We start from the raw sequence: 42485 nt of genomic DNA, 5'->3' as shown, positions 1-42485 counted from the left end.
TAATGCACCGCGGGCCCATCTCAAAGCGGATTACTCCTTTGGTTAAGTCTTTATGCAAAAACTTAACATTATGCGGTATTAATCCTCCTTTCGGAGGGCTATCCCCCACTTTGAGGCAGGTTGCCCACGTGTTACTCACCCGTCCGCCGCTAATCCATTTCCGTAGGGATTTCATCGCTCGACTTGCATGTGTTAGGCACGCCGCCAGCGTTCGTCCTGAGCCAGGATCAAACTCTCAATTTAAAAGTTTAATCAAAAATTGTTATAAACTTCGTATTGCTTCGTCATGTTGGCTTACTTCGCTACTCATTTAGATTACTAAATTCCGTTCCTCGCCGCGCCACATTCCTCGCACTATTTGTTCCTACCAATTTTTATTCTTCTAGCTCATCGCTATTTTAAACAGTTTCCTGTTTGAATTGACTGGTTTCTCTTCTCTGTTTAATTTTCAAAGACCATCGCTGCACTAGACAGCTTATTTATAATATCATCTCTGTTTCCCTTTGTCAACACATTTTTAAAACTTATTTTTCATCAATCAATTTGTTGATGCATGTGTTTTTCGGGAACGAGATATATAATACCACGGTACTTATACTCTATTTTTATTTATAATTACAATAAAACAAACTTATATTATAAATGCTTCATTTTACTCATCCTTTCTCATAATATCTTTTAATGATACACTAGGACAAGTATTCTAATAAAATTCACAGCATTTTCAGTAGAAGACCTTTAAATTGAATAATAAATTAGCAATTTTAATTAATATATATCAAACACATAATATCCATCTTCTTAAAACTAGCTAAATCACAGTATGATATAATTAATTAAAAATAAAAATTTAAATTGTTAGGGGATTAAGATGAAAATATTTAATAGCTTTCAACTAAAAGTACTAATGGTAATTATAATGTTCATAGATCATGTTGGTGAATTTATTCCAGGATCACCCTTATGGCTACGTTATATTGGAAGACTTGCAGCACCAGTATTTTTTTATTTATTAGTAGAAGGATTTTTTTATACAAGCAGTAAGAAAAGATATATGAAGCGGTTATTTATTGGTGGAGCTATAATGCTTGTAGGTTCATCCATATTAATGTATATCTTTAAAAGGCCAGTAAAAATCTTTAATAATATATTTCTTTCAATGGGATTTAGTATAGCACTTCTTACTGCTATTGAGTGGAAGAAAAAGAGTGTAGAAAAAACCTTACCTTCTTTTGCTATTATGGCAACCTGTATTGCCATGCTATTTACTGAAGGCAGTATATTTATGACCTTAATGGTATTAATTTTTTATCATTATAGAAATAACAAATCTAAAATGTGTATTTTTTATATTTTATTATCATTGACTATATTATCTAATCCAGCAGAAAGTATTTACAATAGTTTATTTGTAGTAAATTATCAATGGATGATGGTTTTTTCTCTTCCATTTATACTTATGTATAACGGCGAAAGAGGAAAAAAGGCAAAATATTTCTTTTATATCTTCTATCCAGTTCATATATGGATCTTATATATAGTTGGTAATTATATAACATTTAAGTAAATTAGATAAAACTACTTTTTATAATCTTAATAATAAAACTCCTTAATTATGTTATCAATTCAATACACCAAAACATATAATAATATGGTAATTAAATTTCAAGGAGCCTAAAATGCTATCAAACAGAGACTTTGTAACACAATCTTTAGAATTAAATTTATTCTTTATGAGAATAGCTAAAGAACATTCTATATTTCTAGAGGCAGGTTTTACTTCAAGAGACTATATTTTTATGGAACAATCAGAAATGCTAAAAACTATGTTTAGTAACCTGTTGGTAGAAACCATTAGAATGTCTGATGGTCTAATTAGGCCAGAAGCCCTATGTTCGGGGGAATTTATAACTGACTTAACTTTAAATGCAGAAAGAGAAACTCAATTTTATACTAATATTGCAATCGATTCAAACATAACGAAAATGGAAGCATCATTAGTTATTAGAGATCCCAAGCCAATTACTATGAATACTGTACGAATGGTAGAAGACTTAAACAACAGAGCTATAAGAGCTGCGGAGCAAATAGCCGCTTTTAAGACTAATGTTCTTCAAAATGTATTACGCTGCAGAATGTTTACAACAAACTATCCTCTACTTATAGACCATATTTTAAGAGAAGCAAAATTTTATTTAAGAATGCTAAGAAAGCTTCAAAACAGAGAAGACTTTGACATAACTAAAGAAGCTGCTTACCAAGAAACCTTCTGGAACAGAATTATGGCAGAGCACTCAAAATTTATCCGAGGTCTACTGGACCCAACTGAAGTTAAACTATTTGATACTGCAAATGACTTTGGTAAAAAATTTGATGAGCTTACAGCAGAAGCTAGAGAGCTTTCCGAAAATATTGGACTATTACCTTCAGTAACAAATAAGAGTCTTAAAACTACTGTTGGTATTCGAGACTTTAAAAAACAAGGTACTGAAGGACTTATACAGTGTAATATTAAATCAATTGCTTTCCCACTGCTTGGAGATCATGTAGTTAGAGAATCAAATCATTATATAAGAATGTTAAAAAGCTTTAAACAATGTGAAATGAAATAATATATTTAATGACTGTTTTTACATCAGGGTAAAAACAGTCATTTTTATCCGATGCCTACCCACTCTAATAATCCTGCCTTCTTCAAAGTGGAAGTAAGGGCGGCTGCGTCCCTGGATAACGATTTCTATAAAAATTACCTATTCTGAATACTATAGTATTTTAATTAGTTATTTTCTATACACTATAGCTAATTGCAACTTATCTGCTGACAACATGTACATGTCCAAATTTATCTACCCATAGGCCAACTACTCTAACTGGAAGCCCCCATGATTTTATCCTACACGTGGATACTGCTATATCCCAAAAATGCTCACAATCACTAACGGGATTGGCAGCACAATCGTAATGTCCCACCACGGCAACTACATTAGGTTATGAGCTGTTATTGAAACCATGGCTTTCTCTCTTAATCTCTCCATTTCAATCCACTTACCTTGAGATAATACCTTATCCATTCCAGGCTCTGTAATTAAGTCCACATAATCTACATGAAAATTTTCTTTCATCCACTTTATTACAGGAATTTGAGTTCTTCCGTCAATACAATTTAGAGCAGTTCCAAATCTTTTTTTCATTGCACACCTTCAATTATTATTTCACTAACAAAATATGAAAGTATTATAGAATTCGTGATTAGCCAATTCTTTTATCAACTACACATTACCCTATTGCAATTTCTATTGCCTAAAGTATAGTATCCATAGTCTCCTCTTCTTCTTTATCTAATCTAATTTCATTCCACAATTTTGCTAAAAATGTGTTATACTTACTTCTATAATATTAAAATATTATAGAAAAAGCAGGTTAATAATCTTAAAAAGATGTATTACGAAAAAGATTATACTTATTCAACATTGTCAATCAGAACACCATATAAATAATATACTAGGAGATGAAAACTATGAATATTATTATTAAAGAACTATCTGATGATTTATTTCTAGCTACTGCTAAAATGATTACAGAATTAATAAACTATCATAGAAAATTAAATAATGCTCCTAAAAAATATTGGCAGACAGATGAACAATCCAAAGAAACTCTACAGTCTTGGAGAGAAGGAGGAACTGTTTATAATATATTTTTAGATAATGAACCAGTTGGATTTTTCTATGTAAGATTTGGTGGTCAAAATGTAGCATGGTTAGAAGATATATTTATATTAGAACAATATAGGGGTAACGGTATTGGAAAATTTGCTATGCAAAAATTAGATGAATTAATGTTTAAAAAGAAAGTAGTTGCGATGGTTGTAGATGTTATACCAAGAAATACAAATGCTATAAAATTGTATAGAGAATGTGGATTTGATCACTTGAATTTAATTCAGTTAAGAAAAAATTATGATAAAAAATCAGATAAAAATGATGATATAGAGTTATTAGGATTTAACTTTAAAAAATATTAATAAAAGAAAGTCTATGTGAAAATGCTCCAATCACTTTCACATAGACTTCTTCTATATTACATACCAGCCATTCTTCTACATTCATCCGCACATGTATGGCATTCTTGTGCACATTTTTGACAATGTTCATCTTTAAACATTTCACATTCCTTTGCACAAGCATCGCAAACAGTAGCACACATTTTGCAATGGTCTTTTGCAAATCTTCCATTCATAGACATAATGCCCGCTGACATTTCACACATCTTTGCACATTCAACTAACATTTTTATACAACTTCTTCTAGCATTTAAATCAGGTTCATTAATACATGCCTCAAAACATTCGTGGCATGCTTGCGCACATCTATTACATTCATCAATACACTTTTGATATGCGTTTACAGTCATAGTTGCGACTCCCATTTAAAACACTCCTCTTTTACTTTAATTTTTAAAACAAATTTAGTATGTGAAAAACAAATTGTTTATATACAGATAGAGTTAAGTAATATAACAAATTGCTATTTTCCACAATTTTCCTAAAGGTATGTTATAATTAATTCATACTAAAAAGAGATTTAATAAGAGCCAGCCAAATAGCATATATAGAAGGAGTGGATAAATATGAAAATAAAATGGAGGGGTAAATTAAGTAAAACAAACACTTTCTCTCCAATAAAAATACCTCTAAATTCAGTACAATTGTTAGATCCCAAATATAAGTTACAATATTATATTCCTATTATTCCCATTCTTATATTTATAGTTTTATGTGTTTATTGCAAAACCGGATTTATGTGGAAATTTACACTAAATAGTGTGGGTTATATAATAGGTTTTCTACTTATAATCCCTTTTTCAATTATACATGAATTATTACATGCATCTTGTTTACCTTCCAAAGGTAAAGCAGAGATATTTTATTCTGTTTCGGGATTCTGTTTTGTTGCTACTACTCCTACTTCTAGAAAGCGTTATATCCTTATAACTTTATTTCCAGCACTAATGCTGGGAATTATACCTCTGCTTATATGGATCTTTATTCCATATAAATATGTGATGTTAAACTCTATATGGTTTACTCTTAGTTCTGGTAATTTAGCAAGTTCAGTAATTGATTTATATACCCTAGCACAAGTAATAAATCAAACACCTAAGGGTTCATCAATAATACAATCTGGCTTTGAATGTTATTATTATTAAGTGTATTTAAGTTAATAGTAAAAATCATATACTACATCTTTAAACACTAAAACTAAAAAACGAATAATTTATAGTTTTGATAAAATAACCAATGTTAGGAGAATTAATAATGAATATTTCAGCAATATTATGGGATTATGATGGAACGTTAGTGGATACAACTAGAAAAAATATGGCAGTAACAATAAAGGTTCTAAAAAACTTTATTCCAGATGTATATAATAATATGCCAGAAGCATTAATTTCTATTGAAAATTATCAAAAAGCAAACTATAGATATAGAAATTGGAAGGAATTATATAAAAATTGTTATGGATTAAATGATGAACAAATAAATGAAGCGGGGAAATTATGGAGTCCGTATCAATTAAAAGATACTACATTGCCAAATATGTTTGTAGGATTAAGTGATGTAATAGAGGAACTAGGGCATATTAAACATGGAATTTGCTCACAAAATTGTTCTAAAAATATTTATAATACTTTAAAGAACTTTGGTATTGCAAAATATTTCGGAGCAATTATAGGATATGAAGATATTCCATATGATGAACAAAAGCCTAATCCAAGTGGATTTTTAAAATGCTTAGAGAAACTTAATATATCACCAAATAAAAGTATAATAATCTATATTGGAGATCATCAAGAAGATACTATATTTGGCAAAAATGCTGCAAAGTATTATAAGTTAAATAAATACGATGTTGAAATAATATGTATTGCAGCAAGATATAGCGGTCATAGCACAGAAGATTGGAGTGTTCAGCCAGATTTTGTGGCTTATTGTACAAGTGATATTCTCAATATTATTAATAGTATACAAGGGATGTAATTATAAATTTATTTTTATATATTATATTAGGTTTATGTAAAATATTATTAAAAATAATGGGAGGAAATATGGAAAACGGCACTAACATTAAACAAATTTTAAAAGAACAATATAAAACGGCGAAAAACCTTAAAACAAGAAGTCTTCTTCATAGTTACAACACCAATAAGATAGACTGGAACAATTGGTGCTTTAGTCAAATGCAAATTCCAAATAAAGCAAAAATATTAGAACTTGGGTGCGGTACTGGAGACCTTTGGTATGAAAATAGACATTTTATAAAAAATGATTGGAATATTACTTTATCTGATTTCTCATCAGGTATGCTTGAAAATACAAGAAAAAATTTAGAACGAGTAAATTATAATTTTTCATATGAAGAAATTGATGCACAGGATATTCCGTATGAAAATGAATATTTCGATATAATCATTGCAAGACACATGCTTTATCTTGTTCCTGAAATTGAAAAAGCTTTATCAGAAATAAAAAGAGTTCTTGTTAACGGAGGCATATTTTATGTAACCACTAATTCACATGACTCTATGTCTGAGTTAAATACACTTGTAGAAAAATTTGATTCTAATATGGGTCTACATAATAATGGGATGTGTCATAGGTTTAATATGGAAGGTGGATATTTATTGCTAAAAAAATACTTTAGCCAAGTTAAAATGGATGTTCTCCAAGGAAATATAGTAGTAGATTATGCAGAACCTATTGTGACTTATAAAGCCTCTACAATAAAAGGAACTTCTGTACTTATAGGAAATAAACGACAACAATTTACAGAGTACTTAGAAGATTATATTAAAAAGAATGGTAGCATATCAATAACCACAAAAAGCTGCATATTCAAAGCTAAAAAATGACCCTTAGCTCCCCAATAATTGTCCAATGTGGAAGACAGCTTTCAAATTAGATTATGAATAAAACACTGCAAAATTCAATTAAATTTTGCGGTGTTTTTATATTCATATTAGATACTTAACTAAAGATTGTAGATCTTTCTTCACAATTTAATTGTAACATATTTATAGGTTAAAACTTTGAAAATTAAATAATACAGTGTAAATAGGAATTTTTATATAAACCATTGGTGAAACTATATATGAAATGTCATATAGTTTTTATCATAGCTCCATCACACAGGTAAATTATTATAATGCAAGGATGTTTTATATTTCAGGAGGGATACAAATGAAAGTATCATCACTTAAAAAGAAAGATTTATCAAAGGATATAATTGATAAAATGCTTTATGAAGGATTAGATGATATTGGTGAAAAAGGCGATTGTATAATGGTTCTTGGCAGTAGAAAAGCACATAAATACAGACTACCTAAAGCAGTATCAATTTACCAAGACAAACGTGCTTCTAAAATTCTGCTTTGCGGCGGTAGACTACTAGAAATTGAAAATGGTTTTCTTAGTGAAGCAGATATAATGAAAAGAACGGCTCTCCAAATGGGTATACCAGATGAAGATATTTTATTAGAAAGACTATCAATGACAACAAAAGAAAATATGATTTGTGCATTACTATTCTTAGAAAGAGCATTCAAATTAAGTAATATTAATAAGATTCTTTTAGTAACTACTAATTATCATATGAGAAGAAGCTTATTGATGGCACAAACGTATATACCAAGTTGGATAACATTTAGTCCTTGTCCAGCAGATGATATAACTACTCAAAGAGATAATTGGTATAAAAATGAACATGGATATCAAAGAGTAATAAATGAAGCATGGAAAATAATTTGCTATATAAATGAAAAAAGTATTCCAGATTTTGAAATATAATAATTTATATCTGCTGCATTTTTTCTTTAATCCACTCCTCTTTTATTTTATATAAAGTCTTTTCTAAGTTACTAAGCATACTATACTTCCATTAAGAATTAAAAAACTTAAAATAGAGTCAGTACACTGAGAATTATCCCCAGTGCACTGGCTCTTTATTTGCCACTATAAAATGCTTGCTTTTTTTATAGCTCTTATACTACTTAACATTGTAATTCATTTATACAATTCGGAGTTTGTTATTTCTATTAAACAATTGGGCATAAAGGAACTCTAACTAAAACAAGATCATCTGTTCTGTTGGTTTCAACGTCAAATACCAAAAATGCATTTTCGCCAAATACAAATGCACAAATAAGAGTTACCTCTCTTCCAGGTGCTGGAGTTGGAATTTCATCTGGACCTACTATTTGACAACGTCCAACTGATCTTATTAATTCTGCTGCTTGAGCAGGTGTTATTCTTATTACAAGCACTTCTTGTATATCTTCACCCAATACTTCTACTTCTACTTCAACAAGTAATACAAAAACGTTAGGAACTAATTCAGCGACACATGTTGCTCCAATTGTAACAGGATCCTGTTGACATCTTCTATCATTATCAGCTATATTTTTAGATTCTGGTGTAATCATTATATTCACCATCCAGTTTTATATTAGAAATAGGAAGCATGTCCCTATCTCTAATATAGAATATTCCACATTCAGAAAAATGTTACTACTTCTTATGCAAAAAATAAGATGTTTTTTATAAATTACTATGTTTAAAAGTTAATTGGACTGCATATCTAATGTACAGTATTTTATGTCCCACTTCATGTAAAAAATTATATTTTTACTATTTTGTTAAATGATCCACTAAATCCAATGTCAAAAATGACTGGTAATTATTATGGGGATGGCATAGCACCAGTTGGCATGCCTTATTGTGCAAAATATACCTGTGGATATCATCTAATCAAGCATTATCTTAAAAAGACTAGCAAAACACTTCATAAGAAAACAAAGTGCAACTTAAGTTGCACTTTGTTTTCTTCTAAGCTTTCTTTTTATTGTCTATCTTTTAGTATAAAATTCATACACTAGTGGTCAATGATATGCTTTTACTCTTTACATTATATCAAAAAAACACACTTGATCACTTTCTGGAAGACCTTTTAAGCAGCCAAATTTTTTAAGTAAATCTATAGCAGCATTACCAATCTTAGCTCGTTTCCTTAAATCCTCTATAGAACTTAATGGCTTTCCTTCATGTGTTGCATTAAATATACCTTCTGCAGCCACGTTTCCCATACCAGCTATACTGTTTAGAGGTGGTCTTAAGCCATCCTCCTCTACTAGAAATTTGGTAGCATGGGATTTATATAAATCAATGGACAGGAATTTAACACCCCTCTCGTACATTTCTAAAACTATTTCTAAGTCATCGTACATATCCTTATCCTTAGGAGCAGCTTGATTGCCCATGATTTCAATTTCCTTCATCTTTTCTTTAACCTTTTCTTTTCCAAATATCATAAATTCACTGTCGAAGGCTTTTGCTCTAATAGTAAAGTATGCTGCATAATAAGCTTTAGGTATGTGAACCTTAAACCAAGCTATTCTAAAAGCCATCATTACGTAAGCTGCAGCATGTGCTTTAGGGAACATGTATTTTATCTTTTTACAGGAATCTATATACCATTCTGGCACCTTATGCTTCCTCATTAAAGCCTCATATTCTGCCCATTTTTCAGGATCCTTTAGTGCCTTTCCTTTACGCACCAGCTCCATTATCTTAAAGGCAGTATTTGGTGGCAGCCCTTTTTTTATAAGATAGATCATGATATCATCTCTGGTACATACTGCTTCACCTAATGTAACTACTCCGGAATCAACTAAGTCCTTCGCATTTCCCACCCATACATCAGTACCGTGAGAAAGTCCAGAAATACATATTAAATCGAAAAATTTTTTTGGCATAGTATCTAAAAGCATTCCCCTTACGAACTTAGTACCAAATTCAGGGATACCAAAAGTCCCCACCTTGGAATTTATCTGTTCTGGTGATACACCTAAAGCTTCCGTAGATGAGAATATAGACATAGTCTCCTTATCATCCATAGGTATAGTTTGTGGATCTACTCCAGTTATATCCTGCAACATTCTTATGACTGTAGGATCATCGTGGCCTAGTATATCCAGCTTCAATAAATTCTGGTCAATAGAGTGATAATCAAAATGTGTTGTTATAATATCTGAATCCGGGTCATCTGCTGGATGTTGTACAGGACAAAATTCAAAGATTTCACGTCCCTTAGGCACTACTATTATTCCTCCAGGGTGCTGCCCTGTAGTTCTTTTTATACCTGTGCAACCTGCTGAAATTCTAGTAATTTCCGCTTTATTAACTGGAATATTTCTTTCATCATAATACTTTTTCACGTAACCAAATGCTGTTTTTTCTGCTATAGTACCTATAGTTCCAGCTTTAAAGGTTGTGCCCTTTCCGAAGATAACCTCTGTATATCTATGAGCCTTTGCCTGATATTCACCTGAGAAATTTAAATCTATATCCGGCTCTTTATCTCCATTGAAACCCAAGAAGGTTTCAAATGGTATGTCTATTCCATCCTTAGCTAGATTTTCTCCACAAACAGGACAAGCTTTATCTGGTAAATCAAAGCCATTTTTAATGCCATAATCCGTAAAATCGGAATATTTACAGCTAGGGCATCTGTAATGAGGCGGTAGTGCATTTACTTCCGTTATACCCGTCATATATGCTACAACCGAAGAACCAACAGAACCTCTAGACCCTACCAGATATCCATCTTCATTGGATTTCCATACCAACTTTTGAGCAATAATGTACATTACAGAGAAACCATTTTTTATAATGGAATCCAGCTCCTTATCCAATCTAGCCTGAACAATTTCCGGCAATGGGTCTCCATATAGTTCATGCGCCTTTCCATACGCTATATCCTTAATAGTTTGCTCACAACCATCTATGTGCGGTGTGGCTTTTTCTGGGGAAATAGGACTAATGGGCTCACACATATCTGCTATCTTATTGGTATTTGTGACTACTACCTCATAAGCTTTTTCTTCTCCTAAATAGGAAAATTCATTAAGCATCTCCTCTGTGGTTCTTAAATATAATGGAGCCTGGCTATCTGCATCCTTAAATCCCTGTCCTGCCTCCAATATACGCCTATATATCTCATCCTCAGGATCCATGAAATGAACATCTCCTGTAGCCACTACAAGTTTATTTAACTTTTCTCCTAAAGCTACAATTTTTCTATTGATTTCCTTTAGGTATTCTCTATTTGGTACCTGTTCTTGCCTTACTAAATAATCATTATTTCCCAAAGGCTGGATTTCCAAATAATCATATTCTGCTGCAATGGCTTCAATTTCTTCATCGGACTTTCCTAAAAGTATTGATTGATACAATTCTCCTTCACTACAGGCACTACCAAGAATTAAGCCCTCAGAATATTTTTTAAACATACTCTTTAATATACGAGGTTTTTTATAGAAATAGTCTAAATGAGAATAGGATACAAGTTTATATAAATTTTTTAAACCCACATAATCCTTTGCAAATATTATGGCATGATAGGTTTTAAGCTTTTTATATTGCTCCTTCTTAGACTGCTCATCAACACTGTATACATCTATATCCTGAAGAGTTTGTGCTCCTCTTTCCTTTAGTTTTTCAAGCATTACATTAAATACCTTAACAGTAGTATCAACATCATCTAAAGCTCTGTGAGCAACCTCCACCTTTATACCAAGATTTTTAGCAATTCTCCCTAATTTATAAGTTTTAAAATCAGGAAAAAGCCCTTGTGCTAAGGTCAATGTATCTATATATGTAAAATCAAAATCATAGCCTAATATCCTTGCATTATGCTTTAAGAATCCAACATCGAATGGGGCATTATGAGCAACCAAAACACTATCCTTAATAAACTCCAGCATTTTAGGAAATACCTGTTCTATAGTTTCTGCATCTCTTACCATATCATCAGTTATATTAGTAACCTCTACAACCCTTGATGGAATAGGTTTTTCAGGGTTTACAAAACAACTGAACTGATCTATTACTTTTCCATCTTTAAGTTTCATTATTCCTATTTCAGTAATTTTTTCTGTTACTGGTGAAAATCCTGTGGTTTCCAAATCAAGCACACAATAAGTAGTATCAATGCTCTGTCCCTTTGGATTTGTTATAGAAGGCTTTTTATCTGGTGCCAAATAAGCCTCTACTCCGTATATAACCTTCATGTCAGGATTATCTCTTCCTAAAAGCTTATGTGCCTCTGGAAAAGCCTGCACCACTCCATGATCCGTTAAGGCAATGGATTTCATTCCCCAACTCATGGCCCTTTTAATCAAATCAGTAGCACTGGTCATAGCATCCATCTGACTCATTTGTGTATGCATATGAAGCTCTACCCTCTTTACCTCTGCATTATCCTGTCTCTTAACTTTCTTTAATCCTTCCGTTTCTACTATAGTATTAGCAATAATCTCAATTTCATCGGTAAACTTGCTATAACCTGCATTTCCCACAAGCTTAACACCTGCAGCCTTTTTAAGTTTTGATACTACCTCAATTTCTTCGCCAGGCTTACAGAAAGCCTTACAAGTCATAGAACTTGAACCGTCGTATAAATCAAAAGAAACTAATGTTTTTCCGCTTCTTAATTCCTTTTCTTCTATATTAGATATTTCACCCTCTATAGCAACCCTTCCCTCATCTGGTGTAATGTCAGTGATTTTTATTATAGATTCTCTAATTTTAGTGCTTCTGCCTAATATCAAGAATGGATTGCCTTTCTTCCCGTCGCTTTCTCCCTTTATATCCTGTCCTTTTTCTCCAGCTTCCTTATTCAATTTAGGGGTATTATTGCTTAAGGCGCTCTTGACTTCCTTTGTAATAATCAGCATTTCACTTGCACGTTTATCCTCTTGCATCTTCTTTAATTCTTCGCTGCTTATTTTATCAACAAAATCTATTTTATAGTCTGTACCATAAAGATTTTTTATGATGTTATGGATTTTTTTATCATAGTCCATAGATTTTAAAAAACCTGATACTGGAACTTTAAAATTGAAATTTATAGTATTGTTAATTACTTCAAATTCGCTATTATTTAGCACTGCTTTTAAGGCAGGATATTTCCCTGCCACTAAGAGTATAATATTTTTCAGTTCCTCTTCTATCGGCTTCTTATCTGTCCCATCAGCATACTTTACAGCAATTTTAGAATCTTCTAATGCAAACCTTTTTCTAATAAACTTATTAAGGCGTTCAAGTTCTTTTATTTCAATATATTTATCTGAGCTGATTTTCATCTTTACAGTTTTAGTTTTTTTACTTAATACTACTGATTCCACAACAGCAGTGTTTATGTTTCCCCCTGCTTCATAATCACTAAAAATTTCATTTATTCTTTTCATCTGCTCTTTAACCTTCTCTCAAAAATTTTTAGTATGTTACTATTATATAAGATAGCCCTATGATTTACCATATAAAAAAAGTGGCATATACTTTTTTAAATACAAATTACAGCATACAGGGTACAGATACGGAGAAAATTTCTTATTAGCTTTCTAATGTCTACTCTCAATTCTCAACTAAATAAAAGCCTCTTATCTTCTAATTCTATATACTCTTTGCAATCTTTTAGTTTAACCAAAGATATTAGTATTAAAATAACACTATTGTCCTTGCTATCATCTATATACTACTTAACCAATTTTCTAAATAGATTAATGTTTAGCATAATAATAAAAATGCCATATTGCCATATTTTACCGAATGCTATGTTATAATTAATTCATAATAGTAAAATAATGAGTCTTAACTTGTAAGAGGGGGTGGAGTGTATATGTTTCAAGTAAGTCTTACTGGTTTTTATATAATTGCATCTATTATTTGCATAATGATATTTTCGGGTATAGTATTATCTTTCCTCAAGTTTAGACATAATATAAATGGAAAGAAGATAATGCTTTTGGGTCTTTGCTTAATAATATTAGGATTTGAATTTTTGAATTTACCTGGTTTTAAACTTGAATACTCATCGCTTAATTATTTAATATTATTTTTGGGTATCATCTTAATCTTTGTTGGATTCTGTTTTAAAGATTAATTCTTGACATTACCTTCTTATTTACGAACTATAGATTTACATAATCTAAATTAATGGAGATGTTAATATGTCGATAGTATTATCACTTCAAGGTTGTATGGCTGTTGGTAAAACCACTGCTGCAAATTACATAAGAAATAATGCACCCTATATAAATACTAGTTTTGAGATTAATGTAGATATTATTGAACAAATTAAATCAAGACATTTGATTTGCATGTTTATAATTTATTTGCCTTTTCTATTTACTAAAGAATATGGAAAAATAGAAGTGAAAGTTTCTAACTATATTTCTTAGCTATTTGCTTTTAGTTGCTTTGATAAAATAGAACTCTTGAACACTATCCTTGGTAAATTAGTAATAAAGATAATTCAGCATTTTAGAATAGTGTAAAGCAATTGCTAGCAAATATACAATGTTTAATTAAGGAGGGCTAAAATGGGGATATTAATGGATGATATTATAGTAAGAGGTACAGTATTTTTCATAATACTTTATTTTGTTACTCGAGTGGCAGTAGAGGATGGAACAATAAATGCATTAAAGAAATATGACAATATGAAGAACCATCAAAATAAAAACGAGAATGAAGATTCATAGGTCTGTTAAAAAGTATCACAATCTTCTTATTACATAACTATTATTTAAACTTCATTATATAATTGCCAATAAGTAATATGAAATGGTAAAATGTTAGAATATAACCTAATTAATAAAAAACATTTAAACAAACTTTATTTATTTGTATTGGAGGACTATTTATGGAAAAAAATATTCAATGTCCAATATGTGGAAGCGTGGAAATTGGACAAGGAAAATTATCTGGATATGCTAATATGATGCCTATTAATAAGATTATGTCTACTGGTTCACAAATTATTGCAGACATTTGTACAGACTGTGGTTATATTTTATCCATGAAAGTTAAAACTCCGGAAAAATTTAAATAAAATGAATTTAGGGTGAGTATATGAATATTATAATGATAATTACAATTATAATTTCTTTTTTATGTGGTTCAATTCCAACAGGATATTTGATCACCAAAAAATTCCGTGGAATTGATATAAGAACTAAAGGTAGTGGGAATATAGGTTCAACGAATGTAAAAAGAATTGTAGGAACTAAATTGTCTATCATTACTCAAATATTAGATGTTTTAAAGGGTATAGTTCCTGTAACCTTAGGAATATATTTGACTAACACTATGAACTTACCAGTATCAGCGGATATATATCTTTCTATTATTGCAATAGCAACAGTTTTGGGACATGATTATTCTCCCTTTCTTGCCTTTAAAGGTGGTAAAGGTGTAAATACAACGCTTGGTGCCTTTATTTTGATTGCACCAATTCCAACATTAACTGGAATTGCAGTGCATTTTATATTACGTTTGTTTACTAATATAGTATCTATTAGGTCAATTGCACTAGGCGTAACAATACCTGTTATGTGTATTGTTATGAAATCACCTACTTCAACAATAATTACTACTACAATAGCTTGTATCTTAATGACATTTAAGCATAAAGATAATTTAATAAGGATTGTACATAATGAGGAAAAATAATTTTTGAAAGAACCCAAATTCTAGGAATGAGTGGAAACTATTGTGATTTTAAATTTATAAATAATGTTTCCTATTTTCATTGCTGCTATTGTAATATTATATTTGTCATTTAAAAAAATTCCAAAATAAATACATTCCTTAATTAGCAGTCTTAAAGATTTTTAAGGAAGTGAATAAGTTATGAAAATATCAATAATCCATGGAAGTCAAAGAAATGGTAATACAGAAAAAACTATTGAAATAGTTAAAGAAAAATTAAATTCACTTGATGATAATGATTTTTTTGATTTCTATTTACCTAAGGATTTACCAATGTTTTGTTGTGGCTGTTTTAAATGTATGGATAAAGGAAATTATGGTGGTGAGCATTGTCCTCACTCTAAATATACTCATCCTATCTTAGAAGCAATGAAACTTTCTGATGGCATTATTGTAACTTCACCTGTTTATTCTATGGCTGAAAGCGGACAAGTTAAAGCCTTTCTTGATCATTTTGCATGTATTTTTATGTGTCACAAACCATTACAAGAAATGTTTTCTAAAACTGCTTTTATAATATCTACAACAGCTGGAGCAGGTATAAAATATACACTAAAACCAATAGAAAGAAGTTTAAGATAGTGGGGAATTCCAAAGGTATATAAGTATGGTTTAACCCTTCGGGCTCAAAATTGGAGCGACATGCCCCTAAAAAAGAAACTAAAATATGAGAAATGCTTGCAACAAAAAACACATGATTTTTATAATTCCATGAGAAATAAAAAAACATATATTCCACTAAAAACAAAAATAATGTTCAATATATTTAAAAGGTTTATACTAAGCTATCCAGACGGCAATGGAGACAAAGAATATTGGAGAAATAAAGGATGGCTAGAAGGAAAAAAACCTTGGTAAAATTTCAGTATAAAAACTAGCTTATCATAAATATAATAAGCTAGTTTTATCTCATTATTTCATATATATTTATTTTGATAATTTACTTAAAAGCTCTGCATAATCAATATACCAGTCTTTAACGTTACCAAATATACCTATTATATCCATATGATCCGTATTTATAATTCTAGGCATTACATTCCATTGTCCTATTTTAGCTCCACCATTATATTGCTCAATAATATCATTAGAACCTAATTTAGGTCCATTTTGACTAATACAATTTACAACACCATCATTTGGAAACCACTTCTTATCAATTACAGGAAGATCTTTTTCATTACGTGTATATCTGCCCATTTTGTTAGCTGTTACATAAAATAGAGGATTCATTGGCCCAATCTGAGCTAAGGAATGACCTGTAAGTATAGATTCTGTGGTTGCTTGTGTTGTCCAAGAAAAATAATACACATCTGGCTGAGCTTTTACCCATGTATTAAGTTCTTGTGCACCTTTTGTGGATAAATCATAAGTCGATATATCCTTTGTACTATTCCAAATATTACTTTCTAAAACTCTTCCAATATAATCACGTTGAGATTCACCTTGCTGCTTTTTCAATCCCCATTGATCTAATTTAAAGTCATATATTGAACTGAATAAATCGTTTTTACCAGTTATTGTTCCTAATATACCGAATGCAGAAGTTATTAAATCTTTTGCGGGCATTACATCTGATAAGGTTGTACCATCATTAGGTGTAGATATAGTAGTAACACTATGAATCCAATGCTTTCCTCCCTCAAATAATGGTGAAATATTTTCTTGTCCACAATTTATTTCCGCTTTACTTCCTTCACTTAGTAGCTGTGTAAGTGTACGTATAGTTTGTCCACCCATACTATGACCTATTAAATGTATTTTATTTTCATTGCTTATATTTTTATATAGACCCGGATATGTCCTTCCATATCTATTATGTCCAAATTTTTTTGCATGGGTTTCCCCATAATCTACTGTTCCACCTACTATGTAAGCGTAAAGTTCACAAGCCCTATCCCAATTACTAGATACTGGTCCTACTGTTGCTGTATAAGTCTCATGCCCTAAAGCATTTAACTTTTCTTGAACATCAACTATTCCACCCCAATATTTATATCCTAATAATTCATCTCTTCCAAACCCCATAAAACCATGAACTAAAATAATTGGATAGTTGTTTCCCTGTGTAATATTGTTAGTATTAATTTCTGGAAACTTTAATGGAGCCATTTTATCTATATCTTCTTCTTGCTTAACTTCTTCTTCTCCCAAGTCTATTGAATTGTTTATCTCTTCTAATGCAGGTAATTTTATTGTGCCTTTTGTATCCTTTACTTCTTCTGTAACAGTATTTCCTTCCACACCTTGTGCCTTTGGTTCAACTGCTCTTACATTCATTGAGAAATTTGTTAGTGTCATAGAAAATGCTAATAAAATAATACTTGCTATTTTTGTTAATCTTTTTTTCATTATACATCCCCCCCTAATTCGATTTTTAAATAAATATTATGAGTGAATAGATCAGTTTTTCTCTTAACCTCCTTCCATTTTATGTAATTGCCATTTATATACAATTGTATATTTATTTTTATTATTTTTCAATACTAATTTAATTTTTAATTTATTAATTGGAAAAATACATAGAAGTAAAAACTACTACAATGTATCTATTTTATTAATATACTCTTTATAATTCATGTATTTAGTTCCCATAGAATAAACTAATAATGAATAAATTTTATTATTAGAGGTTTTTTTCATGGGATATTATGTTAAGGTAGAATCAAATGTAAAAATTTACGTAGAAGATCTTAATCAAGAAGGTAAAAAAACAATCGTATTTTTACATGGCTGGCCTGGAAGCCATGAGCTGTTTGAATATCAATTTAATCAGCTTCCTAAAATGGGATATCGATGTATTGGTATAGATCAAAGAGGATTTGGCAAGTCAGATAGACCTTTCACAGGATATAACTATGATCGATTATCAGATGATGTTCGCTGTGTGGTTGAAGCACTCAAATTAAAAAATTTCACACTAGCAGGACACTCTACAGGAGGAGCAATTGCTATTAGATATATGGCAAGGCACAATGGATATGGTGTCTCTAAACTTGCCCTTTTTGCAGCAGCTGCCCCTAGCCTTATTAAGCGTTCATATTTTCCATATGGTTTAAAAAAAGAAGCTGTAATTCAAATTATTCATGACACATATAACGATCGTCCTAAAATGTTGCAAGGGTTTGGAGACATGTTTTTCTTCCAACATATATCAGAACCTTTTTCAGATTGGTTCTTCCAATTGGGATTACAGGCAGCCAATTGGGCTACAGCAGCAGTTGCAAACTCTTGGTTACATGAAGAACGTTTATTTTCTGATATGAAGAAGATAGACGTTCCAACTTTAATTCTTCATGGTATCCATGATAAAGTTTGTCTATTTCCATTAGCTGAAGCACAAAAACAAGGCATTAAAAATTCAAAACTTATACCATTTAAATATAGTGGTCATGGATTATTCTATGATGAACGTGAAAAATTTAATAAAGAATTGACACAATTTATTGAGGAATAAACATAGTTTCTGCTCTAATATAACTTTTGATTTTCGACTCATAAAAAATATGCTCCCCTTGAAATAGACAGTTTTATTATTTTAACTGTCTACCACAAGGGGAGCATATCAACCTAACACTCCTTTTCTTTATATTCATTACGTATTATCTTATCTCATTGAAATAAAAACATTAATAATTAAATTCTTTAGTTTTAAAAAGATTTTTTCCTATAAAGTATGTTACCAATAAATAAATACATGCTACTACATTTGCCATAATTAAAGGTTGAAAACTTATATTTTCTGCTCTAACCTTGTCCATAAGTCCTAATACCCCAATAGGTGAAAAATTGCTAGTAACTGTTAGCCTATCTGAAACAGTTAAAAATATAGAAATAACAATTCCTAAACTCATACTAATGGTTTTATTCTTTATATACATAGACATTATTCCTATAATTAATCCAAAAGAAGCAATAGGAATAACTGCAGATAAATAAATCATTATAACTCTTCCTAGCCCATTAAAACTAACTTTAAACACAAAAGAACTGATAATAAATCCTAAAACTATATTAATAAACACAATTAAAAATGAATATACAATAAGGCTTAGTACTTTAGCTTTAAAGATATTAACTTTACTTTTCTTTAGTCTTGCAAAATATTTCATATTTCCGCTAAAAAGATCTTCTCCAAAAATTTCTACTGAAAATGCTACCATAAAAAACGCAAAGTATGGAACCACTGTTCTAAAAACAAATTCTATACTAAACTGTTTTAAAAATATAACACTATCCATATTTAAAATATTCATCTTAATTTGATCAGGGTACTTTAAAGTGTGTGGTGCTTTGTTTATTATATTTCCTTTATCTAAATATATCATATAGCATATAGCTGCAACCATAAATGTGACAAATGCTAATAGTATATAAATCTTTTTTGAATGTATCATTTTTATAATTTCGTTTTTTAAAAATTTAATTGTCATTGTATCAACTCCTTTTTACTAAACACTTTTATATTAATAAACATAAGAACTGCTATATATACTAAAAACAAAACAATAGATAAATTATTAATTCTATTTTTTAATAAGCAACTCCATAAAAATCTTCTAGGAGTTATATCTCCAATAGTTTTTGGAATAAAATCTGACATTATTACTAAAAGAAATACTAATAGCGATACAATTGCACTATTTTTAGAAAGTATAGAAATTAAAACATATATAAGTATAACTGGTATTAGTGCAATCAAAAACATTATCATAATTTTCATTGCTGAAAATGCCTGATATTTTAATGTATTAATTTCCCCTGGATTTTCAATAATATAAACCATAGTTAAAATAACAAAAGTAAATATAATCAATATACTTGTTATGATAATAGATGAAAGTATTTTATAAAAAAGTATCTTTTCTCTTCTTTTATAAATAACAAAGAATTTCATACAACCACATTCATAGTCATAAGTAAAAATCTCCGAAACTATTGGGGCTAAAATTATTGGAATTACAAATACTAAACTCTTCACATTATCATATAAAAAATTATGAAAAGTTGCTATTTCACATGGTTTATCCACAAATATAACATCATTTATTAAAATAAATGTAAATATAATTCCTCCATATATCCATATTTTTAAAGAAGTAAAAAATTTAATCAACTCATTTTTTATCATATTAAAGTCCTATCTCTTTCATAAAATAGTCTTCTAGTGAATTACTTTTTTTAGACATATCCGTAATTTCAATATTGTTATCCGCTATCAATTTATTGATTAATTTAAAATCTCCCCTATTGATTTGAACAGAAACCCCCTGTTCTATATCCCTCATATTTAAAGTTACATTACTTAATATGTTCTTTAATTTATTTTTTTCCTCTGTTATTATCACATACTCTTCCTTATTGCTATTTAATAGATTATCCATTGAATCTTCAACAACTATTTTACCTTTATTTATCATAGCTACCCTATTACATAAATTCTGAACTTCATTTAAAATATGAGAACAGTATATAAAAGTTGTATTGTTGTCTTTAGCTAACTCCTTTATTAAATCTCTCATGTCCTTTACCCCTTCTGGGTCTAATCCATTAGTAGGTTCGTCCAATATAGCAATTTTAGGTTTTGTCAAAAATGCTCTTGCCACCGCTAATCTCTGTTTCATTCCCATAGAATAGTTGCTTACTTTTTTATCTTTATCAGTTGTCAATCTTACCAACTCTAATACTTCATTTACTCTTCTTTTACTTAAATCTAAAACATTTGCATATAGCATTAGGTTGTTATATCCAGATAAATTAGGATAAAAACTAGGATAGTCTATCATTGCACCAATGTTTGAAGGATTATTTTCTCTATCATTTAAAATATTTCTTCCTTCTATATATACTTCACCTTTTGATGGTTTTAATAATCCTAATATTGTTTTAATTGTAGTAGTTTTTCCTGCTCCATTAGGTCCTATAAATCCATATATATCACCTTTGAATACCTTCATATTAATATTATTTAAAATAACTTTATCTTTATATTTTTTACTTAAATTCTTTACTTCCAAAATTGCTTCCATTATTGGTTCCCCCTTCTTTCCATTTACTGATTACATATTAACAAAATTATTACCAAGTTCCCTCTAATGATTCCAAAGCTATACCTATATGGTCATAAGAAGTAACCTTATTTACGGTTATGATTAAAAACCCTACGTTGAAGAAACATTTTTTGCATAATTAAAAAGGCACCCTATTTTTAGGATGCCTCTTCATTATTTTTAATCCATAATTCCTGTATAAACAAATTATCTTCAATAGATGTATTTATAAACACATTATCATATTTTTTATCTATAATATTTTTTACAGTATATAGTCCTACTCCTCTTCCATCACCCTTTGTTGAAAATCCTTCTTTATATATCTTATGAATTATAGGTTTAGGTCCAAAAAAGTTATTATGTATTGCTATAACTACATAATCTCCTTTATTAAAAACACAAAGATGAAACTTGGGATACTCACATTCCTTAGAGGCTTCAATAGCATTATCCATAAGTATACCTATTATTCTGCATAAGTCCATTATATTAATATCCACTTTATAAATATCCTCAACTATATCTACTTTTATATCCACATTTATAGATAAGGCTTTTATAAGTTTTGTTGATAATATTGCTTTTAAGCTTGTAATCTTAATATATCTAAGCTTGTCTATATTACTGTTATTCCACTTTATATCTTCATCCATATCAATAACATTGTTATAAAAAAACTTTTTAAGATCCTTCATATTATCACCATCTATATACTCTTTAAGGGGAGTAAGCATATTTATATAATCATGTTTAAATCTTCTAGTTTCTTTGTACATGTCTTCTACCATATGGGCATATTCTTCAATTCTATATTTCTCTTCAATTTCTCTTTTTAAATGCACTTCATTTTCTACACTTTTGTCATAATTATAAATTATTATAAGAATAAGTATAATAGAAATTAAAGGAATACCTTCAGGTATATATCTATCTATTACAAAAAAAACTGCATCTCCATTCTTCATATCCAAAAAGGGATAAATTAATCTTATACTTATAGCTATTGGTATAGCAATACTTAAAATCATTCTATATCTTATTTGTGATGGAGATATTTCTTTAAAACTTTTTGCTTTATAAAAAAATATATTTATAATTTTACAAACCAAATATACTGTAATTAATTTTATTGCAAATTCTATAATATAATTTTGAGTTAGCATAGTATTCTTTTCATAAAAATTTGTACCCAAAAATGATACACCAAAAATATTTATAAAATATATCACAAAAATTGTCATAAGCATTTTTATAGTACTCTCTACTTTCTCACTATTCTTTAGCTGAAATATAATAATAATTGAGAGTAAAGGAAGTATAAGTATATAGGAGCCAGTTCTAAGCACTACTCCCACCATAAATGAAATAAAAAAGCATTTCTTAATTTCTTTAAAATCAACTTTATTTTTATACAAAACATATACTGCAACACAACAAAGAATACTTATAGACAAGGGTTGATAAAGCATTTCTTTTAAAAGTTTACTAAGTGTAAATTCCTTCATCATAATGCCCAAAGTCCTTTCTTATATCTAAAAGAAACATAACATTCTTCTTCATTTACCATAATAATTTTATTATTTTTAATATCTATTTCTCTAATTTTATCTTTATTTACAATATAAGATTTGTGACATCTATAAAAATTTGGAGTTAATTCCTTTTGTATATCCTTAAGGTTTCCATAAAACTCAATTTGTCTATTTTCCTCATGGACTCTTATTTTGTGAGCTGTGATACTAGTTTCAATAAATAAAATATCACAAAGCTTTATATTTATTATTCTAGAATCTTCATTTATTGAAATATATCCTTCTTTTGAAATCTCTTTGTAGTAAGTATTATAAGCTTTAATAAGACAGCTATTTACTCTTTGTTTAAAATCCTCTTCATCTTTAATTATATAATCCATTGCCTCTACCTTATATTTAAAGGCAAGATAACTCATTTCCATATGTGCAGTTGTAAATATTATAAACCCTTTAGAATCTAGCTCCCTTATCTTTTCTCCAAGTCGTATTCCATTTATATCACTTTTTAAATCTACATCTAAAAAATAAATTCCTGTAATATTATTCTTTTCAATATAATTTATTACCTCTTCAGGATTTTCTGTAGAAAGTGCCAACTGCAAGTCCAAATTTTCTCTTAAAATAGTGTTTTCAATAATTGTTTTGATCTTATCTCTAAATACTAAATTATCATCACAAATTATTACTTCCAACATGTTTTTCCCTCATCTCTTAAATAATAGCAATTACGTTATATATAAATAATAGTCTATTTACTTTGAACTAATCAAGTTTTACCATTATATTTCATAACAAATATACCTTAATTAATTAGATTAATATTTTAGTGGATTATTAATTATTGATACATAAAAAACACTACCTTAAATTTTTTTAAGTTTTCTTGGTATAAGGTTTATGGATTAACCATCGATTACATTATTGTAAAATTAATGTATTTATGGAGCAAACTTATGTATAAATTAATTAAAAATGTATGGTATTTTTATATCGTTATTTTTTAATTATGTTATTGTATTTATTATCTATTTTAAAAAATTTAACAATTGTATTGAAAAAAAATTTAATGTTTATTAGGGAGTGATATTTTGAACTTAAATAAAAGAGAACTACCTAGACCATTTGAAGGTAATATTTTATATTTATTTTAGCTATAAATCTTTTGGCTATTTGTTTTGAATTGTCAGTTACTAAATTTAAATCTGGTAAAATTTAATACAACTTACTTTTGGAGGACATTTATATATGGAACATTATAAAAACGTACTTAAGTACTATTTTGAACATTTCAGCATATTTATCATATTAACTGCTATTTGTAGTATAAAGTATATTAATATTACAAATACTGCTTTAGTTGTATCTTTATCATACATAGTTTTTTTCTCAATATGTGAATTTAAATTTAAAAGGAATGGAACAAGCTTAATTCACTTAGCCAAATTTAAAAAAATATCTATACAAGAACTTTTATTAATCATATTAAGTTTTATACTTTTTTCACTAGTATCAGGTTTTATCGTAAATTTGGTAGTCCATAATTTTAAAGATTATAATATAACATCTAACTTTATTAATGAATCCTTAAGTACATATTTATCTTTAATTTGTATCACAGTATTTATGCCAATTTCAGAAGAAATCTTAATGAGAGGATTAATATTTAATGAGCTAAAATCAAATTTAAATTTATCTAAAAGCTTAATTATTCAAGCAATGATATTTGCATTATCCCACGGAAGCATATTGCAAATTATTTATACATTTACTGGAGGCATTGTTTATGGATTAATTTATTTATGGACAGACTCTATTATTGCACCTATTATTGCTCATATAACATTTAACATAACTGGTACTATTATATTAAGCATGTTGTTCCTTTATATTAAAGAACATATATATGTATACATATTCTTAGGAACATTATTAATGTTGATTTCTATGTCATTTTTATATAAATTCAGCAAATGTAAAAAAACTACCTTTTGAAACTAGCCAAAAATGTACTGTATTAAGATAATAATGAATTATTTTAGTACAGTACATTTTCTCAGTTATTAGTACCTTTCTACACTGCTTATTAACACTATAACTACAAAATCAAGTGATTCTTAGACTCAGGTGGAGTTTGCTTATGAGGAATACCTCTCTCCATCTGAGTCTTAGAAGAACTTATCCAGGGGCGTGTCAGCCGTTATCTCCCACCTAAAGAAAAGCAGCGAACCAAAATTTTTGATTTTGTGTGAATCGCTTTCACAGAGTGTGATGGAGTGTTACGGATGGTAGCATCGGATAAATATTAATACTTCATTAATAAGCGGTTTCCTTTTTCAGTCTCCATATTGCCAATGCAAAACTACCACAGCATAAAACTGTAAATAGTATTATCACAGGCATGATATTTCCAAATATAATGTTTTCCCCCAATATTAAGCTTCGTAGAGAATTAATAATGTAGGTAAACGGATTGAGCTTAACCGCTACAGCCAAACCTCCAGATAAGTTTTCCCCAGGAAAAAGAGCTGTGCTCAAGAAAAAAATAGGCAATACAATAGCAGTCATAATTGTTTCATATATCACTTCATTTGGCAGGCAAAGGCTGATAAAATAGGCAAGCCCTGATAAAAAGAATGCTGTCATAAAGATAAGTAGTATCATCAGTGCTATGCCAGCAATACCTGATGACACCTTTACTGAGAAAAAAAGACCTACAACAAATAAAATTGCTACTTCTATAAAAGAAAGCAGTATCACCTCCAGCATTTGCCCAAGCACAATAGCGCTTCGATTCACAGGTGCAATCAAATTTCTATAAAAGCTACCGCTAGATTTCATAATAAAATTGAAGATACCTCCACTGCAACTAGACGAAAAGATTACGAGAAATATAACTCCAGGTAGAACAAAAGCAGTATAATTGCCAACCCCCATGTTTTGCATTGTTTGACCTGCCATATCACTATATAAAACAAGCCAAAGAAGAGGCTGCAATATGGTAATTACAATAGAAATGGGGTTTTTTAAACGCCATTTCATATTTCGCCACATAATATTTAGCATATCAACCCCTCCTTTGCATTTTCTTGCGATCCTGTTAATGCCAAAAATACATCTTCCAGACTTGGTTCTACAATTTCAATTGCATCAAACATCGCATTCTGATCCAAAAGCCACTTGTTCATAACTGTAAAAGCTGTTTTGCTATCATCTACCCCTACAACAACAGAATTCCCTTTTACAGTGGTAAACTTAGTAATCCCCATATTGTTGATAGCGTCTTTGTATTTCTTTGCTCCTTCAGGGCTAGGAAATCCGATACGAAGCATATTTTGCCTAATATAACTACGTAAACTGCTTAGGGTCCCTTGTGCTAATTCCTTCCCCTCTTTCATGATACAAATAGTATCACTGAGTTTATCAGCCTCCTCAAGATAATGGGTTGTAAGGAAAATTGTTGTCCCATATTCGTCTCGAATTTTTAAAAGCATTTCCCACATAGCTCTACGTGAATCAACATCCATACCAACTGTGGGCTCATCCAAGAACAAAATCTTAGGCATTGATACCATATTCATGGCTATATCAAGCCTACGCTTCACTCCTCCAGAATAAGATGCCGTAGGATACTTTAAATACCGCGAAAGCTGGAAGCTATCAATCAAAGAATTTATTCTTTCTTTCGCCACTTGTGAATCTACTTTATATAGTCTACTTTGAAATATCATATTTTCCATAAGTGATAGGTGTTCATCAATAGAAACACGTTGAGCAACACAAGCAATCTGTGTACGTACCCATGCAGGCTCTTTGCACAAATCTTTTCCAAGTATAGTTACATTTCCAGATGTGGGTTTATAAAAAGTTGTTAAAATGTTAATAAGAGAAGATTTTCCTGCACCATTTGGCCCTAGCAAGGAGAAGATTTCTCCACTTTTTACTTTAAGGGTTAACTCGTCCAGTGCCCTAACACCATTTCTGTATTCCTTAACCAATTTGTTAGTTTCAATTGCCAGCATTTTATTCCTCCTCTTTCAATGGGAACAATATTTCCGTAATATATTTATTTGGATTGCCTTTTATTATCATTCCTGGCCCCTTTATAAAAACTTCCCTAATTGGAAACTGTAAGGCTAAATTATTTTCCTGTGCATATCCTTGAATTGCTTCATATGCCTGCTGCATGGTTTCATAAGGCCCCACGTGAGTAACACAAACAGCTTTTATTCTTGGAATTTCTTTTATGGTAACACCATTGCCATTTGGTGTTTCAGCAGTTGGCACACATAGTTCCATTTCTCCTATTTTGGTTTCTTGATCCACTTTATAATAGCTGAAAAAAGGTGCACCATTTGCTTTTCCCCTTATGGCTTTAAATACATTAGGAAACACTTTAGATGCTTCCATAACATGCCCTTTATAACGCATTACAGCTACTCTAATAGGCTCAATATACTTAATTTCAACTTTATAATTCATTTTTTCTCCTCCTTAAATACTCTTAGATTATTTTCCTTTCTTAACTGCAATCCAAACTTCAGAATATCCCCCTTGTAATTTTGGATCGCTTATAGGGTAAACCTCTATATCTGGCAACTGAGCATACTCATATCCGGAAAAAGGAAGCCATTCTGTTAAAAATCTTTTAAAAATTGTCTGGATAGAATCTTTAAAACGTCCATCACTTTCAAATATAACCCATGTAGCCTCTGGTATTTGGAGTTCCTCCATTCCTTCTTGCACAGTTTTATCTGTAGCTGCAGCGATATAATAATAGATATCTTTTGGATTTTTATAAGTACTAACCCCTAAGATACCATGAGGACTTCCATTTGATAATTTACAGATTTCCTCAAATAAATTACTTCTTAATGTTGTATCCCAAAACTTAGGAACGATTTGAAAATTTTCTTCTATATCCTCTTTTAATGGAACTCTAACCCCAACAATTCTAATAGGACCTTTTTTTTCAATTCTATACCTCATACTTTCACCTCCAATAACACTAATAGAAAAGCTAATGCGTGGGTAAGAATTTAACTTAGTTCCCTCAATACGAGCAGCAGTTGGAGCAACACCATGAACATTTTGGAATGCTCTATTAAATGATGTTGGAGAAACATAGCCATACTTTGAGCCAATGTCCATAACCTTAGCTTCACTTGTCTGTAGTTGAAAAGCAGCTTTTGTCATTCTTCTACGTCGAATATATTCAGATAGTGGAATACCTGCTACATAGGAAAACATTCGTTGAAAATAATATGTTGAACAACAGGCAATTTTAGCAGCTTCATCATAAGAAATATCACCTGATAAATTGTTTTCTATATAATCAATTGCTTCACTTAGTTGCTTTAACCATTCCACGTCATCACCTCCTTGAGTTAAAGTTTAGCACAATATAAATTATATCTCTTCTCTTTTGATGTCCAGTTTTGTAAACATACTGATAATATATTTCATCACTAAATTAAGCATAATTAATTTATCCGATGACTACCCACTCTAGGAAGTAAAGAGCGGCTACGTCCCTGGATAACGATTTCTAAAGCTTCAGTTGGAGCAAAAACTCCTTCTGAAGCCAAGAACTCTGTTTATCTAAGCTTTAGTTAGAGTAAACATTTCTTTTAATCAAATTCTATCTGAAGATAAGAATCACTTGATAAATTACGTTTCCTAATCCATCCTTAATTTCCTTTATATATGTTATAATCATTTCACAATGGTAAAAATATGCGTAGTAAAGATTTCTTATATTTTAAAGAGGAGGTATGATTTATGAAATGTCCATATTGTGGTGAAGAAATGGAACAAGGTGTTATACAAAGCCCACATGAAATCTCATGGAAAAATAAAAAATCTTACATTGGGACAGTAAAATTTCATAAAGGGTCAATTATTTTATCAAAGTTATATATGTTCCAAGGTTCAGCAGTGATAGCCAATTGCTGCCGTAAATGTGAAAAAATTATTATAGATTATAAAGATGGTAGTTGTGATATGAACCAAACAAATCCATAGTATAAATCTTAAATATTTTAGGGGAGATGGTAATATGGAGCGAGTTGTATTTACTAATTCAGACAATCTAACATTAGTAGGAAATCTTTATCCATCATTTAGTGATTCCATAATTATTATGTGTCATGGATTTTTGTCTAACAAGTACTCACGTGGAAGATTTGAAAATTTAATTAAAGCATTTAATAAATCAGGCTTTAGTGCTTTGGCTTTCGACTTTAGGGGATGCGGAGAAAGTGACGATGACAGGTTAACAGTTAATAAAGAAGTAGATGATTTAAAGTCTGCAATCTCATTTGTAAAATCAAAAGGATACAAAAAAATAGCTTTATATGGGCATAGCCTTGGTACACTAATTTGTTTAAAATCCTGTACTTCCGAAATTATAACAATGGTTTTATCAGGTGCGTTAACTGATTCAATGAATTATAATTGGAATGAATTTTTTACAAAAGAGCAAATGCAAGAATTGAAAGAGAAAGGATATATAACAGAACCTACACCTGATGATGAAGTAAGAGAAAAAATTCTAATTGACTTTGAATTAATCAATCAAAAAGAACTTTTAAATAATATTATCTGCCCTGTATTAATAATTCATGGTAATAATGATGATGAAGAAAAACTTCTTTGTGAAAGGTCTAAAAAAGCACTGTCCTTGCTATCAACTGATTCTAAATTGGAAATTATCCCTGGTGCTAACCATAGTTTCCTTGAACACTATGATATTTTAATTAATTTGGCTAATAATTGGTTTGTTAAACATATTCTCTAGCTAGCTTAATCACTAAAAATTACTTTCATCACTCAGACAATCATATAACAAGTTCATCTAAAGGAGGACATTCATATATGAACGAATTTTATGGACAAAGAGTGCCAACTATAGAAACTGCCAAGGCGTTATTAAAAGAAGCAGAAAATTTATCCCCAGGGCCTTGGGTACAACACTCACTTTGGGTTGCTAAAGCAGCTAAACTAATAGCCCAAAATTATGAGGACTTACATTCAGATATGGCATATATATTAGGTTTGCTTCATGATATAGGAAGAAGAAATGTTTTAACAAATGGAAGAACAACTATAGGACATATGTTAGGTGGTTATAGCTACTGTAAAAAATTAAATTATGATTTATTAGCAAAGATCTGTATAACTCATACTTGCCCATCTAAAAGTATCAATGACATTGAAGAAATTGTAAATAAAAGTTGTTCTTATGAAGATTATAAGTTTGTTGAAGATTTTTTTAATAAAGTAGAATATGATGACTACGATAAATTAATACAGTTATGTGATGCTTTAGCATTGCCAGGCGTTATAGAAAATACTTTTGAATTATAAAAATATAATATAAAGGTGGTAATTATATATGTTCCTAATTAAGATTAATGAAGATGATGAATTGTATTGTGATGGTAGTATAGATTTAGGTTTTTTAGGTGTTTACCAACCTGATATGATTAGAGTAGAAGATGACTATGATCCTATAGAATTAAAGAGAACAGCAAAACAACAAAAAGAAGATCTAGAAAACTTAACTAAAAAATACAACTTATTTATTTCTAATATCCAAAAAAATATTTGTAAAGTAAGAAATCAATTCCTAGTATGGATTTTTGAGGATTTAACTAATTGTTATTTTGAATTTTGGAAATGTGATGATGCTGAGTTTCCCTCATTTATTATTAAAGAAAAAATGCCTTCAATAATAAATGAAGACTCTATTTATTCCAAAATCAGTGGTGAAAACTATGATGCTGTTTGCAATGAAGTCTTTAGCAAACCAGTAGATTCTGTATCAGGAGTTGACATATTTAATAAATATTTACCAATGATCAATGTAGAAAAACTTTTGAGTACAATTATTCCTTCATCCATTGGGTTAAATGAGTATGGTGTAGAATTTGAAATAAACAGCAACGAATGTAATGGCTTTTTATTATTAGCTACAGTTGGTAACATCAATACTGAATTCAATTTAGAAGTTTGGGACAACCGTGGCTAAACTTTAATTCATAATAACTTAAATGGGAGAAAATTAATTATGCAAAATATAAATTTACCAAAGGGATATAAAATTGATCATCTTTCCCTTCAAAACAATAATATGGTGAAAAAGCTATGTCGGAACTGTTCAGATTATTATCTATTACATGGAGGAGTATTACCTTCCGAAAAAGATATAGAGGAAATATTTACTGCTTTACCTCCAAATAAAAATTACGAAGATAAATTTGTTCTAGGAATATATAATTTTGATGAATTAGTTGGTGTAGTTGATATTATAAAAAACTTTCCCACTGATGGAGAATGGATGCTTGGATTAATGCTTATTGACCCTACTAAAAGAGGTAACGGACTAGGAAAAATAGTACATGCTTCATTAGTTGCATGGGCAATTAATGAATGTGCAAAATCCTTTAGAATAGGAGTAATAGATGATAACTATAAGGGAATTAAGTTTTGGTCTTCTTTAGGATATGCAAAAATTAAAGAAGTTAATATGGACTTCTCAACAAAGACGCATATAGTAAATGTTATGAGATTGCAGCTTTAAAACTAACTTTAAAACTTCATTAAAATACATAAGATTGGAGAAAACAAAATGTGGACTATTAACAAAAGTAAATTTAAACTTTTTTATAAAGATATATGTATTGGTGAAATATTATATACAGATAGTGACTTTCCTTGGTTTTCTGGTGCTTTTACAGACAATGATTATTTTAAGTCTTTTAAACCATTTTTTCATAGCTTAGTAGAAAGTCTAGATAAAAATATTGAATTTGATGAAAGTAAATGGGATCCGGAGTGGAGTGAATTTGAAAATTGGAGCTTAATTGATGAGTTTGGTGAAGTTACTCCTATATGCATGCCTATGATATATACTGATCAGTGGGATATTGGATGGAGGCTACGATTTTAAATTAAAGCATTACATAATTAAGATTCATATTAGCTTTATAGCAAAAATTGTTATAAAGCTTTTTTAATGTTGACATATACAGTTTAACTGTATATAATCAATCTATATAGTTCAACTGTATATCATAAACTTAATATTTGGAGGAATTTATGAATAGAGATAAAAATTTACCGCTGACAGAAACAACTTATTATATTCTTTTGGCATTATTAGAACCTGCACATGGTTATATTATTATGCAAAAGGTTGAAGAATTAAGTAATTATCAAGTTAAAATAGCAGCAGGAACTCTTTATGGTGCTATTGAAAATTTACTAAAACAAAAACTGATAGAATCAGTAAAAAGTGAAGATAAGAGACGAAAAGTTTATGTTATTACTGAAAAAGGAAAAGAAATTTTACTCTTAGACTTTGAAAGAATGAATCACATGATTACAATAACAAAAAATGCATTAAATTTATAATTTGGGGGAATTACCATGAAAAAATTTAAATTTTTTATCGACCAAGATAAAGAAGAAAAATGGTTGAATCATATGGCTAATCAGGGTTATGAATTAAAAAAAGTATCCTTTGGGTATGAATTTCATATAGCCAAACCAGAAGATGCAAAAATAAGAATTGACTATAGAACTTTTAAAAATGAAGAAGACTTTATTGATTACTGTACTCTTTTTGAAGATAGTGGTTGGAAGCATATAGCTGGCAATAAATATTCAGGATCACAATATTTTAAAAAAATTGATAAAAATAGTGATGATGATATTTTTTCAGATGCCATATCTAAGGCTGGAAAATATAAAAGATTATCTAATGGTTGGATGATTGCAGCAATATCTTATTTACCTATTTTATCAGTCCTTGTATGGAATAAATATATTGATATTAATGCATTTACTAATCTTAAATTATTGTATTACACACCTGGATTATGGCAAATGTCTGGTGAAGAATTTTGGAGACATTTTTTATTTGAAACACCATTTGCAACTCTTAGAGGTTTCTTATGGTTACTTTTCCCAATAGCTATAATTTTATATTCTTCTTTTTCAATTAAGGCACAGATGTTATATAACAAACAAAAAAAGACTAATGAACTATTATAATATTAATTTTATTCCGTAATGATACTAATTACTTAATGCGAAAAACAATTGATAATTAAGAAATTATTTCTTAGTTATCAATTGTTTTTTATTTGTCACTATATTTCTATTCACAAAATCATCATTTTTCTAGCTTTCACACAAATTTATTATTTTCACTAAAACTTTTTTTCACATTTCTTAATAATATAGCCAATAAAATAAAAGAAATTATTATTAAAACTGTGTTTATACATATCCAAGATGGATTACTATAGTCCATTGAATCTAGTCCTGAATGGTCAAGATCAAATATTTTATAAAATAAATATATATATATAAGCCATGTAAAAACATTTGACGCCACGCTATAACTAATCCCCTTTTTAAAGAAAAAACATAATGAAATATAGTAGGTTAAAAGCAAAGGTGCTAACCAAGAAATTATAATAAATAAAACTAGATTTTTATCATTTACAGTAAAGTTAGCTATTGCAATAACACTAGAAAATAAAACATTATAGCAAATTATTATTATGCTTCTCCCTAATGTAATTTCATACATAGAATATTTACAAGCTAATTCCATTTCATACACATTGTTATAAAATCCTCTATATATATAATATACAGAAAATAAGCTAATAAATGGAGAAATCATATTCACTAAATATACTTCATCATGCATTACAAAATTTATTCCCAAAAGCATAAATATTATAGATGTTATCCAAAAACTTTTATCTAATAAGGTTATTTGTGCCTTTATATAAATCAATAATTCACTAATTGGTGATACCACAGTATTATCATCTTTCTTTATAAAATTCATTTCTTCCTTTTCATATTGTACATTAAGTGTTTCCATTATATTTTGGAACAAATCTTTTGGTGGTTCTATATTAACTTCATTTTCAAATAGCCCTTCTATTCTTTCAATATCTTCAATCTTTACTTCTTCTTCAATATTAAAATCTGATATTTCATTTAATATATCCTCATTTAACCTTTGATTCATAAAAACCACCTCCTACTGAATTCTTTATTTTATTCTTTATGTTTTTAATCCCTTGATATAATCTACTTTTAGTAGTGTTTACACTAGAATCCGTAACCTTTGCAATTTCTTCAATGGATAGTTGGTGACAAAATCTTAACTTTACTACTTCCTTTTGATGCTCATTTAGGTTCTCCATATACTCATCAATATTGTTATCAAAAAAATTACACTCAATCACATTTTCTGTTTCTTTAATATTCTCATCTAAGACTTGTACATTATTTTTATTTTTAAAACTTGAACTTCTCATATAATCAATTATGGAGTTATGTGCTATTTTATAAATCCAAGGTTTTAAAGGATATTCAATTGAATATGTGTTCCTTTTCTGATAAATCTTACAAAAGACCTCTTGACACAAATCCTCTGATAAATGATAATCATTCATCTTTAAATAAATATATCTAAAAATATTTTTATAGTATCTCTGTACAATAAATTTCATTGCTGCTTTGTTACCTTTAATAACTTCATTAAATAATTCTTCATCACTTAAATCATTCATTATTGCATCCCCCCTTACAAATTAAACAGGTACAAAAATAGTTCCTATTATAATTTAGTTAATCCATATATTTATAATAATACATATATACATCTTCTAGTGTAGGTTCAACTGGTATAGCATTTTCACAAGGTTTTTCTCCAACAATTCTAGCTGTTAATCCCTCTTTTTTGTTTATACTTTTACTAACAATATAATTTTTCTTTAAATCCCTTATACCATTTAAATCTGTTACAACTTCATAAACTTTATTGCTAATAGATAAAAGAGCATCTTGAGGTGTAATATGTGTTATTAATTCTCCTTTTTTCATAAATATAATGTCAGATGCTATCTCATCTATATCCGAAACTATATGTGTAGATAATATAATGATTTTATTTTCACTTATTTCCACTAAAAAATCTCTAAACCTAATCCTTTCATCAGGATCAAGTCCTACTGTGGGTTCATCCAATATTAATATTTTAGGGTCATTTAACAAAGCTACAGCAATACCTACTCTTTGCTGCATACCTCCTGAAAAAGTTTTTAATTTTTCATCTTTAACATTAGTTAAATGAACCAAATTAAGCACATTATCTACTCTATGTTTCATTTCTTTTTTAGGAATGCCTTTTAAAATTCCAAAGTATTTTAAAAACTGCTCTGCAGTAAAGTTTGGATATACCCCAAAATTTTGAGGTATATATCCTATAATTTCTCTATAATTTTTTCCCAAAGTAAATATATCTTCTCCATTTAAATAAACACTGCCACTTGTTGGTTTCATAACTGTAGCTAAAATTTTTAATAGTGTGGTTTTACCAGAGCCATTTGGTGCCATAACTCCAACTATACCTTCCTTTAATACTATAGAAAAATTATTTAACCCTATACGTTTGTTATATAATTTTGTTAAATTGCTGATTTCTAACTTCAAAATATCACACCCTTAAAATCTTACTCTTTCACATTGCATTAACATTATTTTCATTCCATTACTTGATACTCCACAATTTTACTTCCTAAAGAAATTGCCCTTTCATAACTTGCAAACAATTTATTTATATATGTCTCAGCATAATACTTCATGCATATTTTTTTAATATCTTCATTGGACAATTCTTTAGAACTGTTTCCTATTTCTCTTAAAACTTTAATCATATTTTCGTGATCTGTTTTATCTAAATTATATAAAACCGCCTTACCCACTTCATACACATCTCGCTTTTTATATTCCGCTTTATCTATTAAACCTTCCCATGTTTTAATACATTCCTCTTTATCATGTATGTCATAATTATAAGGTTTCGTCCATATTTGCTGTTCGTATTTTGTTTTAAGCTCTGGAAGTGCATAGATTTGAAATAAGTAAGTCATCCACTGCTCTCTTAATTTATAATCTTTAATATTTTTAAAATTAGGCTCTAATATACTATAAGTTACCTCTAAGGGCCAATCTTTCCCCCCATTTCCTACTTTCTCAAAGTCATGTAAAAAATCAGTATTAATTTTATATACATTTTTACTGTTACTTTCTAATTCATCTTCTTTACCAAACCATAAATAAAACTTATCATAACAAACTTGATCTTTAAATAAATCATTATAAACATTAACTTGTTCTTTAGCTATGTTACTTATTTTATTCGCATTTTCTTTAGTAAAACCTTTATATTTTAATTCAATATTTCCATTAGATAGGTTTTTCCATTTTGTATCCTTCCAAAACTCATAATATTTTAACTTTGAATTATATGCAAATAAATTTAAAGAAATTATAATGATTGAAAATGCTGTACCAACTAAAATAATATTTTTTCTCCCATTCTCACCTTTACTTACTATGAATACACAAAACATAGCAAGTGGTACAATTAAAGCTCCTAAAAACAGTAAATTGGACCATACTGAAGTATCTAAAAATATATTTATAACTACAGAAATTAATGAATGTTCTTGTGACCATCGAGTACCTGCCAGCATTTGTGCTGTCCAGATACCAATAGGAATTCCATAACCAATAAGAGTTTTCTTACTAATTAACGCAGCAATAAGTCCTACTAAACTCAATATAGTAGAATATATAAAAATGGACAATAACTTTTTAAAGGAAGTTTCTAGCCCAAAAGCAAAGGCTATTATATATAAAAGAGATATTAAAGCTTCTATTGCTAACCAATTACATAAAAATTTTTTTATTAAAATAATATATTTAGGTGTTCTTGATGTAAAAATTAAAAAATCGGTTTTATTTTCTATTTCCCTGGAAAATATATTTGCTGTAAATACTACAGGTAAAATACAATATAACATTGTATAGTAACCCCAAGTTATGTCATCCTTCATAACAATAGTTAATACATTTAATAAAGCCAAAACTAATACAATAAGCACAAGTAATTTAGATTGTTGTTTGAAATAATATTTAATTAACAATTTTATCACCTCTTAAAATCTTTTTAGGAGAAAATATTAAAAGTGAAGAAACTAATAAAATTAAAGATAACCCTAAAACATATAATCTATTTATTGTAATAAATTTTATTAGTTCAGGAGTAAAATTTCTTTTTATTAAATTAGACAACTGAAATTCATTAATTCTAAATTGAAATATTGGATTTAATTTTTCAACTAAAAAGAAAATTGACGTAGGTAACATCAATGTCACCACTGTTTTATTAAAAATAACCTCTATAAAATAAGCAATTAGAGTCATTACCAAAGATGAAGGTACAGTGTATAATATAAATACCTTTAAAAATTCCAAAGGAGAATAAATCATTAATCTTCCTAATAATAATGGTTGAAATAATGCAACAAAGTTGCTACTCAAAGCTATTAATAACATATAAATATATACTCCTAAAAATTTTCCTAAACAATACATCTTAGGTGTAATAGGATTTGAAAAAATTATAATTGGCATATCACTTATTTTATCTTTATAATATACAGAAGCTACTACTACTGATATACTCATCATAGTAGTAACAACTACACCTTGATTACAAGCATAAGCTGCTGAATTATGAGTCCAAATCCTACCTGCTTCTAGAGGGCTTTCAAAAATTAAAGGAATTACTATTAACATAAAAGCAGTAAAAATAGTAACCCAGCTTCTTAAAAGCATTTTTGTTTCAGTTTTGGCTATTATCATAATTTGCTTAAGCATGTTTTATATTCTCCTCTCTACACTCATCATATTTTACATAATACATATAAGCATCTTCTAAATTAGGCTCTACTAAAGTTCCCCTTACTTCATTTAAGAGATTGTCACCAATAACCCTTATAAATGTTCCATTAGATGTTCTTCTCTCCGAAATAATCTCATAAGTATTTTTTAAATAAAGCATTTCCTTTCTATCTGAAATACAAAATTCTTTTACTTTTCCTCTAACCTTTTCAATAAAATCTACTGGAGATCCAAAATACATTAAAGTACCTTTATTTAAAAATCCTATAGTTTCACAAGAACTTGCTATATCTTCTACTATATGAGTTGATAAAATAACACATTTATTTTGGCTAAATTCTGTAAGAAGCATTCTAAAACGAATCCTCTCCTCTGGATCAAGTCCTGCTGTTGGTTCATCAACAATTAAAATCTTAGGATCTTTTAAAATTGCTTGGGCTATTCCAAGACGTCTTTTCATTCCTCCAGAAAAACCTCCAACCTTTTTATCTTTAACCTGCCATAAGTTAACCCCTTCTAGAACCTCTTCAATTTTATTTTTTCTAACCTTTGAATTATTTATTTTGTTTATTTGAGCTATATAATCTAAAAATTCGTAAGCAGTTAAGTTAGGATATATAGAAAAATCCTGTGGAAGATATCCAACTATATTTCTAACCTCTAACCCCTGCTTTTGAGTATCATATCCATCTACAATAATTCTGCCCTTTTCAGGATTATTCAAAGTCACAAGACTTTTCATTAAAGTTGTCTTCCCAGCTCCATTAGCACCTAAAAGTCCAAACATACCTTCTCCTATTTTAAAACTCACATCATTTAATGCTTTAAATTTTCTATTATAAATTTTTGTTACATGTTCAAAAGAAACTAATTCCTTCATTACAAATTCCTCCCTAAATTTAATACATCATATAATATTACGGCAGGAGGGTTTCAAAAAGTTTTTTGTAGTTTAAATTTTTTATGAAAATAAAAATAGAATTTTATCTATAAAAAAAGAAATCCCAATATGGGATTTACCAAGAGATAGGATTAATATTATTTAGAAATTTCATCTGCAATTATAGATATTCCTCTTTTAATTTCACTATTATTAACTCTACTTAAGCTTAATCTAAATAATTTGTCATTTATACAATTATTTAAATAAAATATATTTGGATCTTCAAGTAATACATTTCTTTCACTTAAATTTTTGATAAAACCTTTAATATCTATATTATTATTAATTTCAAAGCTTGCAAAAAAACCTGAGTTAGGAATATGCCACACTATATCTGAGTTATTAAAACTTTTTGCTATTTTATTAAGATAGCTCATCCTATTAGAATATACTTTTCTAAGTCTTTTCATATGTTCCTTAAATATGCCGCTCTTTATATAAATCTCTAAAGTTCCTTGTGAAAGTATAGATGTATTTAAATCACTCCATCTTTTATATTTCTCAAAAGTTTTTGTTAAAAACCTTGGAAGTACAGCTGCTGAAATTCTTAATCCCTGTAACAATATTTTAGAATAGCTTTTTAAATATATTACTCTTGAAAAAGAGTCTAAAGCATATATTGGATCTGATTTTTTATTAGTTTCTAAATCAGCAAGATAGTCATCCTCAACTATATACACATCATATTTTTGACAAAGCTTTAATATTTGCTTTTTTTCATCATTAGAATATGAAAAGCCTGTGGGATTATGAAATCTAGGAATAGTATAAAAAAATTTTATATTATCATATTTTAAAATTTTTTCGAGTTCATCAAAATTTATACCATTTTCCTTTCTACAAATACAAATAGCTTTTTTATTATTAAGCTTCAAAGATTCGATAATACCATAATATGTAGGCTGTTCTATAAGCACATTTTCTTTCCCATTTGGAAATTCCATCATTGTTAATATATTAATAGCTTGTTGTGAACCTGCTGTAATAAAAATACACTGTTTTTCAGTAAATACTTGATAATCTTGGAGTTGTTTAAGTATCACATAAATCAAATTTTCAAGTCCTTGGGGGTTAGAATTAAAAAGAAGACTTTCTTTATATAATTCCATTGCTTCATTTAAACAATGTTGAAATTCATCATAAGGTAAAACTCTCTTATCTGGAGCAGATATAGAAAAATCTATATTTTTATTACTGCTATTATTTAAATTTATATTGTTTTTAATAAGATAGTGTCCACTTTTAGGTATTGAGTACGCTATATGTTCTTTTTCTAATAAATCATATGCTTTAGAAACAGTTATTTTACTGCATTGAAATTTATCACAAAGATTTCTTATTGATGGTAACTTATCTCCTGATTTAATTTTTCCTTTAGATATTTCATCTTTTATGTAGTTTAAAATAATTTCATATTTCATAGAATATATTCTCCTTGTAAATCTGTACTAGTCCACATTAATTTTTTTGCTGTTGTTGAAAATACATATAGTTCATATACTTTAATTGTACTACTAAATATGGAAAATAGGTGCTATTAACAAAGTATACTTTACGTAAATATAGCTCATTTAGCATAAAGCTACGCAAAATATTAATGAAAGGAAGTATTAATGTGAAACATTTAACTTATAAAAATCAAAAGTCAGTAACTTTAAGTAACAATAAATTAGTTTTGATTTTAGGTCTGGCAGGTTTTATTTCTGCTGCTGATAATTGGTTTGTATCACCTGTACTTCCAGCAATAGCTGCAAACTTTGGCATCTCAATCCCTAAAGCTGGAATTATATTAACAGCTTATATGATCCCCTATGGAATTATGCAACCTGTTTATGGATTTTTTAGTGACGGATTTAGCAAAGTTAAAACATTAAAGTTTATTATGTGTGGATTTACTTTAGGCACTGCGGGATGTGCACTTTCTAATTCCTTGTGGACATTATGCTTTTGGCGAACATTCACAGGTTTTTTTGCTGCTGGAATTATTGCTGTATCTCTAGCCTTAATTGGTGATACTGTCCCAACCAAAAAACGTCAACTATATGTAGGAAAATTTATGGGACTTGTTTTTCTAGGACAAGGTTTAAGTGCTGGATTAGGTGGATTTTTAGCAAAGTTTATTAGTTGGCGTATGTCATTTGCTTTTTTTACTATAATAGCAGTGTGCAGTATATTTCTTTTATTAAAACTACAATCAAATACAGTTATTTCTGTAAAACGAAATTTTTTTACTGAAATTAAATATACACTAGTATTATCAAAGCAAAGAATGATTTTTCCATTAGCACTTATAGCTGGATTTTTATTGCTTGGTTTATACAGTTACTTAGGCGCTTTTTTAAATGATGTTATAGGATTAGATTATTTACAATGTGGATTAGTCATAATGTTTTATGGTCTTTCTTGTCTATTTGCAGGTTCTCAAATAGGTAAACTAGTTATAAGAATTGGACATAAAAAAACAATTATGCTAGGTGCTTTATTAGCATTAATATCAGCCTTGCTTTTAGCGCTCCTCCCCTATTGGCAAATAACTTTAATTGCTACCATTAGTTTAGGCTGTGGATACATTTTTATTCAATCTACACTAGCAACCATGGCTTTTGATGTGGTAACAGAAACTAAGGGACTGCCTTCAGGCTTAATTGGGTTAGGTCTTTTTAGTGGTGGAGGGTTAGGTAGTACATTCAGTAGTTATCTACTTTCCCAAGCAAGCTATAAATTTCTTTGGATAACTTTTTCCATAGGTATTTTCTTTTTTATTTTTATTATAAAGAAACTTAAATTTGATACTTAAATTTTTTATATGCTATAATTAATCTAAAATGGTAAATTATTGATGAAGATAAAGGAGAAACAGGTCATGAATATAGAACAGGAAATGTACACAAGAGCTATTGAATTTATAGAGCAGCGTTATCCAACAGGATGGGGAGGAGCTGCTGTAATTCATACTGATGACAACAGATATTTAATAAGTGTAGCTTTAGAATCCTTTAATGCTAGCGTAGTAGTTTGCATTGAAACCGGTGCAATGTGTGAAGCACAAAAGTATAATGCAAAAGTTACACATTGCCTTTGTGTGGTACGTGATGATGAAAACTCTCCATTCAAAGTACTTTCACCTTGTGGAGTATGTCAAGAACGATTACGTTATTGGGGAGAAGATGTAAAAGTAGGTGTTACAACAAAAGATAATACTTTAAAATTTGTAACTCTAAAAGAATTACAACCAGAGAGTGTGAAAGTTTTTCTGTAAATAGCTTTCTATGATAATTATTTTATAGGCATGGAGGTCATGGTAAAACTCCATGCCTTAATTACAATATAATTAACAATGAATTGCATGTCAAGAACACCCTAGAGAAGGGCGTGTTTTTTAGCCGTAGGCTTAATTAAAAAAGTCTTCCTTCAAACATTATTGATAACTCACCATATACTTTTCCCCAATTACGAAGAGGCATAGTCCACTTCTTCGTAGCTTCAAATGTTGCTAAGTACAAAGCTTTCATTAATGCAGTATCACTTGGAAATACACTTCTTTGGCGATTTAGCCTGCGGTAAGT

General features: G+C 29.2%; 49 protein-coding genes, 1 rRNA gene and 1 pseudogene. 27 read left to right on the top strand and 24 right to left on the bottom strand.

All coding sequences use genetic code 11. From position 1 onward, the window contains the following. Positions 1–243, bottom strand: a 16S ribosomal RNA gene (locus tag T514_RS0120265); the annotation flags it as partial. Positions 244–871: 628 nt separating this feature from the next. Here T514_RS0120265 and T514_RS0120260 point away from each other — a divergent pair. Both T514_RS0120260 and T514_RS0120255 read left to right on the top strand, forming a co-directional pair. After that, complete coding sequence (locus tag T514_RS0120260) at positions 872–1567, top strand: TraX family protein (RefSeq protein WP_027626393.1); 696 nt, start codon at positions 872–874, stop codon at positions 1565–1567. Positions 1568–1679: 112 nt separating this feature from the next. After that, on the top strand, positions 1680–2612 hold the full coding sequence (locus tag T514_RS0120255; protein ID WP_027626392.1) for a DUF2935 domain-containing protein: 933 nt from the start codon (positions 1680–1682) through the stop codon (positions 2610–2612). Between the two features lie 199 nt (positions 2613–2811). Here the strand turns inward: T514_RS0120255 and T514_RS27460 are convergent, their stop codons facing one another. Further along, entirely contained in the window at positions 2812–2970 is a 159-nt protein-coding gene (locus T514_RS27460) for a carbonic anhydrase (RefSeq protein ID WP_242850644.1), read from the bottom strand. Between the two features lie 8 nt (positions 2971–2978). Continuing rightward, positions 2979–3191, bottom strand: a complete 213-nt coding sequence (locus T514_RS27455; protein ID WP_242850643.1) for a carbonic anhydrase — start codon at positions 3189–3191, stop codon at positions 2979–2981. A 326-nt stretch (positions 3192–3517) separates the two neighbouring features. Here T514_RS27455 and T514_RS0120245 point away from each other — a divergent pair, with 326 nt between their 5' ends. Further along, entirely contained in the window at positions 3518–4024 is a 507-nt protein-coding gene (locus tag T514_RS0120245; RefSeq protein WP_027626391.1) for a GNAT family N-acetyltransferase, read from the top strand. A gap of 56 nt (positions 4025–4080) precedes the next feature. Here the strand turns inward: T514_RS0120245 and T514_RS0120240 are convergent, their stop codons facing one another. Beyond that, on the bottom strand, positions 4081–4428 hold the full coding sequence (locus T514_RS0120240) for a four-helix bundle copper-binding protein (RefSeq protein WP_027626390.1): 348 nt from the start codon (positions 4426–4428) through the stop codon (positions 4081–4083). A 201-nt stretch (positions 4429–4629) separates the two neighbouring features. Between T514_RS0120240 and T514_RS0120235 the strand changes: the two genes are divergently transcribed. From T514_RS0120235 to T514_RS0120220, 4 genes are all read left to right on the top strand, one after another. Then, a complete protein-coding gene (locus T514_RS0120235) occupies positions 4630–5208 on the top strand; it encodes a DUF3267 domain-containing protein (protein ID WP_027626389.1) in 579 nt (192 codons plus the stop codon). A gap of 109 nt (positions 5209–5317) precedes the next feature. Beyond that, on the top strand, positions 5318–6040 hold the full coding sequence (locus T514_RS0120230; RefSeq protein ID WP_027626388.1) for an HAD family hydrolase: 723 nt from the start codon (positions 5318–5320) through the stop codon (positions 6038–6040). A gap of 68 nt (positions 6041–6108) precedes the next feature. Further along, positions 6109–6912 carry a class I SAM-dependent methyltransferase gene (locus tag T514_RS25180; RefSeq protein WP_051542208.1) on the top strand — a complete coding sequence of 268 codons (804 nt, stop codon included), beginning with the start codon at positions 6109–6111 and terminating at the stop codon, positions 6910–6912. 328 nt (positions 6913–7240) lie between these two features. After that, a complete protein-coding gene (locus tag T514_RS0120220; protein WP_034869788.1) occupies positions 7241–7846 on the top strand; it encodes a YdcF family protein in 606 nt (201 codons plus the stop codon). 248 nt (positions 7847–8094) lie between these two features. Here T514_RS0120220 and T514_RS0120215 read toward each other — a convergent pair whose 3' ends face one another. Next, positions 8095–8493 carry a spore coat protein gene (locus tag T514_RS0120215; protein WP_242850642.1) on the bottom strand — a complete coding sequence of 133 codons (399 nt, stop codon included), beginning with the start codon at positions 8491–8493 and terminating at the stop codon, positions 8095–8097. A 222-nt stretch (positions 8494–8715) separates the two neighbouring features. Here T514_RS0120215 and T514_RS26335 point away from each other — a divergent pair, with 222 nt between their 5' ends. After that, positions 8716–8934: a DUF2268 domain-containing putative Zn-dependent protease gene (locus tag T514_RS26335; protein WP_341350173.1), complete on the top strand. Its 219-nt coding sequence runs from the start codon at positions 8716–8718 to the stop codon at positions 8932–8934. Between the two features lie 24 nt (positions 8935–8958). Here the strand turns inward: T514_RS26335 and polC are convergent, their stop codons facing one another. Further along, complete coding sequence (gene polC / locus T514_RS0120210; protein ID WP_027626385.1) at positions 8959–13305, bottom strand: DNA polymerase III subunit alpha; 4347 nt, start codon at positions 13303–13305, stop codon at positions 8959–8961. 431 nt (positions 13306–13736) lie between these two features. On the opposite strand from polC, the gene T514_RS0120205 reads away from it, so the two are divergent. The 7 genes from T514_RS0120205 to T514_RS27445 all read left to right on the top strand — a co-directional run bounded on the left by T514_RS0120205 (position 13737) and on the right by T514_RS27445 (position 16468). Continuing rightward, entirely contained in the window at positions 13737–14000 is a 264-nt protein-coding gene (locus T514_RS0120205) for a hypothetical protein (protein ID WP_027626384.1), read from the top strand. Positions 14001–14067: 67 nt separating this feature from the next. Beyond that, on the top strand, positions 14068–14298 hold the full coding sequence (locus T514_RS0120200) for a hypothetical protein (protein WP_027626383.1): 231 nt from the start codon (positions 14068–14070) through the stop codon (positions 14296–14298). 141 nt (positions 14299–14439) lie between these two features. Continuing rightward, positions 14440–14601 carry a hypothetical protein gene (locus tag T514_RS26810; protein ID WP_156940035.1) on the top strand — a complete coding sequence of 54 codons (162 nt, stop codon included), beginning with the start codon at positions 14440–14442 and terminating at the stop codon, positions 14599–14601. 161 nt (positions 14602–14762) lie between these two features. Further along, a complete protein-coding gene (locus T514_RS0120190) occupies positions 14763–14951 on the top strand; it encodes a hypothetical protein (protein ID WP_027626382.1) in 189 nt (62 codons plus the stop codon). Between the two features lie 20 nt (positions 14952–14971). After that, complete coding sequence (plsY, locus tag T514_RS0120185; protein ID WP_207640956.1) at positions 14972–15571, top strand: glycerol-3-phosphate 1-O-acyltransferase PlsY; 600 nt, start codon at positions 14972–14974, stop codon at positions 15569–15571. Between the two features lie 180 nt (positions 15572–15751). Next, a complete protein-coding gene (locus tag T514_RS27450; protein ID WP_242850641.1) occupies positions 15752–16192 on the top strand; it encodes a flavodoxin family protein in 441 nt (146 codons plus the stop codon). A 129-nt stretch (positions 16193–16321) separates the two neighbouring features. Next, positions 16322–16468 carry a hypothetical protein gene (locus tag T514_RS27445; protein ID WP_242850640.1) on the top strand — a complete coding sequence of 49 codons (147 nt, stop codon included), beginning with the start codon at positions 16322–16324 and terminating at the stop codon, positions 16466–16468. 69 nt (positions 16469–16537) lie between these two features. Here T514_RS27445 and T514_RS0120175 read toward each other — a convergent pair whose 3' ends face one another. Beyond that, positions 16538–17962: an esterase/lipase family protein gene (locus T514_RS0120175; RefSeq protein WP_027626380.1), complete on the bottom strand. Its 1425-nt coding sequence runs from the start codon at positions 17960–17962 to the stop codon at positions 16538–16540. A 289-nt stretch (positions 17963–18251) separates the two neighbouring features. On the opposite strand from T514_RS0120175, the gene T514_RS0120170 reads away from it, so the two are divergent. Next, positions 18252–19067 (top strand): alpha/beta fold hydrolase, encoded by an 816-nt coding sequence (locus tag T514_RS0120170; protein WP_027626379.1) that lies wholly within the window; start codon positions 18252–18254, stop codon positions 19065–19067. A gap of 172 nt (positions 19068–19239) precedes the next feature. Here the strand turns inward: T514_RS0120170 and T514_RS0120165 are convergent, their stop codons facing one another. The 5 genes from T514_RS0120165 to T514_RS0120145 form a co-directional block, all read right to left on the bottom strand. Continuing rightward, positions 19240–20043: a hypothetical protein gene (locus tag T514_RS0120165; RefSeq protein WP_027626378.1), complete on the bottom strand. Its 804-nt coding sequence runs from the start codon at positions 20041–20043 to the stop codon at positions 19240–19242. Continuing rightward, complete coding sequence (locus T514_RS0120160) at positions 20040–20741, bottom strand: hypothetical protein (RefSeq protein WP_027626377.1); 702 nt, start codon at positions 20739–20741, stop codon at positions 20040–20042. The genes T514_RS0120165 and T514_RS0120160 overlap by 4 nt, the downstream gene beginning before the upstream one ends. A 1-nt stretch (position 20742) precedes the next feature. Next, the gene (locus tag T514_RS0120155; protein WP_027626376.1) at positions 20743–21639 is read right to left on the bottom strand and encodes an ABC transporter ATP-binding protein; all 897 of its coding nucleotides are present in this window, start codon (positions 21637–21639) and stop codon (positions 20743–20745) included. Between the two features lie 179 nt (positions 21640–21818). Beyond that, positions 21819–23171 (bottom strand): sensor histidine kinase, encoded by a 1353-nt coding sequence (locus T514_RS25170; protein WP_242850639.1) that lies wholly within the window; start codon positions 23169–23171, stop codon positions 21819–21821. Beyond that, positions 23168–23890 carry a LytR/AlgR family response regulator transcription factor gene (locus tag T514_RS0120145; RefSeq protein ID WP_027626374.1) on the bottom strand — a complete coding sequence of 241 codons (723 nt, stop codon included), beginning with the start codon at positions 23888–23890 and terminating at the stop codon, positions 23168–23170. The genes T514_RS25170 and T514_RS0120145 overlap by 4 nt, the downstream gene beginning before the upstream one ends. A 550-nt stretch (positions 23891–24440) precedes the next feature. Between T514_RS0120145 and T514_RS0120140 the strand changes: the two genes are divergently transcribed. After that, positions 24441–25187 carry a CPBP family intramembrane glutamic endopeptidase gene (locus tag T514_RS0120140; RefSeq protein WP_027626373.1) on the top strand — a complete coding sequence of 249 codons (747 nt, stop codon included), beginning with the start codon at positions 24441–24443 and terminating at the stop codon, positions 25185–25187. A gap of 321 nt (positions 25188–25508) precedes the next feature. Here the strand turns inward: T514_RS0120140 and T514_RS0120135 are convergent, their stop codons facing one another. Genes T514_RS0120135 through T514_RS0120120 form a run of 4 tightly spaced genes read right to left on the bottom strand, consistent with a single transcriptional unit; the run spans position 25509 to position 28562 of the window. Beyond that, positions 25509–26258 carry an ABC transporter permease gene (locus T514_RS0120135; RefSeq protein ID WP_027626372.1) on the bottom strand — a complete coding sequence of 250 codons (750 nt, stop codon included), beginning with the start codon at positions 26256–26258 and terminating at the stop codon, positions 25509–25511. Beyond that, positions 26252–27214, bottom strand: a complete 963-nt coding sequence (locus T514_RS0120130) for an ABC transporter ATP-binding protein (protein WP_027626371.1) — start codon at positions 27212–27214, stop codon at positions 26252–26254. Before T514_RS0120130 ends, T514_RS0120135 begins: the two co-directional genes overlap by 7 nt. Before the next feature lies 1 nt (position 27215). Beyond that, on the bottom strand, positions 27216–27674 hold the full coding sequence (locus tag T514_RS0120125; protein WP_027626370.1) for a GyrI-like domain-containing protein: 459 nt from the start codon (positions 27672–27674) through the stop codon (positions 27216–27218). Positions 27675–27701: 27 nt separating this feature from the next. Next, positions 27702–28562 (bottom strand): AraC family transcriptional regulator, encoded by an 861-nt coding sequence (locus T514_RS0120120; RefSeq protein WP_027626369.1) that lies wholly within the window; start codon positions 28560–28562, stop codon positions 27702–27704. 411 nt (positions 28563–28973) lie between these two features. Here T514_RS0120120 and T514_RS25165 point away from each other — a divergent pair, with 411 nt between their 5' ends. The 8 genes from T514_RS25165 (at position 28974) to T514_RS0120080 (ending at position 33251) form a co-directional block, all read left to right on the top strand. Then, positions 28974–29216, top strand: a complete 243-nt coding sequence (locus T514_RS25165; RefSeq protein ID WP_051542206.1) for a PF20097 family protein — start codon at positions 28974–28976, stop codon at positions 29214–29216. A gap of 34 nt (positions 29217–29250) precedes the next feature. Beyond that, positions 29251–29991 (top strand): alpha/beta hydrolase, encoded by a 741-nt coding sequence (locus T514_RS0120110; protein ID WP_027626368.1) that lies wholly within the window; start codon positions 29251–29253, stop codon positions 29989–29991. 77 nt (positions 29992–30068) lie between these two features. Then, positions 30069–30560: an HD domain-containing protein gene (locus T514_RS25160; RefSeq protein WP_084284772.1), complete on the top strand. Its 492-nt coding sequence runs from the start codon at positions 30069–30071 to the stop codon at positions 30558–30560. 28 nt (positions 30561–30588) lie between these two features. Then, positions 30589–31224 (top strand): hypothetical protein, encoded by a 636-nt coding sequence (locus tag T514_RS0120100; protein WP_027626367.1) that lies wholly within the window; start codon positions 30589–30591, stop codon positions 31222–31224. Between the two features lie 39 nt (positions 31225–31263). Next, positions 31264–31776 (top strand): GNAT family N-acetyltransferase, encoded by a 513-nt coding sequence (locus T514_RS0120095; RefSeq protein WP_027626366.1) that lies wholly within the window; start codon positions 31264–31266, stop codon positions 31774–31776. A gap of 48 nt (positions 31777–31824) precedes the next feature. Beyond that, positions 31825–32145: a hypothetical protein gene (locus T514_RS0120090; protein WP_027626365.1), complete on the top strand. Its 321-nt coding sequence runs from the start codon at positions 31825–31827 to the stop codon at positions 32143–32145. Between the two features lie 149 nt (positions 32146–32294). Beyond that, positions 32295–32609 (top strand): PadR family transcriptional regulator, encoded by a 315-nt coding sequence (locus T514_RS0120085; RefSeq protein WP_027626364.1) that lies wholly within the window; start codon positions 32295–32297, stop codon positions 32607–32609. 15 nt (positions 32610–32624) lie between these two features. Beyond that, complete coding sequence (locus T514_RS0120080; RefSeq protein ID WP_027626363.1) at positions 32625–33251, top strand: DUF2812 domain-containing protein; 627 nt, start codon at positions 32625–32627, stop codon at positions 33249–33251. A gap of 136 nt (positions 33252–33387) precedes the next feature. Here the strand turns inward: T514_RS0120080 and T514_RS0120075 are convergent, their stop codons facing one another. The 7 genes from T514_RS0120075 to T514_RS0120045 form a co-directional block, all read right to left on the bottom strand. Then, positions 33388–34248: a hypothetical protein gene (locus tag T514_RS0120075; protein ID WP_027626362.1), complete on the bottom strand. Its 861-nt coding sequence runs from the start codon at positions 34246–34248 to the stop codon at positions 33388–33390. Then, on the bottom strand, positions 34229–34795 hold the full coding sequence (locus tag T514_RS0120070; RefSeq protein WP_027626361.1) for an RNA polymerase sigma factor: 567 nt from the start codon (positions 34793–34795) through the stop codon (positions 34229–34231). Before T514_RS0120070 ends, T514_RS0120075 begins: the two co-directional genes overlap by 20 nt. Before the next feature lie 58 nt (positions 34796–34853). Then, a complete protein-coding gene (locus tag T514_RS0120065; protein ID WP_027626360.1) occupies positions 34854–35717 on the bottom strand; it encodes an ABC transporter ATP-binding protein in 864 nt (287 codons plus the stop codon). Between the two features lie 50 nt (positions 35718–35767). Next, a complete protein-coding gene (locus tag T514_RS0120060; protein ID WP_027626359.1) occupies positions 35768–37216 on the bottom strand; it encodes an ABC transporter permease in 1449 nt (482 codons plus the stop codon). Next, positions 37206–37952 (bottom strand): hypothetical protein, encoded by a 747-nt coding sequence (locus T514_RS0120055; protein WP_027626358.1) that lies wholly within the window; start codon positions 37950–37952, stop codon positions 37206–37208. Before T514_RS0120055 ends, T514_RS0120060 begins: the two co-directional genes overlap by 11 nt. Continuing rightward, positions 37945–38856 carry an ABC transporter ATP-binding protein gene (locus tag T514_RS0120050; protein ID WP_027626357.1) on the bottom strand — a complete coding sequence of 304 codons (912 nt, stop codon included), beginning with the start codon at positions 38854–38856 and terminating at the stop codon, positions 37945–37947. The genes T514_RS0120055 and T514_RS0120050 overlap by 8 nt, the downstream gene beginning before the upstream one ends. 158 nt (positions 38857–39014) lie before the next feature. After that, positions 39015–40340: an aminotransferase-like domain-containing protein gene (locus T514_RS0120045; protein WP_027626356.1), complete on the bottom strand. Its 1326-nt coding sequence runs from the start codon at positions 40338–40340 to the stop codon at positions 39015–39017. Positions 40341–40534: 194 nt separating this feature from the next. Between T514_RS0120045 and T514_RS0120040 the strand changes: the two genes are divergently transcribed. Both T514_RS0120040 and T514_RS0120035 read left to right on the top strand, forming a co-directional pair. Further along, on the top strand, positions 40535–41716 hold the full coding sequence (locus tag T514_RS0120040; RefSeq protein ID WP_027626355.1) for an MFS transporter: 1182 nt from the start codon (positions 40535–40537) through the stop codon (positions 41714–41716). Between the two features lie 66 nt (positions 41717–41782). Beyond that, the gene (locus T514_RS0120035) at positions 41783–42178 is read left to right on the top strand and encodes a cytidine deaminase (protein ID WP_027626354.1); all 396 of its coding nucleotides are present in this window, start codon (positions 41783–41785) and stop codon (positions 42176–42178) included. Between the two features lie 136 nt (positions 42179–42314). Here the strand turns inward: T514_RS0120035 and T514_RS26330 are convergent. Then, positions 42315–42485 (bottom strand): annotated as a pseudogene (locus T514_RS26330) (IS256 family transposase); the annotation flags it as partial.

The organism is Clostridium lundense DSM 17049 (assembly GCF_000619945.1).
GTDB classification, from domain to species: domain Bacteria; phylum Bacillota; class Clostridia; order Clostridiales; family Clostridiaceae; genus Clostridium_AO; species Clostridium_AO lundense.
This window is presented reverse-complemented; position numbering and strand designations above follow the sequence as displayed.

Bases quoted from the DNA above. Each gene is read 5' to 3' on its own strand.
- T514_RS0120260 (WP_027626393.1), top strand. From the start codon at position 872: ATGAAAATATTTAATAGCTTTCAACTAAAAGTACTAATGGTAATTATA.
- T514_RS0120255 (WP_027626392.1), top strand. From the start codon at position 1,680: ATGCTATCAAACAGAGACTTTGTAACACAATCTTTAGAATTAAATTTA.
- T514_RS27455 (WP_242850643.1), bottom strand. From the start codon at position 3,191: ATGAAAAAAAGATTTGGAACTGCTCTAAATTGTATTGACGGAAGAACT.
- T514_RS0120245 (WP_027626391.1), top strand. From the start codon at position 3,518: ATGAATATTATTATTAAAGAACTATCTGATGATTTATTTCTAGCTACT.
- T514_RS0120240 (WP_027626390.1), bottom strand. From the start codon at position 4,428: ATGGGAGTCGCAACTATGACTGTAAACGCATATCAAAAGTGTATTGAT.
- T514_RS0120235 (WP_027626389.1), top strand. From the start codon at position 4,630: ATGAAAATAAAATGGAGGGGTAAATTAAGTAAAACAAACACTTTCTCT.
- T514_RS0120230 (WP_027626388.1), top strand. From the start codon at position 5,318: ATGAATATTTCAGCAATATTATGGGATTATGATGGAACGTTAGTGGAT.
- T514_RS25180 (WP_051542208.1), top strand. From the start codon at position 6,109: ATGGAAAACGGCACTAACATTAAACAAATTTTAAAAGAACAATATAAA.
- T514_RS0120220 (WP_034869788.1), top strand. From the start codon at position 7,241: ATGAAAGTATCATCACTTAAAAAGAAAGATTTATCAAAGGATATAATT.
- T514_RS0120215 (WP_242850642.1), bottom strand. From the start codon at position 8,493: ATGGTGAATATAATGATTACACCAGAATCTAAAAATATAGCTGATAAT.
- T514_RS26335 (WP_341350173.1), top strand. From the start codon at position 8,716: ATGTCAAAAATGACTGGTAATTATTATGGGGATGGCATAGCACCAGTT.
- polC (WP_027626385.1), bottom strand. From the start codon at position 13,305: ATGAAAAGAATAAATGAAATTTTTAGTGATTATGAAGCAGGGGGAAAC.
- T514_RS0120205 (WP_027626384.1), top strand. From the start codon at position 13,737: ATGTTTCAAGTAAGTCTTACTGGTTTTTATATAATTGCATCTATTATT.
- T514_RS0120200 (WP_027626383.1), top strand. From the start codon at position 14,068: ATGTCGATAGTATTATCACTTCAAGGTTGTATGGCTGTTGGTAAAACC.
- T514_RS26810 (WP_156940035.1), top strand. From the start codon at position 14,440: ATGGGGATATTAATGGATGATATTATAGTAAGAGGTACAGTATTTTTC.
- T514_RS0120190 (WP_027626382.1), top strand. From the start codon at position 14,763: ATGGAAAAAAATATTCAATGTCCAATATGTGGAAGCGTGGAAATTGGA.
- plsY (WP_207640956.1), top strand. From the start codon at position 14,972: ATGAATATTATAATGATAATTACAATTATAATTTCTTTTTTATGTGGT.
- T514_RS27450 (WP_242850641.1), top strand. From the start codon at position 15,752: ATGAAAATATCAATAATCCATGGAAGTCAAAGAAATGGTAATACAGAA.
- T514_RS27445 (WP_242850640.1), top strand. From the start codon at position 16,322: ATGAGAAATAAAAAAACATATATTCCACTAAAAACAAAAATAATGTTC.
- T514_RS0120175 (WP_027626380.1), bottom strand. From the start codon at position 17,962: ATGAAAAAAAGATTAACAAAAATAGCAAGTATTATTTTATTAGCATTT.
- T514_RS0120170 (WP_027626379.1), top strand. From the start codon at position 18,252: ATGGGATATTATGTTAAGGTAGAATCAAATGTAAAAATTTACGTAGAA.
- T514_RS0120165 (WP_027626378.1), bottom strand. From the start codon at position 20,043: ATGACAATTAAATTTTTAAAAAACGAAATTATAAAAATGATACATTCA.
- T514_RS0120160 (WP_027626377.1), bottom strand. From the start codon at position 20,741: ATGATAAAAAATGAGTTGATTAAATTTTTTACTTCTTTAAAAATATGG.
- T514_RS0120155 (WP_027626376.1), bottom strand. From the start codon at position 21,639: ATGGAAGCAATTTTGGAAGTAAAGAATTTAAGTAAAAAATATAAAGAT.
- T514_RS25170 (WP_242850639.1), bottom strand. From the start codon at position 23,171: ATGATGAAGGAATTTACACTTAGTAAACTTTTAAAAGAAATGCTTTAT.
- T514_RS0120145 (WP_027626374.1), bottom strand. From the start codon at position 23,890: ATGTTGGAAGTAATAATTTGTGATGATAATTTAGTATTTAGAGATAAG.
- T514_RS0120140 (WP_027626373.1), top strand. From the start codon at position 24,441: ATGGAACATTATAAAAACGTACTTAAGTACTATTTTGAACATTTCAGC.
- T514_RS0120135 (WP_027626372.1), bottom strand. From the start codon at position 26,258: ATGCTAAATATTATGTGGCGAAATATGAAATGGCGTTTAAAAAACCCC.
- T514_RS0120130 (WP_027626371.1), bottom strand. From the start codon at position 27,214: ATGCTGGCAATTGAAACTAACAAATTGGTTAAGGAATACAGAAATGGT.
- T514_RS0120125 (WP_027626370.1), bottom strand. From the start codon at position 27,674: ATGAATTATAAAGTTGAAATTAAGTATATTGAGCCTATTAGAGTAGCT.
- T514_RS25165 (WP_051542206.1), top strand. From the start codon at position 28,974: ATGAAATGTCCATATTGTGGTGAAGAAATGGAACAAGGTGTTATACAA.
- T514_RS0120110 (WP_027626368.1), top strand. From the start codon at position 29,251: ATGGAGCGAGTTGTATTTACTAATTCAGACAATCTAACATTAGTAGGA.
- T514_RS25160 (WP_084284772.1), top strand. From the start codon at position 30,069: ATGAACGAATTTTATGGACAAAGAGTGCCAACTATAGAAACTGCCAAG.
- T514_RS0120100 (WP_027626367.1), top strand. From the start codon at position 30,589: ATGTTCCTAATTAAGATTAATGAAGATGATGAATTGTATTGTGATGGT.
- T514_RS0120095 (WP_027626366.1), top strand. From the start codon at position 31,264: ATGCAAAATATAAATTTACCAAAGGGATATAAAATTGATCATCTTTCC.
- T514_RS0120090 (WP_027626365.1), top strand. From the start codon at position 31,825: ATGTGGACTATTAACAAAAGTAAATTTAAACTTTTTTATAAAGATATA.
- T514_RS0120085 (WP_027626364.1), top strand. From the start codon at position 32,295: ATGAATAGAGATAAAAATTTACCGCTGACAGAAACAACTTATTATATT.
- T514_RS0120080 (WP_027626363.1), top strand. From the start codon at position 32,625: ATGAAAAAATTTAAATTTTTTATCGACCAAGATAAAGAAGAAAAATGG.
- T514_RS0120075 (WP_027626362.1), bottom strand. From the start codon at position 34,248: ATGAATCAAAGGTTAAATGAGGATATATTAAATGAAATATCAGATTTT.
- T514_RS0120070 (WP_027626361.1), bottom strand. From the start codon at position 34,795: ATGAATGATTTAAGTGATGAAGAATTATTTAATGAAGTTATTAAAGGT.
- T514_RS0120055 (WP_027626358.1), bottom strand. From the start codon at position 37,952: ATGCTTAAGCAAATTATGATAATAGCCAAAACTGAAACAAAAATGCTT.
- T514_RS0120050 (WP_027626357.1), bottom strand. From the start codon at position 38,856: ATGAAGGAATTAGTTTCTTTTGAACATGTAACAAAAATTTATAATAGA.
- T514_RS0120045 (WP_027626356.1), bottom strand. From the start codon at position 40,340: ATGAAATATGAAATTATTTTAAACTACATAAAAGATGAAATATCTAAA.
- T514_RS0120035 (WP_027626354.1), top strand. From the start codon at position 41,783: ATGAATATAGAACAGGAAATGTACACAAGAGCTATTGAATTTATAGAG.